This is a genomic window from Nocardia sp. NPDC003999, from assembly GCF_053604885.1.
In genome coordinates this window covers 1-55944 of record NZ_JBSGIB010000023.1, presented here as the reverse complement: position 1 = coordinate 55944, position 55944 = coordinate 1, and the positions used below count along the sequence as shown (strand labels likewise).

At 68.6% G+C, this 55944-nt stretch carries 54 protein-coding genes and 2 pseudogenes (1 of these 56 only partly in view); 24 read left to right on the top strand and 32 right to left on the bottom strand.

Annotated features, from left to right (window positions below; translation table 11 throughout):
* Both accA and ACWESM_RS30990 read left to right on the top strand, forming a co-directional pair.
* A protein-coding gene (accA, locus tag ACWESM_RS30995; protein ID WP_364431779.1) for an acetyl-CoA carboxylase carboxyl transferase subunit alpha crosses the window boundary here: on the top strand, positions 1-246 show its final stretch. The gene continues 1443 nt to the left of window position 1, outside the view; the window shows 246 of its 1689 coding nt (coding positions 1444-1689); its start codon lies beyond the left edge, outside the window; it ends in the stop codon at positions 244-246.
* A 10-nt stretch (positions 247-256) separates the two neighbouring features.
* On the top strand, positions 257-1606 hold the full coding sequence (locus ACWESM_RS30990) for an acetyl/propionyl/methylcrotonyl-CoA carboxylase subunit alpha (protein ID WP_397276801.1): 1350 nt from the start codon (positions 257-259) through the stop codon (positions 1604-1606).
* A 50-nt stretch (positions 1607-1656) separates the two neighbouring features.
* Here ACWESM_RS30990 and ACWESM_RS30985 read toward each other — a convergent pair whose 3' ends face one another.
* The 3 genes from ACWESM_RS30985 to ACWESM_RS30975 form a co-directional block, all read right to left on the bottom strand.
* Positions 1657-2499, bottom strand: coding sequence for an AfsR/SARP family transcriptional regulator (locus tag ACWESM_RS30985; RefSeq protein WP_452494831.1), 843 nt, complete (start codon positions 2497-2499; stop codon positions 1657-1659).
* A gap of 223 nt (positions 2500-2722) precedes the next feature.
* Positions 2723-3382 carry a class I SAM-dependent methyltransferase gene (locus ACWESM_RS30980; protein WP_364431477.1) on the bottom strand — a complete coding sequence of 220 codons (660 nt, stop codon included), beginning with the start codon at positions 3380-3382 and terminating at the stop codon, positions 2723-2725.
* A gap of 102 nt (positions 3383-3484) precedes the next feature.
* Positions 3485-3688, bottom strand: coding sequence for a hypothetical protein (locus ACWESM_RS30975; protein WP_355077905.1), 204 nt, complete (start codon positions 3686-3688; stop codon positions 3485-3487).
* 459 nt (positions 3689-4147) lie between these two features.
* On the opposite strand from ACWESM_RS30975, the gene ACWESM_RS30970 reads away from it, so the two are divergent.
* Complete coding sequence (locus tag ACWESM_RS30970; RefSeq protein ID WP_355077904.1) at positions 4148-4978, top strand: mycofactocin-coupled SDR family oxidoreductase; 831 nt, start codon at positions 4148-4150, stop codon at positions 4976-4978.
* 261 nt (positions 4979-5239) lie between these two features.
* Here the strand turns inward: ACWESM_RS30970 and ACWESM_RS30965 are convergent, their stop codons facing one another.
* Entirely contained in the window at positions 5240-6271 is a 1032-nt protein-coding gene (locus ACWESM_RS30965) for a DoxX family membrane protein (protein ID WP_452494794.1), read from the bottom strand.
* Positions 6272-6464: 193 nt separating this feature from the next.
* Between ACWESM_RS30965 and ACWESM_RS30960 the strand changes: the two genes are divergently transcribed.
* On the top strand, positions 6465-6749 hold the full coding sequence (locus ACWESM_RS30960) for a hypothetical protein (protein WP_355077902.1): 285 nt from the start codon (positions 6465-6467) through the stop codon (positions 6747-6749).
* 7 nt (positions 6750-6756) lie between these two features.
* Here ACWESM_RS30960 and ACWESM_RS30955 read toward each other — a convergent pair whose 3' ends face one another.
* From ACWESM_RS30955 to ACWESM_RS30930, 6 genes are all read right to left on the bottom strand, one after another.
* On the bottom strand, positions 6757-7611 hold the full coding sequence (locus ACWESM_RS30955) for an alpha/beta fold hydrolase (protein WP_452494792.1): 855 nt from the start codon (positions 7609-7611) through the stop codon (positions 6757-6759).
* A gap of 85 nt (positions 7612-7696) precedes the next feature.
* Positions 7697-9448 carry an N-acyl-D-amino-acid deacylase family protein gene (locus ACWESM_RS30950; RefSeq protein ID WP_452494790.1) on the bottom strand — a complete coding sequence of 584 codons (1752 nt, stop codon included), beginning with the start codon at positions 9446-9448 and terminating at the stop codon, positions 7697-7699.
* Positions 9449-9452: 4 nt separating this feature from the next.
* Entirely contained in the window at positions 9453-11102 is a 1650-nt protein-coding gene (locus ACWESM_RS30945) for a class I adenylate-forming enzyme family protein (protein WP_397276809.1), read from the bottom strand.
* Between the two features lie 38 nt (positions 11103-11140).
* Positions 11141-12187, bottom strand: a complete 1047-nt coding sequence (locus ACWESM_RS30940) for an NAD(P)-dependent alcohol dehydrogenase (protein WP_364431782.1) — start codon at positions 12185-12187, stop codon at positions 11141-11143.
* On the bottom strand, positions 12187-13344 hold the full coding sequence (locus ACWESM_RS30935) for a serine hydrolase domain-containing protein (RefSeq protein ID WP_397276811.1): 1158 nt from the start codon (positions 13342-13344) through the stop codon (positions 12187-12189). The genes ACWESM_RS30940 and ACWESM_RS30935 overlap by 1 nt, the downstream gene beginning before the upstream one ends.
* Positions 13345-13351: 7 nt before the next feature.
* Complete coding sequence (locus tag ACWESM_RS30930; RefSeq protein ID WP_364431499.1) at positions 13352-14719, bottom strand: flavin-containing monooxygenase; 1368 nt, start codon at positions 14717-14719, stop codon at positions 13352-13354.
* A gap of 212 nt (positions 14720-14931) precedes the next feature.
* Between ACWESM_RS30930 and ACWESM_RS30925 the strand changes: the two genes are divergently transcribed.
* Entirely contained in the window at positions 14932-15552 is a 621-nt protein-coding gene (locus tag ACWESM_RS30925) for a TetR/AcrR family transcriptional regulator (RefSeq protein WP_355077896.1), read from the top strand.
* Between the two features lie 284 nt (positions 15553-15836).
* Complete coding sequence (locus ACWESM_RS30920) at positions 15837-16586, top strand: DUF6319 family protein (RefSeq protein WP_355077895.1); 750 nt, start codon at positions 15837-15839, stop codon at positions 16584-16586.
* 1 nt (position 16587) lies between these two features.
* Here the strand turns inward: ACWESM_RS30920 and ACWESM_RS30915 are convergent, their stop codons facing one another.
* The 3 genes from ACWESM_RS30915 to ACWESM_RS30905 are packed head-to-tail and all read right to left on the bottom strand — an operon-like array spanning position 16588 to position 19324.
* Positions 16588-18120, bottom strand: a complete 1533-nt coding sequence (locus tag ACWESM_RS30915) for a diguanylate cyclase domain-containing protein (RefSeq protein WP_452494787.1) — start codon at positions 18118-18120, stop codon at positions 16588-16590.
* Positions 18120-18686: a hypothetical protein gene (locus ACWESM_RS30910; RefSeq protein ID WP_355077893.1), complete on the bottom strand. Its 567-nt coding sequence runs from the start codon at positions 18684-18686 to the stop codon at positions 18120-18122. The genes ACWESM_RS30915 and ACWESM_RS30910 overlap by 1 nt, the downstream gene beginning before the upstream one ends.
* On the bottom strand, positions 18683-19324 hold the full coding sequence (locus ACWESM_RS30905; protein WP_452494785.1) for a pyruvoyl-dependent arginine decarboxylase: 642 nt from the start codon (positions 19322-19324) through the stop codon (positions 18683-18685). Before ACWESM_RS30905 ends, ACWESM_RS30910 begins: the two co-directional genes overlap by 4 nt.
* A gap of 91 nt (positions 19325-19415) precedes the next feature.
* On the opposite strand from ACWESM_RS30905, the gene galK reads away from it, so the two are divergent.
* From galK to ACWESM_RS30890, 3 genes are all read left to right on the top strand, one after another.
* Positions 19416-20537 carry a galactokinase gene (gene galK / locus ACWESM_RS30900; protein WP_452494784.1) on the top strand — a complete coding sequence of 374 codons (1122 nt, stop codon included), beginning with the start codon at positions 19416-19418 and terminating at the stop codon, positions 20535-20537.
* Between the two features lie 228 nt (positions 20538-20765).
* Positions 20766-22484: a sodium:solute symporter family protein gene (locus ACWESM_RS30895; protein WP_452494829.1), complete on the top strand. Its 1719-nt coding sequence runs from the start codon at positions 20766-20768 to the stop codon at positions 22482-22484.
* Between the two features lie 12 nt (positions 22485-22496).
* Positions 22497-22748 carry a hypothetical protein gene (locus tag ACWESM_RS30890; protein ID WP_364431513.1) on the top strand — a complete coding sequence of 84 codons (252 nt, stop codon included), beginning with the start codon at positions 22497-22499 and terminating at the stop codon, positions 22746-22748.
* A 226-nt stretch (positions 22749-22974) separates the two neighbouring features.
* Here the strand turns inward: ACWESM_RS30890 and ACWESM_RS30885 are convergent.
* Positions 22975-23430: pseudogene (locus ACWESM_RS30885) on the bottom strand (SRPBCC family protein); the annotation flags it as partial.
* A gap of 882 nt (positions 23431-24312) precedes the next feature.
* On the opposite strand from ACWESM_RS30885, the gene ACWESM_RS30880 reads away from it, so the two are divergent.
* A complete protein-coding gene (locus ACWESM_RS30880; RefSeq protein WP_364431519.1) occupies positions 24313-24987 on the top strand; it encodes a hypothetical protein in 675 nt (224 codons plus the stop codon).
* An 85-nt stretch (positions 24988-25072) separates the two neighbouring features.
* Here the strand turns inward: ACWESM_RS30880 and ACWESM_RS30875 are convergent, their stop codons facing one another.
* Positions 25073-25432: an Rv2640c family ArsR-like transcriptional regulator gene (locus ACWESM_RS30875; RefSeq protein ID WP_452494781.1), complete on the bottom strand. Its 360-nt coding sequence runs from the start codon at positions 25430-25432 to the stop codon at positions 25073-25075.
* A 98-nt stretch (positions 25433-25530) separates the two neighbouring features.
* Here ACWESM_RS30875 and ACWESM_RS30870 point away from each other — a divergent pair, with 98 nt between their 5' ends.
* The 4 genes and pseudogenes from ACWESM_RS30870 (at position 25531) to ACWESM_RS30855 (ending at position 27665) form a co-directional block, all read left to right on the top strand.
* Positions 25531-26061 (top strand): ArsI/CadI family heavy metal resistance metalloenzyme, encoded by a 531-nt coding sequence (locus ACWESM_RS30870; RefSeq protein WP_452494779.1) that lies wholly within the window; start codon positions 25531-25533, stop codon positions 26059-26061.
* A gap of 123 nt (positions 26062-26184) precedes the next feature.
* Positions 26185-26499, top strand: coding sequence for an ArsR/SmtB family transcription factor (locus tag ACWESM_RS30865; RefSeq protein WP_355077925.1), 315 nt, complete (start codon positions 26185-26187; stop codon positions 26497-26499).
* Positions 26496-27221: pseudogene (locus ACWESM_RS30860) on the top strand (aquaporin). Before ACWESM_RS30865 ends, ACWESM_RS30860 begins: the two are co-directional and overlap by 4 nt.
* Positions 27222-27230: 9 nt before the next feature.
* Positions 27231-27665, top strand: coding sequence for an arsenate reductase ArsC (locus ACWESM_RS30855; protein ID WP_452494777.1), 435 nt, complete (start codon positions 27231-27233; stop codon positions 27663-27665).
* A 25-nt stretch (positions 27666-27690) separates the two neighbouring features.
* On the opposite strand, the gene ACWESM_RS30850 is transcribed toward ACWESM_RS30855, so the two are convergent.
* The 5 genes from ACWESM_RS30850 to ACWESM_RS30830 all read right to left on the bottom strand — a co-directional run bounded on the left by ACWESM_RS30850 (position 27691) and on the right by ACWESM_RS30830 (position 34451).
* Complete coding sequence (locus tag ACWESM_RS30850; RefSeq protein WP_355077883.1) at positions 27691-28440, bottom strand: hypothetical protein; 750 nt, start codon at positions 28438-28440, stop codon at positions 27691-27693.
* 99 nt (positions 28441-28539) lie between these two features.
* Complete coding sequence (locus tag ACWESM_RS30845) at positions 28540-30009, bottom strand: PepSY-associated TM helix domain-containing protein (protein WP_452494775.1); 1470 nt, start codon at positions 30007-30009, stop codon at positions 28540-28542.
* A gap of 299 nt (positions 30010-30308) precedes the next feature.
* Positions 30309-30872 (bottom strand): hypothetical protein, encoded by a 564-nt coding sequence (locus ACWESM_RS30840; protein WP_452494773.1) that lies wholly within the window; start codon positions 30870-30872, stop codon positions 30309-30311.
* A gap of 118 nt (positions 30873-30990) precedes the next feature.
* Positions 30991-32649 (bottom strand): acyl-CoA synthetase, encoded by a 1659-nt coding sequence (locus tag ACWESM_RS30835; protein ID WP_355077880.1) that lies wholly within the window; start codon positions 32647-32649, stop codon positions 30991-30993.
* A 176-nt stretch (positions 32650-32825) separates the two neighbouring features.
* Positions 32826-34451 (bottom strand): acyl-CoA synthetase, encoded by a 1626-nt coding sequence (locus ACWESM_RS30830; protein ID WP_355077879.1) that lies wholly within the window; start codon positions 34449-34451, stop codon positions 32826-32828.
* A gap of 250 nt (positions 34452-34701) precedes the next feature.
* On the opposite strand from ACWESM_RS30830, the gene ACWESM_RS30825 reads away from it, so the two are divergent.
* Positions 34702-35304, top strand: a complete 603-nt coding sequence (locus ACWESM_RS30825) for a carboxymuconolactone decarboxylase family protein (RefSeq protein WP_355077878.1) — start codon at positions 34702-34704, stop codon at positions 35302-35304.
* Here the strand turns inward: ACWESM_RS30825 and ACWESM_RS30820 are convergent.
* Positions 35272-35772, bottom strand: coding sequence for an ArsR/SmtB family transcription factor (locus ACWESM_RS30820; RefSeq protein WP_355077877.1), 501 nt, complete (start codon positions 35770-35772; stop codon positions 35272-35274). The genes ACWESM_RS30825 and ACWESM_RS30820 overlap by 33 nt on opposite strands.
* 85 nt (positions 35773-35857) lie before the next feature.
* Positions 35858-36490, bottom strand: coding sequence for a hypothetical protein (locus ACWESM_RS30815; protein ID WP_355077876.1), 633 nt, complete (start codon positions 36488-36490; stop codon positions 35858-35860).
* Between the two features lie 595 nt (positions 36491-37085).
* Here ACWESM_RS30815 and ACWESM_RS30810 point away from each other — a divergent pair.
* Positions 37086-37988, top strand: a complete 903-nt coding sequence (locus ACWESM_RS30810) for a phosphatidylinositol mannoside acyltransferase (protein ID WP_355077875.1) — start codon at positions 37086-37088, stop codon at positions 37986-37988.
* Between the two features lie 297 nt (positions 37989-38285).
* Here the strand turns inward: ACWESM_RS30810 and ACWESM_RS30805 are convergent, their stop codons facing one another.
* Positions 38286-39515: an acyl-CoA dehydrogenase family protein gene (locus ACWESM_RS30805; protein WP_355077874.1), complete on the bottom strand. Its 1230-nt coding sequence runs from the start codon at positions 39513-39515 to the stop codon at positions 38286-38288.
* Positions 39516-39549: 34 nt separating this feature from the next.
* Complete coding sequence (locus ACWESM_RS30800) at positions 39550-40944, bottom strand: acyl-CoA dehydrogenase family protein (RefSeq protein ID WP_379253215.1); 1395 nt, start codon at positions 40942-40944, stop codon at positions 39550-39552.
* 292 nt (positions 40945-41236) lie between these two features.
* Here ACWESM_RS30800 and ACWESM_RS30795 point away from each other — a divergent pair, with 292 nt between their 5' ends.
* Positions 41237-42025: a Uma2 family endonuclease gene (locus tag ACWESM_RS30795; RefSeq protein ID WP_452494769.1), complete on the top strand. Its 789-nt coding sequence runs from the start codon at positions 41237-41239 to the stop codon at positions 42023-42025.
* A 68-nt stretch (positions 42026-42093) separates the two neighbouring features.
* Here the strand turns inward: ACWESM_RS30795 and ftsX are convergent, their stop codons facing one another.
* From ftsX to ACWESM_RS30765, 6 genes are all read right to left on the bottom strand, one after another.
* Complete coding sequence (gene ftsX / locus ACWESM_RS30790; protein WP_355077872.1) at positions 42094-42999, bottom strand: permease-like cell division protein FtsX; 906 nt, start codon at positions 42997-42999, stop codon at positions 42094-42096.
* The gene (gene ftsE / locus ACWESM_RS30785; protein WP_039800068.1) at positions 42999-43688 is read right to left on the bottom strand and encodes a cell division ATP-binding protein FtsE; all 690 of its coding nucleotides are present in this window, start codon (positions 43686-43688) and stop codon (positions 42999-43001) included. Before ftsE ends, ftsX begins: the two co-directional genes overlap by 1 nt.
* Before the next feature lie 84 nt (positions 43689-43772).
* On the bottom strand, positions 43773-43898 hold the full coding sequence (locus ACWESM_RS30780) for a hypothetical protein (RefSeq protein WP_355077871.1): 126 nt from the start codon (positions 43896-43898) through the stop codon (positions 43773-43775).
* A 16-nt stretch (positions 43899-43914) separates the two neighbouring features.
* Positions 43915-44775 (bottom strand): mechanosensitive ion channel family protein, encoded by an 861-nt coding sequence (locus ACWESM_RS30775; RefSeq protein ID WP_355077870.1) that lies wholly within the window; start codon positions 44773-44775, stop codon positions 43915-43917.
* Positions 44776-45891 (bottom strand): peptide chain release factor 2, encoded by a 1116-nt coding sequence (prfB, locus tag ACWESM_RS30770; RefSeq protein ID WP_355077869.1) that lies wholly within the window; start codon positions 45889-45891, stop codon positions 44776-44778.
* A gap of 793 nt (positions 45892-46684) precedes the next feature.
* Entirely contained in the window at positions 46685-47545 is an 861-nt protein-coding gene (locus ACWESM_RS30765; RefSeq protein ID WP_355077868.1) for a helix-turn-helix transcriptional regulator, read from the bottom strand.
* A gap of 142 nt (positions 47546-47687) precedes the next feature.
* Here ACWESM_RS30765 and ACWESM_RS30760 point away from each other — a divergent pair, with 142 nt between their 5' ends.
* Together ACWESM_RS30760 and hisN are read left to right on the top strand one after the other, a co-directional pair.
* Positions 47688-48284: an NADPH-dependent FMN reductase gene (locus ACWESM_RS30760; protein ID WP_355077867.1), complete on the top strand. Its 597-nt coding sequence runs from the start codon at positions 47688-47690 to the stop codon at positions 48282-48284.
* A gap of 25 nt (positions 48285-48309) precedes the next feature.
* On the top strand, positions 48310-49095 hold the full coding sequence (gene hisN, locus ACWESM_RS30755) for a histidinol-phosphatase (protein ID WP_355077866.1): 786 nt from the start codon (positions 48310-48312) through the stop codon (positions 49093-49095).
* Between the two features lie 21 nt (positions 49096-49116).
* Here the strand turns inward: hisN and ACWESM_RS30750 are convergent, their stop codons facing one another.
* Positions 49117-50088 (bottom strand): SMP-30/gluconolactonase/LRE family protein, encoded by a 972-nt coding sequence (locus ACWESM_RS30750; protein ID WP_452494766.1) that lies wholly within the window; start codon positions 50086-50088, stop codon positions 49117-49119.
* A gap of 196 nt (positions 50089-50284) precedes the next feature.
* Between ACWESM_RS30750 and recQ the strand changes: the two genes are divergently transcribed.
* The 5 genes from recQ (at position 50285) to ACWESM_RS30725 (ending at position 55015) form a co-directional block, all read left to right on the top strand.
* Positions 50285-52159, top strand: a complete 1875-nt coding sequence (gene recQ, locus ACWESM_RS30745) for a DNA helicase RecQ (RefSeq protein WP_452494764.1) — start codon at positions 50285-50287, stop codon at positions 52157-52159.
* Positions 52160-52235: 76 nt separating this feature from the next.
* Positions 52236-53315 (top strand): metallophosphoesterase, encoded by a 1080-nt coding sequence (locus ACWESM_RS30740; protein WP_355077863.1) that lies wholly within the window; start codon positions 52236-52238, stop codon positions 53313-53315.
* 67 nt (positions 53316-53382) lie between these two features.
* Positions 53383-53625, top strand: a complete 243-nt coding sequence (locus tag ACWESM_RS30735; protein ID WP_356960909.1) for a hypothetical protein — start codon at positions 53383-53385, stop codon at positions 53623-53625.
* 56 nt (positions 53626-53681) lie between these two features.
* Positions 53682-54155, top strand: a complete 474-nt coding sequence (smpB, locus tag ACWESM_RS30730) for an SsrA-binding protein SmpB (protein ID WP_174186417.1) — start codon at positions 53682-53684, stop codon at positions 54153-54155.
* On the top strand, positions 54152-55015 hold the full coding sequence (locus tag ACWESM_RS30725) for a DMT family transporter (RefSeq protein ID WP_356960911.1): 864 nt from the start codon (positions 54152-54154) through the stop codon (positions 55013-55015). The genes smpB and ACWESM_RS30725 overlap by 4 nt, the downstream gene beginning before the upstream one ends.
* A gap of 133 nt (positions 55016-55148) precedes the next feature.
* Here the strand turns inward: ACWESM_RS30725 and ACWESM_RS30720 are convergent.
* On the bottom strand, positions 55149-55944 hold a 796-nt coding region (locus ACWESM_RS30720; protein WP_452494762.1), incomplete at its 5' end, for an ABC transporter substrate-binding protein.

Here is a 55944-nt window from a genome sequence, read left to right as displayed (position 1 = left end):
GCGGCCGCGCTGTCGCTGACCGCGCGAGACCTGCTGCGTCTCGGTGTCGTCGACGCGGTGCTGCCCGAGCCGGGCGACGACGTGGGCGCGGCCCCCGTGGCCGCTGCCGAACAGCTGCACCGGGCCCTGACCGCGACCCTCGGCGAACTGTCCGGTCGCAGCGGTGCGGAGCTGGCCGACGAGCGCCGCGCCCGGTTCCGGCGCTTCGGCGCGCGGCGGCAGGTCCTGGTCCGGTCGGTCGCGTAGGAGTGGCGCCATGTTCGAGAAGATCCTGATCGCCAACCGTGGTGAGATCGCGCTGCGCGTCGCGCGCACCTGCCGCGAACTCGGCGTGCGCACCGTCGCGGTGCACTCGGTCGCCGACGCCGAGTCGGCGGTGGTGCGTTTCGCCGACGAGGCGGTGCAGATCGGCCCGTCCGCGGCCAAGCGCAGTTATCTGAACGCCGCGGCGATCCTGGCCGCCGCCGAGCTCACCGGCGCGGACGCGATCCATCCCGGATACGGATTCCTCTCCGAGTCACCGGATTTCGCCGACGCGTGCCGGGCGGCGGGCGTCACGTTGATCGGGCCGCCCGCCGACGTGATGGCCCAGCTCGGCGACAAGCAGTCGGCGCGCACGCTGATGGCGAAGGCGGGACTGCCGCTGCTGCCGGGCAGCCTCGATCCGCTCGAACTCGACGAGGCGCACGCGCTCGCGGATTCGATCGGCTACCCGGTGATCGTCAAGGCGGCCGCGGGCGGCGGCGGGCGCGGCATGCAGGTGGTGCACGAGAGTGCGGCGTTCCCGCGCGCCTATCAGGAGACCAGGGCGACGGCGCGGATGCTGTTCGGCGACAGCCGGGTGTACCTGGAGAAGTACCTCGCCGCCGCCAGACACGTCGAGATCCAGGTGCTGTGCGATGCCTACGGCAATGGCGTGCACCTGGGTGAACGCGACTGTTCGGTGCAGCGCAGGCACCAGAAATTGATCGAGGAATCGCCTGCCCCGCTGCTGCCGGACGGTCTGGCCGAGCGAATGGGCGCATCCGCCGTGCACGGTGTGCTCGAGGCAGGGTATACCGGCGCGGGAACCGTGGAATTCCTGGTCGATCGGGACGGCAATTACTATTTCATGGAAGTGAACTGCCGAATTCAGGTCGAACATCCGGTCACCGAAATGGTGACAGGTATAGATCTCATCGCCGAGCAGATTCGAGTCGCGGCGGGGCAACCGCTCGGCATCGATCAGGAAGATATCGTCCTGCGCGGCGCGGCGATCGAATGCCGGATCAATGCCGAAGACCCTGCCGCGGAATTCGCGCCCGCTCCGGGAATCCTGGCGGAATTCACCCCGCCCGGCGGCCCCTTCGTCCGTGTCGACACCCATGCGCACGCCGGTTATTCGATACCTCCGCACTATGATTCGCTGCTGGCCAAACTGGTGGTGTGGGCGCCGGACCGGGACCGGGCGCTGGCCCGGATGCGGCGGGCGCTGGCGGAATTCCGGATTTCCGGCGCCCGCGTCGCGACCACCCGGGATTTCCTGTACGAGGTGCTCGACCATCCAGCCATGCGCGCCGCCACGCACACCACCGGGCTGGTGGACGAGCTCCTCGGGCGGGGATGAGCGCGCCGGAGGTTCGCCCGGCCGGCGGCGATCGCGGCCGGGCGTCGGCGTCAGGCGGTCTCGGCGGCGGCGCGGCGCTCGGGGGAGTACCACCCGATCAGGTAACCGGCGTGGCGGCTGTTGAGCATCGCGCTCACCGAGTCGTCGGAGGCGGTCAGGATGTCCCGGTGCAACTTCTGCAGCTTCTGGCAGGGGTCGAGCCCCAGTTCGTCCTGCATGGACCGGCTGAACCGCTGGTAGGAGGCCAGGGCGCGAGCGCGCTGGCCCGACCGGCACAGGGCGAACATGTAGTACGCCTGGAGCCGCTCGTGCAGCGGATGCTGCATGGTCAGCCGCGCCAGGTCGGGACAGACCTCACGATGCCTGCCCAGTCGCAATTCCGCCTCCACGCGCAACTCGATGTTGGTCAGCCGCAGGTGATCCAGATGCGAGATCTCGGCGGCGAGCGGGATGCCACCCTCCACGTCCACCAGCGCGGGACCGCTCCACAGCGCTTCCGCGGCGCTGAACAGGTCCACCGCGCGCTCGTCGTCGCCGGTCTTGGCGGCGCATCGGGCGGCGTCGGACATGGACTGGTAGTCACGCAGGTCGAACACACAGTCCCGCACGTCGAAGGAATAGCCTTTGCTGCGCGTGCGCAAATAGCGTTCGGCCACCTCCGCCTGTCCGACTCCGAGTTGCTCCGCCATCTTCTTGCGAATGCCGAGCACGTATGTTTGCACGACCGTCACCGCGCTGCGCGGCGGATCGTCGTTCCACAGTTCTTCGATCAGGGCCGTCACCGGGACAACGGTGTCGTGCCGAACCAAAAGTAATGCCAGCAACTGTCGCTGCTTCTGCGCGGTCGGCGTCGCATTGTGATTGTTCAGGGCAAGCGTCAACGGACCTAGCACGCGTGCGCATACGGGATACTTCACTGGGAACTCTCCTACGGGCGAATTTCCCCCCGACCGACGTGAGATTCTCGATTCCCACCGCACTGTAGGCTTCGTCCACAGTAGCGAGAAATCCGTCTCGGCACCATGAATCCTGAGTAATATCCGAGTTAATTCCGTGCGCGGGCTCCGCGAATTCTCCTCGGCTGCAAGGAGATTGGCCCGTTATTTGCTCTCGCCGTCAGTTGCGGCGAATTCGTAGGATGTTGTCTTTTCGCGTGCCCGGCCTGCCCTCGGGGCTCGCGTGTTCGCGCTCGACCTCCTCGTCCACTTCCACGTGCCATTCGGCCGGATCCAGCGCGAGACCGGCCCGTACTTCGGCAGTGGTCGGGAAATGCACGTCGGCGGGTGGTTCCAGTACCCAGGAGGGCCATTGCGCGTGACCGACGATCAGCAACAGCCCGCCGGGAGCCACCGCATCGGCCGCCCGGCTCAGGATGCGCGTCCGTTCGCCGTCCTTCGCCGCCGGTGAGTGCAGATACTGCGCCGTGACGAGGTCGAAACTTCCCGCGGGGAAGGTGTGGTCCAGATCGTGCCGCTGCCAATCTATTTCGCCGTCGATTCCCTGGCGGGCCGCGTTCGTCCTGGCGCGGGCCAGCGCGGTCTCCGACACGTCGACCGCCGTGACCCGCCAGCCGCGCTCGGCCAGCCAGATCGCGTCGGCGCCCTCGGCGCAACCCAGGTCCAGTGCGGTGCCAGGGGGGACGGCTTCGAGCTCACGCACCAGCAAGAAGTTCGGCCGTCCGGACCAGATCTGGTCGCGCTCCTGGTAGAAGGCCTCCCAGTACTCGACAGTGGTCGGCGTCGTCCGGTCGGCGTGGTGATGGGGTGTCGCACTCATGCGTCCCACCATCCATCGGGCCGACTGGAACGGCAAATATCGTTGCCGGTTCGGCAACCCGCCCCGCCGGCTGTCCGCCCGGAGTCCCCGGCCGCCCGTGGGTCAGTAGTCCTCGAGCGGGTCGCGCAGGATCATGCCCTCGGCCGCGCGCAGGCGCGTGGTCATGGTCGTCAGCAGGTCGACGGAGTCCTCGGACAGGCCGATGGCCGTGTGCAGCAGCCTGCGCAGCCGCGGGCTGGCGAGCCGGTCGGCGAGGGTGTTGTCGTGCTCGGTCGGTTCGGCGTCGAGCTGTCGGTCGAGATTCACGGGAAGGTACTCACAATCGGTCATCGGGCCCCCAGGAAACCATGTCAATGCGACGCTCGTGCCTGGAACGACGCGGTGGGCACGGGCGAGATCGTTCCGGGGCGCAGCGTACATCGCGGACGGTCGGTCGCTGGACCGGGTCGAAATGGGTGCATGTGGCCTCCGTGCCGCAGTCGGGTCGGCGCGTCCGTGCCATGGCCGTGCCCGCTCCGGCGCCGAGATCGTGCCCATTGTTCCACTCTCCCTGGACAATTCGGCGCAGCGACCCCGTCTACGCAGGTTGCGGACGTGCTGCGGCACGCAGAAGCGCACGTCGTGCCAGGCAGCGGGTGCGGCCCGTTCCCAACTCTGGGAAATATCGCTCGGCGACGCGGCCCCCGGAAAACCGGGAGATCAGCTCGTTCGCCCATGACACGATGGGGGCGGCCGAAGCAGGTACCGACCGACGAAGGGCCAGCCATGGGCAACCTCGACGACCGGGTGGCGGTGATCACCGGCGGCGCCCGCGGGCAGGGGCGCGCGCACGCCTTGGCGCTGGCGAACGCGGGCGCGGACATCGTGGTGTGCGATATCGCCGCACCGGTGCCCGGCCTGCCCTACGAGCTGAGCACCCCCGGCGACCTGGCCGAGACCGCCGCGCTGGTCGAGCGGACCGGCCGCCGCTGTGTCGCCGTCCGAGCCGACGTGCGCAGCCTGGAACAGATGCGGACGGTCGCCGAGCGCGCGCTCGAGGAGTTCGATCGCATCGACATCCTCGTCGCCAATGCGGGCATCGCGTCCAACTCGCCCGTCGCCGAGATGGACGAGCGGTTGTGGCGGGACATGATCGACACCAACCTGACGGGCGTGTTCCACAGCTTCCGCGCGGTCGTCCCGCACATGATCGAGCGCCGCTGGGGTCGCGTGGTGGCCACCTCCTCCATCGTGGCGAAGATGGGCGTGCGCAACGCGGCGCACTACGCCGCGAGCAAATGGGGCGTGCTCGGCTTGGTGAAGTCACTGTCGTTGGAAGTGGCGGAGTACGGCATCACGGTGAACGCGCTGCTGCCCTCCGGCGTGGACACCGACATGATCCAGAATCCGGCGACCTGGCGGCTCATGATGCCGGACAAGGAGAATCCCACCAGGGAGGACTGGATGGCGATCATCGAATCCGGGCCGCCCAACGGTGATCTGATCCAGCCTGCCGAGGTGGCCGAGGCGATGCTGCTGCTGGTCTCCGAGCACGGCCGCCACTTCAACGGCGAAGCCGTCACCATCTCCTGCGGCGGGAGCGCGAGCACCTCATAGCGCATGTCCCGTCACAACGGGCGCGTAACGGCGAGTCGCTCGAAGGCGTGCGCGGCGAAACGGATGCCCACCCGCGAAAGTAGCGGGTGTCGCGCGACACCCGCTACCGAACGCTCATGAGGCCGAGCAGGGCCCAGCCGACCAGCTTGTGCGCGACGTGTCCGTGCCGGCATGACCGGCGGCCATGGACTCGGGTGCCGCACCTCGTGCGGCTCGCCGGACACGTCTTTCCTTTCCGGGCCGAGAGCCCGTGGCGACGCGTCAGTGGCGACGTGACTCGATCGCGTCGCGGGCCGCGTGCGCGGTCTGGGCTCCACGCTCGCGCGCCAGGTGTGCCGCGTGCACACCGCGTTCCTTGGCGGCGTCGGCGAGCTCAGGCCCGCGCTCTTTCGCGATCTCCGCCCATTCGGCGCCGCGCTGTTTCGCCAGATCCGCGAGGTGAACGCTCTGCTCCTTGGCGACCTCCGCCCATTCGGCGCCGCGCTCCTTGGCGGTCTCGGCCCATTCCGCGCCGCGCTCTTTCGCGATTTCCGCCCAGTCCGCGCCGCGTTCTTTGGCGATCTCCGCCCAGTCGGCACCGTGTTCTTTGGCGATCTCGGCCCACTCCTGCCCGTGCGTCTTGGCGGTCTCGGCCCAGTCGCTGCTGTGCTCTTTGGCCGACTCCGCCCAACCGGGCCGGTGCCGCTGGGCCGATTCGGCGAGTTCCGCCCCCTTGCTCGCGGCCACCGCGCCCACTGCCCGCGCCTTGTCCGCGGCCTCGTGCGCGTGCTTGCGCAGTGCCGCGCCGGTGGCGGTGTCCGAGGCCGCGCCGAACGGCAACGCCGCGGTCACCGCGGCGGCGGCATCGCGCGCGGCCCTGCGTCCGCGCCAGCCCAGCGAAGGCTTGCCCTCGGTGTCGGCGGCGGTGATCATCAGTCCGCCGAGCAGCCCGAGATCCTTCAGGAACGCGGTGCGCTTCGCCGACTTGCGGGCGGGATCCTGTTCGTTCCAGAAGTCCTGCTCGGTGACGGCCGCGGGCACGACGGTCGCGGCGAGCACCAAAGCGGCCAGTCGCGGCGCCTTGCCGAGGGCCAGCAGGACGCCGCCGCCCACCTGGGCGAAGGCGTTGACCTGCACGACGGTCGACGGATTCGATGGCAATTTCGCGGCGACCTCTGCGGGCAGCTGCCGTTGCCCCCGTTCCAGCAGTGCGTTCGCGGACTTCACCCGCTCGTCCGGGTGCCGCAGCGTATCGACCCCGTCGACCACGAACACGGTGGCCAGTAGCGGCCGGGCGAGTCGGCGCAACAACATGACAGAACCCCTTCCCTTAGATGGCGTCACAATTCGGATTCCCGCGCGATTCGTGACCAAACAAGCGGGTCCGCCGCCGTGTGAAAGCGGACTCATCCGGGTAACAGCTAATCGAGAGAGATCGATCCAGGGGGTAGAAGGCGCCGCCGCACCGCTCGTTCTCCCGCCCCTGCTCCGCCGGAAGGTATCCGCTGTGAACACCCATACGGCCACAACGGCTTTCGATGCCGTCGTCGCCGAGTTGCCCGCCGCGCCGAAGTGCACGTTCCGCTTCGATTCCGTGCCCTGCCGTCATCGCGCGGAATGGTTCATCCGTAAACGGTCCTGCTGCCATCCGGCGGGTGTGGATTTCCTCTGCGAGACCTGCCATACCCGCATCCACTGGATGCTGGACATGGGCATGGTGTTCGAATGCGCCGGATGCGGAGTGCACTCGGCCAGTTTCGCCGAACTGTGCCCGACCGTTGCTCCGCTCTGAGTGCGGCTCAGCGGCCGCCGGACTGCTCGCGCGCCGGGACGTCGGTCGCGGCCAGGAAGCCGGTGATGATCGAAGCGACCCGCTGCGGAGCCTCCACCATCGGAAGATGACCGCAGTCCGGTAGTTCCACCGCCGTGTGCGGGCGCAGCTTGCCGTTCAGCCGTCCGCCCGCCTTCGCCGACAGGATGCGGTTACGTCGCCCCCAGATCGTGCAGATCGGCGGGAAACCGGCGGGCGGCTCGAAGGTGTCCAACGCGCGGTAGGACGGAAAATCCTGCACCAAGCCGTGCAGAGCTCGCAGCCTGCCCCGATCGGTCCAGTACGCCCGCACGCGCGGCTCGTGCTGAGTGCGCGAGCGCCGACCGCGGGGGCCGAGCTGATTGCCGACGATCAGCGAGACCACCGGGTTCGGCAGGCTGATCCGGCGGGCCAGCGGCGCCAGCGGCAGCCGCGCGTCCAGCCAGGCCAGGCCCGCCGACTGTCCCGAACTCACGGTGTCCAAGGTGAGCGGATTGATCAGGACGAGCGCGCGCACCCGGTCGGGATGACCCATGGCGTAGCGCAGCGAGGTGGCGCTGCCGAGACAGTTGCCGATCAGCACCACGTCGGTGACGCGTTGGGCGTCGAGGAACGCCGTGAGCATGTCGACGTAATCGGTGAGGCGGTAGCCGGTCGCGGGCTGGTCGGACTGCCCGTAGCCGGGCAGGTCGAGCGCGAAGACCTCATGCGAGTCCCGCAGTGCCGCGACTTGGTCGTCCCAGATGCGGCGTTGCGTGCCCGCGTTGTGCAGGAACACGACCGGAGACCCGCTGCCCGTGCGGTCGAAGACCACGGACCTGCCCCGATGTTCGAATACGTCCACGCTGACTCCCTACGAACCACCGGCGAGCGAACCGCCGGGTAGCAGCGATTTTACGTGGACGAACCGGACCGAGCGGGCGGTTGGACTATCCGGTGGCGGTCGCCGCGCGCAGGAAACGGCCGGTCCGCCGGGCGCCGAGCTCCGCGGCGGGCGCGCCGCCGCCGAACACCGGCACGCCGCCGACCAAGACCGCGGTGACCGCCTCGTCGTTGCGGTTCACCATGCGCGACAGGTTGTCGAAGGGGGCGATGGGGGATTCGTGGTAGGCGTCCAGCGAATCGTCCAGGCGAGCCGGATCGAGCACGACGACGTCCGCTCGGTCGCCCACCCGCAGATGTCCGGCGTCCAGGCCGTACCAGTCCGCGAGTTCGCCGGTGAGCCGGTGCACCGCCTGTTCCATCGACAGGAACGGACGGCCCGCGTTCGCGGCGTCGCGCACCCGGCGCAGGAAGCGGAGCCCGAAGTTGTAGAACGCCATGTTGCGCAGATGCGCTCCCGCGTCGGAGAAGCCCAATTGCACGCCGGGGTCGGCGGCGAGCCGATCGAGCACTTCCGGTCGGTGGTTGGAGATCGTCGTACGCCAGCGGACCTTCCCGCCGTGTTCCACCACGAGGTCGAGGAACGCGTCCACCGGGTGCGTGCCGCCGCGCTCCGCGCCCACCTCGCCGAAGGTCTTGCCGATCACGCTCGCGTCCGGGCATTCCACGATCCGCGCATCGAAGAAATCACGGTGCCACACCCGTGGGCCGAATTTCTTGTCGTAGTCCTTGCGGAAGCGGCGCCGGTACTGCTGGTCGCGCAACAGTTCCCGGCGCTTGTCCACTTGGTCGGCGAGGTGCAGCGCTTCGGCGCCGGAACCGAACTCCTCGAACACCACCAGGTCGATGCCGTCGGCGTAGACCTCGAACGGCACCGGAAGGTGTTGCCAGCGGAAATCGCCGCCCAGCGCGTTGAGCACTCGCGCGATCAGCGGGAAAAGGTACGCGATGCCGGGAATGGCCTTGAGGTCGGCGGCAGAGAGCAGGCTGACCTTCAGCGGCTTGCGGAACAGGCCGAGGCTACCGGCCGCCATCGTCACCAGGCTCTGCGGGCGGGACACGTCGGGTCCGCCCTGTAGTGCCCGCCCGCGCCGGCGCAAGATGGCGTTGAGCCTGCGCCGTTCCCGGGTGGTCGCGTAGGTGGACGGCAGGGTGCGCGATCGGCACACCGCACCGTCGAGTTTGTCGAACAGCAGCTGCTGGGAGGACATGCCGACGAACCCGGCGTCCAGCGCCTCGGTCAGCTTCGCCGCCATCCCCGCCAGTTCGGCGGCATCGGGCCGGACGTCCTTGCGGGTCGCGCGCTCCAGACCCATTTCCGCGGCGCGGATGTCCGAATGCCCGATGAACGCGGCGACATTCGGGCCCAGCGGCAGTTGTTCCAGGGCGGCCGCGTATTCGTGCGCCGAGCGCCAGGTCTTGTGCTCGCCGACCGCGGCGAGGACGTGCTTGCGCGGAATCGCCTCGACCCGTGCGAACAGGTCGCCCGCGTCGGAGGCGTCGACGTGGACGGTCGACAGCGAGCACGAGCCCAGCAGGACCGTGGTGATGCCGTGGCGCAGCGATTCGGTCAGCGCGGGATGCTGGAGCACCTCCACGTCGTAGTGGGTGTGGATGTCGAGCATGCCCGGGATCACCCATTTCCCGGTGGCGTCCACGATGTTCGGACAGTCGGGGTCCTCGATCGGGTCGGCCGAGACGGTCGTGACGCGCCCGTCGCGGATGCCGAGGTGCCGGATCGCCGAGGGCGCGCCGGTGCCGTCGAACCACTGGCCGTTCGCGATGATGGTGTCGTACATGGCTTCACACCTCGAGATCGGCGCGTATGACCTTGCCGGTCGCGTTGCGCGGTAGTGCGGTGGTGGTGAGCCGCCAGCGGGCGGGCACCTTGTAGTAGGCGAGCCGCTCGGCGGCGAACGCGCGCAGCTCCTCTTCGCTGGTCGCCGTGACGCTTTCGACCACGACCACGGCGGCGACCTGCTGTCCGAGGTCGGCGTCGGGTACCCCGAGCACCGCGCACTCGCGCACCGCGGGATGCTCCTCGAGGCACTGCTCGATCTCCGTGGGATAGACGTTCTCCCCGCCGCGCAGGATGAGATCCGAACGACGCCCGGACAAGCGCAGCCTGCCGTCCTCCAGCACCCCGATATCGCCCGTGCGCAACCAGCGGTCGGCGGTGATCGCCGCGGCGGTCGCTGCCTCGTTCTGCCAGTAGCCCAGCATCACGTAAGGGCTGCGCACGCAGATCTCGCCTTCGGTGCCGTCGGGGACCACGTTGCCCGCGCTGTCGCGGATCTCCAGCGCGACCCCGACGACCGGACGACCGACGGTGTCCGGGAACGCCGCCAGTTCGGCCGGGCTCGCCAGCGTCGCGGCGGTGCTGCATTCGGTGAGCCCGTAGCTGGTCACCAGCGCGTTGCGGGCGACGGGCAGCTGATCGCGCAGCTTCTCCTGCAACGCGGCCGAGGACGGCGCGGAGTTCAGCGAGAAGGAAGCGAGCGAGGACAGGTCGTAGTCGGACAGGTCGAGTTCGAGCATCCTGGTCGCCATGGTCGGCATGGCGCCCCAGTTGGTGACCCGCTGCGCCTCGATCAGCCGCAGCACCCGGTCGGCGTCGAACGAGCCCTGGTGGATCACCGCCGCGTCACCGGTGACCAGCCGGGGAACCACCAGGTTGTGCAGGCTGGCGATGTGGAACAGCGGCGAGGTGAGCAGGAAGCGCCGCCCGCTCGGCAGTTCGTCCGCCCCGGTGAGCGCGGCGGCCAGCGCGTCGTTGAAGAGGTGGTAGTCGGTGACCGCCACCAGGTTTCGGTGCGAGTGCACCGCCCCTTTGGGTCGGCCGCTGGTGCCGCTGGTGTACAGGATCACCGCGGGATCGTCTTCGTCGATCTCGGTGTCGGGCAGGTCGTCGGTGCGGTATTCGGCCAGCAGCGAGGGTATGTCGTGTTCCATGGTGAGCACCGGGACCGGGATATCCAGTTCCGCCACCAGCGCCGCGCGCTTCGCGTCGACCACGAGCACGGAGGGGCTGGTGTGCTCGACGCCGTAGGCGATCTCGCGCGGCGCCCACCACGCGTTGTAACCCACCGCGATCGCGCCGAGCGCTTGGGCCGCCCAGAAGGTGAGCACCCACTCGGGCGTGTTCGCGGCGAGAATGCCCACGCGGTCGCCCTTGCCGACGCCGAAGCGGTCGCGCAGGGCCGTGGCCAGTGCCGCGACCGCGGCGGCGTGCTCGGTGAACGACATCCTGCGGTCCGCGGTGACCAGATAGTCCCGGTCGCCGTGCGCGGCCCCGGCGACGAGCACTTCCCGCAGCGAGGACTTGCGATGGCGCACCACCGGCAGCGGCGCGCCGAGCACGTCCTCGACCACCATCTCGAATCGGCCGCCGGGTCCGGTGAGCCTGCTCGCGGCCTGTGCCACGAACGTCTGCGGGTCGATGGCTTTTGTCATATCGGATACTTCCTCGTCACTGCGCAAGGGTTGATTCGTCACGGCTCTGGGATCAGCACGGCGCGGCCGGTGATCAGCCCGCGCTCCAGCCGGTCGAGGGCGGCGCGGCCGTCGGCCAGCGGATAGCGCTCCACTTCGGCGCGCAGCTTGCCCGCCGCGGCCAACGCCACGGAGTCGATCAAGTCGGATCTGGTGCCGCCGTAGGATTTCCGGACCGTGGCGCCCCACGGCCAGCCCGTGCCGGTGGCGGGCGCCGCCGTGATCTCCGGCGCGCCACCGCCGAGGCCGACCATGCGGTAGGCCCCGTCGGGCGCCACCGATTCCACCGCGAGCCGCGCGGTGGCGTCGACGCCGACGAAGTCGAACACCGCGTCCGCGCCGCGACCTGCGGTCCGGTCGAGGATCTCCTTCGCCGTGTCGTCGCCCGCGAGAAGTCCTTCGGCCGCACCGCACCGCGCGGCGAGTTCGAGCTTGTCGGCGCTCACGTCCACGGCCAGCACCTTGGCCGCCGTGGTCGCGGCGAGGATCTGCACCGCGAGGTGGCCGAGCCCGCCGATCCCGACAACCACCGCCACCGACCCCGGCCCCAGCCGATCACGAGCGCCGCGGATGGCGTGGTAGCTCGACAGCGCGGCGTCGGCCAGCGGCGCGGCCTCGGCGAAGTCGAGGTCGCCGATCGGCACGAACGAACTCGCGGGCACCCGGATGTAGTCGGCCATCCCGCCGTCCGGCCCGAGTCCGGGGCACGGCGGCATGGCGGTGCGACCCGCGGCGAGGCAGACGTTCTCGTTGCCGCCGACGCACTCCCGGCAGACCCCGCACGACCAGCACAGATACACGATGCCGCGCTCGCCCGCCCGGCGGCCGCCGACCCCGGCGCCGACGGCTTCGATGGTGCCCGCGATCTCGTGGCCGAGGGTCAACGGTTCCTCGCGCATCCGGAAGGGGATGTGCAGCACGTGCAGATCCGAATGGCAGATGCCCGCCGCGCCCACCCGCAGCAGCAGATCGGTGGGACCGATCTCCGGAATCGGTACCTCGCGCAGTTCCAGCACACCGGGCTCGGTGAGCTGCAGTGCCCGCATCATCCGCGCACCGCCGCGAACGTCGCGCGCAGATAGGCATCGCCGCGGTCGGAGCCGATCAGCCCCGGCGCCATCCGGTTCATGGCGTAGGCGAAGGTGGTGCGGTGCTCGAGGTCGTTGACCACCATCGCGCCTCCGTACCCGGCCCACCAGCACACCCGGCCGTCGGGAACCTCCGGGGCGGTCTGCCGCTGCGGCAGACCGTAGCCGATGCCGAATCGCAGCGGCACCGCAAGCGCGAGATCCACGCCGTCGGACTGCTGCTGGAAGATCAGCTCGATCGTCCGCTCCGACAGCAGCCGCCGTCCGGCCAGTTCGCCGCCGCAGGACACCAGCGATTGCACCCGCGCCACCGAACGGGCGTTGCCGTGGCCGTTCACCGCGCCGATCTCGGCTTGCCGCCACCCGGCGCTCGCCGTCTCGGCGATGTCGAGCAGCGGGCTGGTGAGCGTCTTGACCAGCACGCTTTCCTGGTCGAGCGCGGCCATGTCGAATTCCGGCATGGCGGGCGGGATCAAGGTCGCGATCCGCCCGTGGTGCTCGGGCGCGGTGCCGATGTGGAAGTCCGCGCCCAGCGGCCCGGCGAGCTCATCGGCGAAGAACTCGCCCAGCGAGCGACCGGTGACGCGGCGGATCACCGCGCCGATCAGGTGGCCGTAGGCCAGCGCGTGGTAGCCGGAGGCGGTGCCGGGCTCCCACCACGGCGGCTGGCTCGCGAGCCGGGCGGCGGAGGCTTCCGCGTCGTAGATATCGGCGAGCTCGATCGGCGGCTGCCACCCGGAGACGCCGGAGGTGTGCGCGAGCAGATGACGAATCTCGATGTCGCCCTTGCCGTTCGCCGCGAATTCCGGCCAGTACCTGGCCACCTTCGCGTGCACGTCCAGTTCGCCGCGCTCGACCAGCAGCAGGGCGCACAGGGCGGTCATGGTCTTGGTGATGGAGAAGACGTTGACCAAGGTGTCCTCGGTCCACGGCCGCGTGCGTTCCCGGTCGCGGTAGCCGCCCCAGAGGTCGACGACCGTTTCGCCGTCGACGGTGACGCAGATCGATGCGCCCAGCTCGTCGCCGGAGGCGAGCCGGGTCTCCAGTTCCGTGCGGACCCGTGCGAATCGTTCGGCGCAGAATCCCGAGGTGGCGGTGCCCGTGGTAGTGGTCATCGCCGCCTCACACGTGTTCGGGCGTGCGGCCGGGAACCGGCAGCGCGTTACCCGCGGCGGTGGCGCGTTTCGCGCCGCGCGCCAGCTCCCGCCGCATGTCCCGTACGTACGGTTCGAATTCGATCTGGATGGTGTGCCGGGGCGAGTCGTAGTAGCGCCCCGACCTGGCCGACTCCGCGGACCGCATGGCCGCCCGCATCTCCTCCGCGGGCGGCAGGTGGTAGCGGCCGGTCAGATAGGCGGCGACCAGCTTGCTCTGCTGCTCGGCGAAGTTCACCAGCGTGGGCAGCGGCTGGGCCAGCCCGAGGAAGAACAGGTTGTCGATGCCGGGCTTCACCATCTGCTTGAACAGCGGGAAGCGATTGTCGCTGTCGGGCAGCAGTTCCGGATCGGAGAAGAACGGGAAGGAGATGCGGTAACCGGTGGCGCAGACGATCACGTCCACCTCCTCGGCGCTGCCGTCGGCGAAGCGCACCCGCGAACCTTCCAGCGCGGTGATCGCGGGCTTGAACGTGACGTCGCCGCAGCCCGCGCGGTGCAGGAACTCCTCGCTCGCCGATGGATGCGCCTCGAAGGGCAGGTGGTCGGGCTTGGGCAGGCCGTAGTCCTCCATGTTGCCGCGGAATTTGCGGACGAAACGCTGCTTGAGTTTCAGGCCCAGCTTCGGCGGCATCCACCGTGGCATCGAGCGCTTGTCGCCGACCTTGCCGTTGACGTACTTCGGCAGTACCCAGACTCCGCGCCGGGCGGAGACGTAGAGCTTCGTCGCGATGAACCGCTGCGACAGCTCGGAGGCGATGTCCAGGCCCGAGTTGCCCATGCCGACCACCACGACGCGCTTGCCGCGCATGTCGACCGGGTCGAACGGGTCGTTGTAGGCGTGGCTGTGCAGCAGCGTGCCGTCGAATTCGCCCGGGTAGTCCGGAAGGCGGGGATCCCAGTGGTGCCCGTTGCAGACGATGAGCGCGTCGTAGTCCTTGGTGCTCCCGTCGCTCGTGCTGATCAGCCAGCGGCCGTCCGTCCCGCGCTCGGCCGCGGTCACCCTGGTGTCGAACACGATCCGGTCGCGGATGCCGAAATGGTCGACGTAGTCGCGGAAGTACTGGAACAGCTGCGAATGGTGGGGAAAGTCCGGCCACTCGTCGGGCGCCGGATAGTCCTCGAAGGCCAGGCGGAACTTGGACGTGTCGATGTGCAGGCTCTGGTAGCACGCCGACATGCCGTTGGGGTTCTTGAAGTACCAGTTGCCCCCGACTTCGTCGGACGCTTCGTAGCAGTCGAACGGTATGCCGTAATCGTTCAGGCGTTTGGCGGCGGTGATCCCGGAGGGACCCGCCCCGATCACGCAGACGCGGGGGAGTGCGGTTGACGTCATTCACTGTCCTCGTGCTGGAGGCCGTCGTCGGTGACGGCCGAACCGTCCGGTGCGGCTCACGCGCCGGAGTGACGTAGGCAACAAATTAGCACTCGGTAGACATGGTGTCTAGTGAGTGACGCGCTGTCCATCACTCCCTTTGCCGCGTAGACTCGGGCGGCGTCAACCGCACGTCAGTCCCTCTTTTCACGGATACGAGGTACCTGTTCACCATGCGTACGAACGCGAGCGCGAACCTGCGGGACGAGCAGAAGCAGCAGACCAGGGTCCGGCTGATGGAGGGCGCCAAGGAGCTGTTCGCCACCCGCGGCTACGCGGCGGTGCGGGTGGACGACATCGTCGCCGCCGTCGGTTGCAGCCGCGCCACGTTCTACCTGCACTTCGCGGGGAAACAAGAGATCCTGCGCGCGATCGCCCAGCAGGGCACCCTGTCTACCGTGCTGCACTCCTATCAGGACCTCGACCGGGTGCTGGAGACCGGTTCGCGCGCCGAGTTCGCCCGTTGGATGACCCGCGCCATCGAGTGGTTCCACCAATACAAAGACCTGCTGCCCGCCTGGGACGAGGCGACCGCGCTGGAACCGGAGTTTCGCGAGATCGCCCGCGACGGCATCCTCGCATTGCCCAACGCGATGACCGCCTACCTGGCGGCGTGGCCCGCCGACCGGCGCGACGAGGCGCGGTTGCGCGTGGAATTGCTCGTCGCGCAACTGGAGCGGTTCTTCACCCGATGGGCGATGCAGGGCACCATCGACGTCTCGGTGGAGCAAGCCGTCGAAGTGCTCACCGACATCTGGTTTCCGGCGCTGCGCGCGCCGACGGACGCGAGTTGAGCGGGCTTGTTCGGCACAGTCGACCTTCCTGGGCGGGCCAGTCGGTGACGTCGGGTCGGCTGAGGTGCGAGAAGGCCTCCAGCACTGGTTTTCTCGCATAGGACGCCGAAGCGTTGTGGTCTGTGGGGGCTGTCCGCAGAGTGACGGCATGTGTTGCCCACTGTTCGCTGGATGCGTGAACGGTGTCGTCCGCCGCCCCTATTCGACGGTGGCCCGCGAATCTGTCGGCGTCGTGCGGCATCATCTGTGCACGCAGCCAACCACGAAATCGCTCGGAGTTACCCATGTCGTCCCCACGAACCAAGCCGCAGCCCTTGTCGGACAGCGAGATTCAACAGATCGCCGCGGACATAGCCGGTGGCAGCCCGCCCATGGTGTGGTTCACCTCCGCCGCGGTCGGCGTGCCGGAGGGGCGCTCGGGCAAGGTGATCGCGCTCGGCGACCCTGCCGACGGTGACTTCCTCCAGGTCCGGCCGACCGGATCGAAGGATGTACTGTCCTTCTCTCCCACCGAGGTGACCTTGACCAAGCCGCCGCGAGGGGCGGCGGGCGCCACCGCCCAGCAGAAGTCGACAACACGGAAGGAATCCCCTGTGACGCAGTCGTCGACCACGACGAGCACCACGACCGAGCCCGCGCGGCCGAGCGCACCCGCGCCCGCGGCCACCCCGAAGCCCGCGGCGGCCGCGGAAGCGAGTCGAGCCGACAGCGCGGCCAAGCAGGCCGCGGCGCCCAAACCGGCCAAAGCGGCCGCCGCCCGCAAGGCCAAGGCGCCCGAGGTCACCGTGACGCTCACCGGCACCGCCGACGGCGAGTGGTCCATCGACGTGGTCAGCGGGAAGAAGCGCACCCTGCGCGGTCTTCCGGTGGCCGGTTCCACGGTGGCGCAGGCGGCGAAGATCCTGCATCCGGAGGTCGCCGAGGTGGTCGCGGGCGTCCTGGACGCGTTGCGCGGGGTGCAGGAGGCCAAGGTGCAGCAGTTACAGGCCGAGCTCGAGGAGGCCAAGCGCCTGCTGAACGAGCTGAGCGACTGAGTCAGACCGCGGGGCTGGCGGATCGGGCAGCCGTGCGCCAGATCCGTCGCTCAGTGCTGGGAGGCGTGTGCCGCACGTCGTCGTGGAACGCGTAACCGAGCGAGTACTGCTTCGCGTGGTACATGGCCGCGTCCGCGTCCCGGAGCAGGCCGTGCACGTCGGTGTCCGAGCTGCGTGGACCGACGCACGCCACGCCGACGCTCGCGGTGATCGGTATCTCCCCGGCGCTCAGCCCGAACGGCCGGACGAACGCGCCGAGCAGCCGTTCGGCCAGCACGGCGGCCTCCGGCCGGGCGAGCCGGGCGAGCACGACGAATTCGTCGCCGCCGTAGCGGGTCACCACGTCCTCGTGGCGCGCGACTCGCCGGATCCGGCCGGCCGCCGTCGAGATGAGTTCGTCGCCGACGGCGTGCCCGTAGCTGTCGTTGACCCGCTTGAAGCCGTCGAGGTCGATGAACAGCAGCGAGATCGGTTGCTCGGCCCACTGTTCGCCGCGCTGCCGCAGCGCGCGCAGCAGTGCGGCTCGATTCAGCAATCCGGTGAGTATGTCGTGGTCGGCCTGGTACTGCGCGCGCCGCTCGCTGCGGGCGCTGCGCACGATGGCGCGCTCGCTGCGCACCAGCATGCCGATCAGCAGTAACCCGAACAGCGACGACACCACCACGCGATCGAGCGGGCGCAGGCTCGACCCGACCACCGGCACCAGTGAGGCCACGATCAGCGCGATCGCGATGAGGCTGGCGCGCTGCCTGGAGTGGTGTGGGTGGATGCGCCGTGGCGTGCCGAGCGCGGTCATGGTCGGGTGCAGCGCCGCGGCGCCCACGGTGGCGTAGGCGGCGAGCAGGGGAGCCAGCAGCACTTCACGCCCGAACACGGTCGCGCCCGCGGTCTCCAGGCTGTAGCCCAAGTCGCCGAGCAGCACCGCGACGAGTCCGGCGTGCAGCAACCACAGCGAGGTCTCCGCGCGCGTGGAGGTCGCCATGGAGTGCGCCACCAAGGTCAGCAGCAGCGCGTCGAGTACCGGGTAGGTCGCCGCCAACAGCGCGTCCAGCCCGGTCGCGGTGGATTGCAGGATCGGGGAGATGAGGAAGGTCCAGGAGGCGAGCAGCGCGCCGAGCCCGATCAGGGCCGAGTCCAGGAGCAGGTCGTAGTCGCCGTGCACTTGGCGCGGCCACAACCAGATCAGCGCCGCGAGCCCGACGCCGAGATAACCCAGCAGAGTGAACGCGTCGTCGAGCGGATGGACCGCGTGGTCGCCGATGTCGCGCAGCGTGGTGCCGGTGGCGAACAGCACCGCCGAGCCGGACAGCAGATACCACGGCAACGGGTGCGCGGGCCGGTGCGTGCGCACGCCGACCGCGATCATGGCGAGGGTCGCGCCGACGATGATCGTCATCGTCACGAACGCCGCCACGTGCGAGTCCAGCGCCAGATGGACCGCGATCGCGGCCGCGCTTCCCCCCAGAAGTACCGGGTACCAGCCCGATCCGATGCCGCGCGGACGGCTGGTCTGTGGCTGTTCACTTGGTGTCATCAGCCCCCCTTGGTCGCTCCATCCCCGGTGAACCGGGCCGCGTAATAGATCTGTGAATCCTCCACCGCGACTTCGACGTTCGCCTGTTCGTCGAGCACCGCCCTGATGCTGTCGGCGAACGAGAACCGAGTGTTGTTGTACGAGCAGATGTCCCAACCGACCGCAGCGCGCTCGGCAACCAATATCTGGACAACTGATTTGATCATGGCATGGAACGCCGCCCCTTGGCGGGCACTTGGCGCAACAAGGGTGAAACCCGCGTAGTAGATCGCGTCGCGCGCCGCGTGTTCGGGATAGCGGGCCGCGAAATAGTCCGGGCTGATCCACGGCACGGTCTCCAGATGCCTGGTCAGCGTGGTGACGCCGATCGGCTCGCCGTCGGCGTGCGCCACGTACTTCTGCACGCGGGGATCCACCATCTCCTCCCGGAACTCCTCCGGGTGCAGCACCTGCCGTGCGATGGCCTTCGCGCGCAACGGGCCGAACGCCTCCTCGTACAGGCGATGGAACATCGCGATCCGTTCCTCCGGAATCGCCGCCTCGACGGTGACGGTGATCTCGCTCATCGCGGGTCCCACGGAATGGTGTGATACGCGGCGAGGACCAGCGCGCACGCCGGGTCACCGTCGGAGGTGGCGTCCACGGTGCACAACTGGACGGGGCCGAAGCCGTCGCCGCGGTGGCGGGTCATGTCCGCCAGGCTGGCGCGGATCAGGGCGTCGACTTCGTCGCTGGTGTCGGCCTCGTGCTCGACGAACAATCCCGCGCCGGAGCCGTCGTCGCGCAGCGCCCAGCCGATGCCCGCCGCGGCGGTCGCGCCGCGTTCGCAGGCGTGCCGCACCGCGTAGACGCAGTACAGCCGGTCACCCCACGGTATCGGCTTGCGTACCCGGCCGATCCGTTCGACGGTGGCGCGCGGCGGGATGACCGACGACAACCGGATCAGGTTCGCCTCACCCACGCCGAGATCGCGCAGCGCCGCGTCGAACGCCGACATGGCGGTCGGTCCCGCGCCGGTCGCCGCGCCGATCTCGATCGTCAGCGGCGCCGGGAACGTCCGCTCCAGCGGCGGCCGCAGCCGATCCGGGCGAGGCCGCGCGCGTAGGTCGCCGCGTGAGGCGTCGTGAATCATGGTGCCCTCCCGATCCGCCGCGGCCACCAGATTTCGCAGGCCGGACTTGCGTCGAATTCGACTCTGCGGCACGAACGCCGATCCCGCAGCCGACCGGGCCGAAAACGATGTCCGGGCGGCGTGTCTCGTACCCTGGCACCGACCGGGACAGCGAGGAGCGAGTGTGCGGACATGGGTGGCGCCGGGGCGGGTCAACATCATCGGTGAGCACACCGACTACAACGACGGCTACGTCCTGCCGATCGCGTTGCCGCTGGTGGCGCGGTGTACGGCGGCGCCGCACACGGACGGGCTGGTGCGGGTCGGCTCGCGGCAGCGGCCCGGCGAGCCGGTGCTCGTCGCGGTGTCCGACATCGAAGGCGCGCGGGCGCGGGTGCCTGGTTGGTCGCGTTATCCGCTCGGCGTGGTCGCCGAGTTCACCCGGCGCGGACACCGGATCCCCGGCGTGGATCTCGATCTCGACGGCGCGGTGCCGATCGGCGCGGGCCTGTCGTCCTCGGCGGCGCTGTCCTGCGCGGTGGCCATCGCGCTGCGTGATCTGTTCGCGCCGGGCCTGACCGATCGCACGCTGATCGACATGGCCCGCGCCGCCGAGAACGACTACGTCGGCGCGCCGACCGGCTTGCTCGACCAATCGGCCGCGATGTTGTGCACCGCCGGGCACGCGCTGCTGCTGGACGTGCGGGCATTCGCCGCCGACACCGCCGCGCCGCGCGGCGTCGAGCAGATCCCTTTCGATCTCGGCGCTTTCGGGCTGGAACTCCTTGTCGTCGACACCGGCCAGCCGCACGAACTGGCCGACGGCCGCTACGCCGAGCGCCGCGCGGAATGCGCTGCGGCGGCCGAGGCACTCGGCGTCGAGACCTTGCGCGACGTGGCGTCGGCGACGGACACCACCCGGATCGCCGACGACGTGCTGCGTCGGCGCGCCCGGCATGTGGTGACGGAGAACGCCAGAGTGGTCGCAGTTGCCGAAAAATTGCGGGAAGGGCTCGACCCGCGTGGAATCGGCCCGGTGCTCACCGCCGGACACGTCTCGCTGCGGGACGACTTCGAGGTGTCCACTCCGGCCCTCGACGCGGCGGTCGACGCCGCGCTGGCGGCCGGGTCGCACGGCGCGCGGATGGTCGGCGGCGGATTCGGCGGCAGCGTCATCGCGCTCGTCGACCGGGACCGCACCGCGGCGGTGGCGGATTCGGTGCGGCAGCGTTTCGCCGACGCGGATCTCCCCGATCCGCGCACTTTCGTGGTGGTCCCCGCCCCTGGAGCCCACCGGGTCGACTGAGCGACCGACCGGATTTGTGCGCGAATGTGCCACGCCGTTGGGCATGATCGCGCACAGTGGTGTCTGCCGACACCATTCGGCGGGCGACGAGGAGGTCGCGCGCGCCGGGCAGGACCAGCACGACGCGGCTCTCGCACGACGAACGACCTCGCTCGCCGCCCCGGTTTCACCGCCAGGAGGAACGCTGTGCCGCTCGTCGATTCGTCCGTTCTCGCCGCCGTGCCCGGCCTGCACTCGGCCGCTTCGCCACCGCACCTCGAAGCCGCCGAGACCCTCCGCCTGGACGCGCAGCCCGTCGACTACGCGCTGGTCGCCCTGTATTTCGTGTTCGTGCTCGGCATCGGCCTTCTGGCCAGGCAACGGGTGTCATCCAGCATCGACTTCTTCTTGTCCGGGCGCTCGCTACCGGCTTGGGTGACCGGCCTTGCGTTCATCTCCGCCAACCTCGGCGCGGTGGAGATCATGGGCATGTCCGCCAACGGCGCGGAGTACGGCTTCCCGACCTTCCACTACTTCTGGATCGGGGCGGTGCCCGCCATGCTGTTCCTCGGCGTGGTGATGATGCCGTTCTACTACGGCTCCAAGGTCCGCAGCGTGCCGGAATTCATGCGCCGCCGCTTCGGCACCGGAGCCCATCTGGTGAACGCGCTGAGTTTCGCCGTCGCGCAGATCCTCATCGCCGGGGTCAACCTGTACCTGCTCGGCTCGATCGTGAACGTGCTGCTGGGCTGGCCGCTGTGGGTCTCGGTGATCGTGGCCGCGGTGATCGTGCTGTCCTACATCACCCTCGGCGGTCTGTCCGCGGCGATCTACAACGAAGTGCTCCAGTTCTTCGTCATCGTCGCCGCGTTGCTGCCACTCACCCTGGTCGGGTTGCACCGGGTCGGGGGATGGGACGGGCTGCGCGACAAAGTGACCGCCTCGCCGGGCGGCGCGGCGCAGCTGGAATCGTGGCCCGGTAACGCGCTCAGCGGATTCTCCAACGATTTCCTGTCGATCCTCGGCATCGTGTTCGGCCTCGGATTCGTGCTGTCGTTCGGGTACTGGACCACGAACTTCGTCGAGGTACAGCGCGCTATGGCGACGCACTCCATCTCCGCGGCGCGGCGCACGCCGATCATCGGCGCGTATCCGAAGATGTTCATCCCGCTGATCGTGGTGATCCCCGGCATGATCAGCGCGGTGCTGGTGCCGCAGATGGCGGAGTACAAGGCGGCGGTGACGGCGAATCCGGACTTCGAGAGCGGCACCACCTACAACCAGGCGCTGCTTTACCTGATGAAGGACGTGCTGCCCAACGGCCTGCTGGGTGTGGGGCTGGCAGGCCTGCTCGCGGCGTTCATGGCGGGCATGGCGGCCAACGTCTCCGCGTTCAACACGGTGTTCAGCTACGACCTGTGGCAGCAGTACGTGCGGCGCGACCGCGCGGACGGCTACTACCTCGGCGTGGGCAGGCTGGCCACGATCGGCGCGACCGTGGCCGCGATCTTCACCGCGTTCATCGCCTCCGGGTTCAGCAACATGATGGACTACCTGCAGACCTTGTTCAGCTTCTTCAACGCGCCGCTGTTCGCCACGTTCATCCTCGGCATGTTCTGGAAACGGATGACGCCGACCGCGGGCTGGACCGGTCTGGTCTGCGGAACAGCCACCGCCATAGTCGTTTTCATCCTGCACGAGACGAAGGTCTTCGAGCTGTCCGGCCAAGGGGCGAGTTTCGTCGCCGCCGGTGTCGCGTTCGTGGTCGACATCCTCGTCAGTGTCCTGGTCACCCAGGTGACCCAGCCGAAACCGGCGGCGGAACTGATCGGGCTGGTTTACTCGGAGACGCCGAAGGAAGTGCGCACCGACCCGGAGGCCGACACGCTGCCCTGGTACCAGCGCCCGGTCCTGCTGGCAGGCATCGCGCTCGTGCTCGTGATCGCGCTCAACATCTTCGTCGGATAAGGAATCGCCGCAATGTTTTTCGATATCCGTACCATCGTCGGCGGGTTGCTCGGCTGCTACGCGATCGTTCTCGTGGTCACCGGACTGGTGCACGACACCGCCGCCGAGCAGGCCAAGACCGGCGGGGTGAACGTGAACCTGTGGGCCGGGCTCGGCATGGGCGTGGTGGCGGTGGCCTTCGTGGCCTGGGCGCTGCTGCGCCCGGTCCAGGTGCCACCGGAAGCGCATCCGGCGGACACCGATGAGGAGCGCGACTCCGCCTGACGCGAACGACGCCCCCTGGGAGACCCAGGGGGCGTCGTCATCGCACTGGTCAGACGCCCGGGCTACCGGTTCCGCCGGGCCACGTGCCGGGTGTGCCGGTCCCACCGACACCCGGGCTGCCGGTTCCGCCCGTTCCCGGGGTCCCGGTTCCGCCTGCGCCCGGCATGCCGGTTCCGCCGACGCCGGGCCGGGGAGCCGTGCCGCGTTCGGTCGCGGTGCCGCCGGCGTCCGGACGCGGGATGTCGCCGCGCCACGCACCGGTCTCGCTGCCCTGATGCTCGATGAAGTGCTTGAAGCGCTCCAGGTCACCGTTCACCCGGTGCTTCAGCACACCGAGCTTGTCGGCGACGTTCTCCACGAACCCTTCCGGGTCGACGTCCATCTGCGTGGTCACCCTGGTGTGGGTGTCGTCGAGCCGATGGAACGTGACGACGCCCGCGTGCTTGGGTCCGCTGTCGGACTTCCAGGCGATGCGTTCGTCGGGATGCTGCTCGGTGATGGTCGCGTCGAACTCCCGCGTCGACGGGCCGACATGGACACGCCAGTGCATATGCCGGTCATCGATCTGCTGTACCGCTTCGACACCCTCCATGAACTGCGGAAACGACTCGAACTGCGTCCACTGGTTGTAGGCGGTGCGAACCGGAACCTCGACGTCCACCGTGGCGGCCATTGTGCTCACTTGCTACCCCTTTCCTCGCCCATCCGCGTCTTTCGCGGGTCGGCGTCTCTCGGTTGACAAGCGCTCCCTTGTGGGGCGACTCGGGACATTGGTCGCTTACCCGGGTCGTTGGGGGGCAAACAGAGCGGAATCCTCGTCACACGTGCCGCCCAGCGCCGTCGGACCAGGTCCCAGGCCCGATCAGGCCTTGTTTTCTCCCCGAATCAATTCAGACGACGACGTCGGCGGCCAACGCGCCCAGCGCGCGTACCGCTGTCGGCTCCAACGAGCCTTCCCGGTGGTCGCGTCCAGCACGGCGAACGCGCCTTCGTCCAGCCGCTCGCCGCGCCAGACCGCGACGGCCTTCGAGTGGGGCAAGATGGCCGGTTCCTCGCGTACTTCTATCCGCCAGCCCGGGCACTGCCAGCTTTGTGTCGGAGGTTCCTGGGTTGCTCTGATCCTCGTTACCGCAGGCAGCCAGCACGCACAGGACGACTGTTCCAGCGAGTACGGACTTCGACTTCATCGAGATGCCCCCTGGTTCACGAAGAGCGGTTCGCGGCCAACGTAACATCTGTCCAGAACAGCCGACAAGCGTTCTGGCACAACACAATCGAGGGCTTGCGCGATCGTTCCTGCGGTATTGCCGCCTGGCGTCGGGAAGCGTGGCGGTCGCTGCGACCGCGGTCTTCACCTCCGGCATTTGGTCCTCGACCGCCGGCGAGTCGGCATGCTCCGCCGTTCCGCCACCGACTCGGCCCGCCCGCCCCGGGCGTCTCCGGAACCGACGTGCCGCACGTCCCGAGCGTGAGAACCACCCGGAATGTGCGAGGACGGCAGGCCCGCGTGTGGTCAGGGTTGAGGACGAACAGATGCCGGACGATCGAGTGAAGGAGGGTTCGAATGAAGAAGGTCGAGATCTTCGACATGCCCACCCGCAGCGAGAGGCGCGATCCCGAGGCACTGAAGAATCGCATTCAGGGCTCCAACGGCGGCCGGGACGATGCCTACGGCGCGTACCAGCTCGCCTGCCTGATGGCTGCCACCGAGGCGGAAGAGGACGGCAGCGACGACGAGGCGTGTCTCAGCCAATTCGAAGACGCGCTCCCCGGCTGGCTGAGCCGCCTCGGCTTGAAACTGGACGTCCATGCGTACGGCGTGTGCCACATGTCGGACAACGCGGGCGTCGATCGTGGCGACGCGTCGTCGATCTATTGGACGTTGTCGGGGTTCCGCGACCGCTCCCGAATCTACGAGGCCATCGCCTTCCCGTCCGGCACACCCGCGCCCTCCGGTTCGCTGATGGAGCAATACGACGACTGGTCGCAGAACGCCGCCGCGGTAGCGGAAGAGGAATCCAGCGACTCCGCGCGCTTCTCCGCCTTCGTCGACTCGATGACGGAATACCTGAATTCCTCCGGCAAGAAGTTCCCCGGAACGTCCTTCGGCTACTTCAACAGCGCGGGCAGCGAAATCTACACCCCCAGCATGGAAGAAACCGGAATGCTCTGGAGCGTGGCCCCGCTCGGCTCTTTCGACGGCCACATGTACGAATGCGTCACCGCGCTTCCCAAGTAAGTTCAAGATCAACGGCACATGACTGCGGCATTTCGCGAGCAAGCCGCTCCACCATGTCCCGTTGATCTTGTTGTTCGGAACAGGTTCAGCGGCAGCAGTTGGGGTCGAGGACGAAGCACAGTGCCGATAGGGCGTCGCGGCGGGCGCGGTGGAAGGTGTTCATGCCGCGACGTTCCGATTCCACCAGCCCGGCTTTACGCAGCTGGCCGAGGTGATGGCTGACCGTCGACTCCGACAATCCGACCGCCGCGGCGAGATCGCCGCCGTTCTCCTCGTCGGAAGTGCTGGTCAACAGCAGTGACAGCAGCTTCACCCGCGCCGGGTCGGCGATCGCTTTGAGCCGCAACGCCACCTCCAGCGCAGCGGCGTCGTCGACCGGCCCGGCCGCGACCGGCGCGCAGCAGACCGGGGCGGACATGTCGATCACGGGCAGCGTCTTGGGCATGCGGTCGACTCTACCCACTTCATTGACATATGTCGAAAAGGTGGCAGACTCGGCACCGAACCGGTTCTTCGATATATGTCACACAAGTGGAGGTAGTCATGTCCCGCATCCAACTCGCCCTCAACGTCGACGACATCGACCGGGCCGTGCGGTTCTACTCGACCCTGTTCGGCACCGAGCCCGCCAAGCGCAAGCCCGGCTACGCCAACTTCGCCGTCACCGAACCACCGCTGAAACTCGTGCTGATCGAGAACCCCGGCCACGGCGGCAGCGTCAACCACCTCGGCGTCGAGGTCGAGACCTCCGACCAGGTGCACGCCGAGATCGCCCGCCTGTCGGAAGCCGGGTTGTTCACCGAAGAGCAGATCTCCACCACCTGTTGCTTCGCCACGCAGGACAAAGTCTGGGTGACAGCGCCGGACGCCGAACGCTGGGAGGTCTACACCGTGCTGGCCGACAGTGAAACCTTCGGTACGGCACCCGAACTCACCGGTGCGGCCACGCCTTCCGACGCCGAGGCGGTTAAGGCCTGCTGTGGCACGGTCGAGGAAGCCGCCGCCGAAGGTGCGTGCTGCGGCTCGGTCGCCAAGAAGGAGGCAATCGACTCGGGTGCCACCTGCTGCCACTGACCCCGGGCGACGTTAACCCGGTGTTCGCTTGCCTGTGGATTCGATGTACATCAATATCGATCCGTGTCGAAACAGGAGTTACCGCTCGTCGGCGTGACCGCACCATCGTGTGAGGTCACGCCGATGATCCGCCAACCGCTGACCGCCGACGCCGCCATCGAGCTGGCCTGCGTCTTCAAAGCGCTGTCGGACCCGGTCCGTTTGCGGCTGCTGTCGGTGGTCGCCGGCCATGCCGGGCGGGAGGCGTGCGTCTGCGACCTGTCGGAAGGCTTCGACGTCAGCCAGCCGACCATTTCCCATCACTTGAAAGTGTTGCGCGAAGCCGGACTGCTCAGCAGCGAGCGGCGCGGGTCGTGGGTGTACTACCGCATCGAACCCGCCGCGCTGCGGCAGTTGTCCCGCCTGCTCGACATCACCGTCTCGGAAGCGGCGCGATGACCGACCTGGCCCGGCGGCTACTGGCCGAATTCCTCGGCACCGCCCTGCTCGTCGCCGTCGTCGTCGGCTCCGGCATCGCTGCCCGGCAACTGTCGCCCGATGACATCGGCGTGCAGCTACTGGAGAACTCCACCGCAACCGTTCTCGGACTCGCGGTGCTGATCCTGGTCTTCGGGCCGGTGTCGGGCGCGCACTTCAATCCCGTTGTCTCCGTGGTGGACTGGCTACTCGGGCGACGCTGAGGCACCGGCCTTTCCGGCCGAGACCTCCCTGGCTACATCGCCGCCCAAACGACCGGAGCCGTCTTCGGAGCGATCCTCGCCAACATCATGTTCGATCGATCCGCGCTGCAGATCTCCACCCACCATCGCGTTACCACCGGCCATGTGATCGCGGAAGTCGTCGCCACGGCCGGACTGATCGCCGTCGTCTTCGGCCTGGCCCGCAGCGGGCGAGCGGCCCTGTCGGCGGCAGCGGTCGGCGCATACATCGGAGCGGCGTACTGGTTCACCAGTTCCACCTCGTTCGCCAACCCCGCCGTCACCATCGGCCGCGTCTTCTCCGACACCTTCGCCGGAATCGCCCCCGCCTCAGCGCCCGGCTACCTCGCCGCCCAACTCCTCGGCGCACTCATCGGCATGGCCCTCGTCGCCATCCTCTACCCGGCCACCGCCGCCGCCGACAAGGCCGTCATCCCCCGCGACACCATCGACACTCACTGAAAGGCCGCGATGCCAGCCATACCGAGCGTGCTGTTCGTCTGCGTCCACAACGCCGGACGCTCCCAAATGGCCGCCGCCCTGCTCGCCCACCTCGCTCAGGGCGAAGTCGAGGTCCGCTCCGCGGGCTCGGCCCCCGCCGACGAGATCAACCCTGTCGTCGCCGAAGTCATGAACGAGATCGGCATAGACCTCACCGACCGGAAGCCGAAGATCCTGACGCCCGAAGCTGTCGAAGCCTCCGACGTCGTCATCACCATGGGCTGCGGCGACGCATGCCCCTACTACCCCGGAACACGCTATCTCGATTGGAAGCTCGACGATCCCGCCGGACAAGACCGCGCCACCGTCCGCGCGATCCGCACCGAGATAGAACGACACATCCGCGGCCTGCTCGCCGAAATCGGTCTTCGGATAACGGATGAAGCGGGGCCCGGCATCGAGTGACACGCCCTCGATGCCGGGCCGGAGATCACTTCAGCGGAGCCGGCATGGGTGCGTTGATCGTGGAGAAGTACATGATCGCCGCGCCGATGGCGACGGGGGCCGTCACCAGGATCTGGCCCGCGACCGTGCCGAGGGCGCCGACGGCGACGATGCCGCCGAGGCAGCCGACGGCGGCGGCCGGTATGAACGGGCCGAACATGCCGACGATGGTGGCGGCGGCGACGGTCGCTCCGGCGATGCCGCCGAGCACGCAGCCCACCGCCGCGCCGCCGATGCCGCCGACCAGGGTGCCGATGGTGGCGCCCATGGAGATGGTGCTGGTCATCCGGGACCAGGCCGCCTGCTCACGGTCGTACTCCGTCTTCCACGGCGCCTTGTCCTCGAACGGCAGGGCGACCGGCTTGTAGACCGCGTGTGCCAGGTCGAACTGGGGGGTCAGCGTCGCGGTGCGGTCGGAAATCTCCGCGGCGATGGGGAATTCGAACTCGTCGACCAGGAAGGTCAACGGCGTGCCCGCGACGACGGTGCCGTCGGCGGCCTTCACCTTCAGCACCTGGTCCTCGACCACAAGCGAGCCGGAATCGATGCTGATGATGCTGGCGGTCTCGGTGGCGTGGGCGGTGAAACCGACGGCCTCGGCGGCCTCCGTGGATGTGGCCTCGACGGACGCGCTGTCCACCGCAGCGACCTCGGGGGCGGCGGAACTCGTGCCCGCGGCGATGCTCACGGCAGCGGTGGTGAACGCGGCGGCCAGGGCTAGTTTCGTGATCTGCATGGGAAATCCTCGGTTTCGAAGGCATGGCGAAGCGACGGCCATACCCGTGACGTTTCGGTAGGTCGTTGGGGTGACGGGCCTTCGCCCGCGAATGTGTGGTTAAGCGGCGGCGCGCATCCGTCCGGCGAGGCCGAGCAGCACGTCGATCGCGAGGAAGGCGAGCAGGCTCAACCCGACCAGCGGGACGAACCAGCCGACCACCAGCACGGCGGTCACCAGCGGCACGACCAGCCAGAGCGAGGTCTTGCGCAACGCGCCGCGTCGCGGGGCGCGGCCCAGCACGAACCGCCCCGTATCGCGGGTCGGCCGCCTGCGCCACCACATCAGGTAGCCGCGCACGATCACGGTGATCAGGCCGATCATCGCCGCGAGCAGCAACAACTGATTGAGCAACCCGAACATCAGCCCCATGTGGAACTGGATGCCCCAGTTGGTGAGCTTGGCCATCAGCGGCCAGTCGGCGTACGGCAGACGGTCGGTGACCGCGCCGGTCGCGCCGTCGACGGCCACGGAGTCGACGGTGTAGGTGCCGGGCATCCGGCGTTCCTTCACCGCGAACGCCTTGCCCGGCGCGGCCGGTACGGCGATCTCGGCCGGCTGCGTGATGCCTTCGGCGCGGGCGGTCGCGTAGACCCGATCCAGCTGGGCGATCCGCTCGGCCGGAGCGGCGGGCGCGTGGTCGGCGTGCCCGCCGCCGTGGTGATCGGAACCCGAATCATGGCTCGAGGCAGCGGTTCCGGGCAGCGCGGTGCTGACCGCGGGTGTGGTCCAGCTGAGCTGCTCACGCAGTTCGGTGACGTTCGCACCCGCGTAGGTCGACCAGGTCATGCCGGTCGCCGACAGCAGCAGCGCCAGGGGAAGCACCCACATTCCGACCGCCCCGTGCCAGTTCAGGGTGCGGCCTCGCGCGCGCTGCGACCGATCGGCCGCGAACAGCCAGCCCCAGCCGTTGCGGGCCCGTCGGCTGCGCACCCGGCGCACCCAGATGACCAGCCCGGCCAGCGCGACGATCCACAGCCAGGACGCGGCGAGCTCGCTGTAGAGCCGGCCGGGTTCGCCGAGGTGCAGGTCCCGGTGCAACCGATCGATCCAGGTGCGCATCGGCAGCGCACCCGAGCTGCCGTATACGACGGAATCGCCCACCGGCTGCGCGGTGTACGGGTTCACGAACACCGCCCGCCGCTCGGATTCCCCCAGCGACGGGTCGCTGAACAGCACCCGGGTGGTGTCTTCGGCGCCCCCCGCCGGGGCGACGGCGACGAGCTGGAGATCCGGCCGCGTGGCGACGGCCGCGCCGACCTGCTCCGACAGCGGCTTCGGCGTTCCGGTCGCGGTGACCGTCAGCAGGTCGCGCGACCCGATCGACTCGAGCGTCGGGGATATCGCGTAGAGCGCGCCGGTGACGGCGGCGATGAGGATGAACGGCCCGACGAACACTCCCGCGTAGAAGTGCAGCCGCATGGCCAGCGCGTACAAACTGTTACGCGCGGTGGCCCGGCGTGGGCCGGAGGAATCCGACGGCTCCGATAAGTCGGCGTCGGAAATAGTTTCTGTTGTACTCACGATCATTTCGTTTCTGACGGCGGAACCCGGGTGGGACGCAACCTTTTCTGACGGTCGTGGGCACGCGACCGCCGCGGCGACCGTCCTGCGCGGACAGCCGTCGCGGAATCACCTGCGGACGCGTCCATTCGACGGAAGCGTGATCTCGGAACCGCACGGAAGGAAGGTGTGCGATTCGGTGAACGGCGTCGCGTCGGCACGCTCAGGAGTGGGCACGAGAGTGCGCGGCGACGCTGCGCTGCACGAGGAAAGACCGTGACGATGAGCGATACTCACGCCACGCGTGCACAGGGTGTGGAAAGAATTCAGAGAACGACCGCGAGCGGCGGAGCGCGTGTGCGCAGCGCCTCGGTGGCGAAAACACGCAGGACGACCCGGTCACGATGGGCCGTCCGCAAAGGAGCGCGGTCCGCGACGACGGGCGGGGTGTGCCGCACCGGCAGCACCCGGCGCAGCACCGCGGTGCCGATCCGGTAGGCGGCCTCCGCCCCCCGGATCACGATGGCCGCCGCGAATGCCGCGCACACGTGCGCGGCCAGCATGGCCGGGGTCAGCTGGGCATCACCGTGATGCAGGTGTCCCGAGCTGATCCCCATGGTGAAGTGCCCGAGCAACTGCCCGGCGACCAGCGCCGCGACCAGCCCGGACGACGTCTCGCGCAGCGGGGCCAGGCCCGCGACCAGCGCGCCGATCACGGCGGACGCGGCGGCGAGCAGGGCCAGCGCGGTGGTGTCCGGCAGCATGCCGCCGGAAGCCCAGCCGTGCGCCGCGACGGAAATGGCCCCCGAGATCGCACCGGCCGAGCCACCGCGCACCCGCGCGACGGCGCCGCGACGTCCCGCGGCAGACCGGTCGAACTCGTAACTCACCCGCTGATGATAGCGGACCGGTTGCACGCGTCCGACCGCATCAGCAGGCCCCGAAAATACTCAGGCCTCCATGGCGGGCGGCAGGCGCACCGCCAGGAAGACCGTGGACGCGCTCCGCTCAGCCCGCGTCGACCTCCATCTCGATGAGCGGCTTGCGCAGCAGCTTGCCGGTCGCGTTGCGGGGCAACTCGTCGAGGAAGACCACCTCGCGCGGCACCTTGTAGCGGGCGAGATTCGCCTTGACGTAGTCCTTGATCTCCTGCGGATCGCGCTTGCAATCGGGACCGGGAACGACGAACGCGCGCAGCCGCTTGCCGAACTCGCGGTCCTCGACGCCGACGACCGCGGCTTCGAAGATGTCGTCGCGACCGGCGATGAGGTTCTCCACCTCGAGCGGGAAGACGTTCTCGCCGCCGGAGACGATCATGTCGTCGTCGCGGCCGTCGATGTAGAGCAGGCCGTCGGCGTCGAAGTGCCCGACATCGCCGCTGGACATCATGCCGTCGACCATCTCCTTGCCGCGACCGTCGGTGTAGCCGGTGAAGGCGAAGCCGTTGTCCACGAAGATGGTTCCGGTCACGTTCGGCTCGGTGATCGGCTTGCGCTTCTCGTCGAGCAGCACGATCCGGATGCCGACCGGAGCCTTGCCTGCGGTGGTCGGCGCCTTGCGCAGGTCCTCGGGCGTCGCGACGGTCATGACGGCGCACTCGGTGGAGCCGTAGAGGTTGTAGAGGCTGTCGCCGAAGTGGTCCAGCGTGCGGGTCACCACGTCCGGCGCGATGGCCGAGCCCGCCGCGAAGATCACCTTGATGCTGCTGACGTCGTACTTCGCCAGCACGTCCGCATCCAGGTCCAGGATGCGTTGCAGCATGGTGGGCACCACGACCAGCGAATCCGCCCGGTACTTCTCGATGTTCGCCAAGGTCTGCTCGGGATTGAAGCGGCGCTGCTGGAAGACCACCCGGTTGCCCAGCGCGAGACCGAGGGTGAACTGGGACAAGCCGGTGCCGTGGAAGATCGGCGCCGCCATGATCATGGTGCCGTTGGCGGGCAGCGGCACCCGGTCGACGAACTGAGCCGAGGCGAACGGGCTGACCCGGTCGCGCGGGGCCCCTTTCGGGGTGCCGGTGGTGCCGCTGGTCAGGATGACGATGCCGCCGGGCTTGGCCGGGGCGGGCAGCGATGCGCCGGACTGCCCGCTGATCAGCGAATCGACGGTCGGGATCGCCGGATCGGCGTTGTCCTTCTCGTCCACCCAGGTGAGGATGCGCGGGATCGCGGCGGGGATGGCGCTCATCAGGTCGATGAACTCGCTGTCGTGCAGCACCGCCTTGACGTTCTCGCGCTCGGCGACGTCGGCGAACTGCGGCTTGGCGAACCCGGTGTTCATCAGCACGCCGCGCACGCCGAGCTTGCCGGTGGCCAGCAGGCTCAGCACCATGCCGCGGTGGTCGCGCGCCAGGATCGCCACCACGTCACCGGGATTGATGCCTTTGCTCTGCAAGCCGCGGGCCAAGGCGTTGGACTGTTCGTTGAGACCGCCGAAAGTCAGCTCCCCGCGCTCATCGACGATCGCGACGGCGTGCGGCCTCGTCTGCGCGGCATGCATGACGACACCCGCGAACGGGCCGAACTTCAAGATATTGAACGCCGACCGAGCGGCATGGTCGGGGCGCAGCGGATTGAACAGCCGCCGCTTGACCATCACGTTCACGCCAAGGGCAAGATCGCCCGCCTTGCGGGCGGCGCCGCCCAACGCGGGGAGGGAAAGAGACATCGACGACAACCTTCCGGCGGTATCACCCGGTGATCCTTCGGGTGGTGCGGACCGCAATTTCGATACCCAGTGCTGGTGCTAACACTAGCAAGCTTGTGTAACCGGTTGTGTCATGTATCTCAGCGGACGCTACCCGCTGGTAACGGGCCGGGCGCGGTGGCCCGGCCCGCTGTTCATCAGGCCTTGACCTCGTACTCGACCAGCACGCGGCGCAGCAGTTTGCCGGTGGCGTTCCGCGGCAGGTCATCGAGGAAGACCACCTCGCGCGGCACCTTGTAGCGCGCCAGGTTGTTCTTCACGTACGCCTTGATCTCCTCGCCGTCGGGCGAGGAGCCCGGCTCGGGAACTACGAAGGCGCGCAGGCGCTTGCCGAACTCCACGTCGTCCACGCCGACCACGGCCACGTCGAAGATGTCGGGCCGTTCCAGCAGCAGGTTCTCCACCTCCTGCGGGAAGACGTTCTCGCCGCCGGACACGATCATGTCGTCGTCGCGGCCGTCCACCATGAGCAGGCCGTTCTCGTCGAAGTGGCCGACGTCGCCGCTGGACATGTAGCCGTCGATGATCTGCTTGTGCCTGCCGTCGGTGTAGCCCTCGAACGGAGCGCCGCTGCGGATGAAGATGCGGCCGGTGGTGTTGGTGGCGGTGACGCGCTGGTCGTTGTCGTCGTAGAGCCGAACCTCGCAGGTGATCGGCGCGCGACCGACGGTGCCGGGCGCGAGGGCGAGATCCTCCGGGTTGGCCACCGTCGCCACGGCGCACTCGGTGGAGCCGTAGAGGTTGTAGAGCACCGGACCGAACGCCTCGGTGGCCTTGATCGTCAGTTCCGGCGACAGCGCCGAACCGGCCAGCACGATCGACTTCAGCGAGGACGTGTCGTATTTCGCCCGGATCGCCGGATCGAGTTCGACCATCCGGTGCAGCATCGTCGGCACCGCCACCAGCATGTCGGCCTTGTGCTCGGCGACCAGGGCGAGCGTGGCCTCGGCGTCGAACCGGCGGCGCACCACGACCTTGTTGGCCAGCGCCGCGCCGACCAGCCAGGTGGCCAGTCCGGTGCTGTGGAAGATCGGCGAGACGATCACCTGAGTGCCGCGCTGCGGGAACGGGATGCGGTCGACCATCTGCGCCGTCGACAGCGGAGTGACCTTGGTGCGCGGAGCGCCCTTCGGCAGGCCGGTGGTGCCGCTGGTCAGGATGATGAAGCCACCGGGCTTGCTCGGCGCGGGCAGCGGCTCGGCGGAGTTGGCGGCCACCAGGTCGTCGAGCGTCTGCGCACCCTCGGGGAGTGTGGCGCCCTCGTCGACCCAGGTGATGTAGCGCGGCAAGTCGGCGGGCAACGCGTCGAGCAGGCCGAGGAACTCGCTGTCGTGCAGCACCGCCTTGACCTTCTCGCGGGCGCACACCTCGGCGAACTGCGGCTTCGCGAATCCGGTGTTCATCAACGCGACTCGCACGCCGAGCTTGCCCGCGGCGGCCATGGCGATGATGAGCCCGCGGTGGTCGCGCGCGAGCACGCCGATCACCTGGCCTTCGGAGATGCCCGCCGCTTGCAGGCCGCGCGCGACGGCCGTCGACCGGTCGTCCAGTTCGCGGTAGGTCAGGGCGCCCGCCTCGTCCACGATGCCCGGAGCGTCCGGCGCCACGCGCGCGGAGTGCCGGATCAGCGTGGCCTGCGGGCCGAGGATGCGCGACTCCTTCATCGTCCGCAGTGTCTCCAGCGGCTTCCGGGGATCGGTGACACCCCGGCTGCGCAGCACACCCAGCGCCTTCACGGCCTCCAGCGTGTGGGCCAAATTCATGTCGAACAACCTCCACAAAACCCTCGCGTCGGTCCTCGACCTAGCGAACCGGTACGGCGTGTGACTTGACACCGTAGCAGTGCGGAGTGTGACAGGTCACAACAGAAACGGACAAACCCGTCTCGGTTCGGTCGCGGCCACCGCAGGTGAGAGCGGTCGCCGGTCCGATTTCGGTCTTTTCGCCCGCCGTTACCGGCCGGTAGCGCTACCCTCGCAACGTCTCGAGACCGCTCGAAGGGAGACGCGGCCAATGTCCGATCCGAAGGACCGTGCACCGTTCATCGACATTCCCGGCGATCTGCCCGGCATCCGCGGCCTGTTCGCTTTCAAGCCCGAAACCGGGACGGCGCTCAGCGAATTCGCGCAGACCCTGTTGCGTGGGTCGTCCCCGCTGACGCCGGGGGAGCGCGAAACCATCGCCGCGTACGTGTCGTCGCGCAACCAGACCTACTTCTGCACCCAGTCGCACGCGGCGACCGCGGCAGCGCTGGTCGACGGCGGTCGCGAGCTGATCGACGCCGTCATCGAAGACGCGGACTCCGCCGCGATCGATCCGAAACTGCGTGCGCTGCTGCGCATCGCGGACAAGGTGCGCCGGTCGGGACTCGAGGTGACCGCGGAGGACGTCGAGAACGCGCGCGCCGCGGGCGCCAAGGACGAGGACATCCACGACGCGGTCCTCATCGCTTCGGCGTTCTGCATGTTCAACCGCTATGTGGACGGCCTGGCGACGGTCGCGCCCAAGGAGCGGGCGACCTACGAGCAGATCGGTGGGATGCTCGCCACCGCCGGATACGTGGCCGCCGGAGTGCCGCCGGAATCAGCGGCGAGCGCTGGCCAGGGCGACGAGTAAGGGCACCACCCGGGCGGTGGGCACCTCGAATCGCCCGCGCCCCGCGGTGTGCAGCCAGCCGACGGCGGCCAGTTGCCGCAAGTGCTGATAGATCTGGCCGGAGTCGCCGACACCGTCCACTCCGGCCAGTTCGGCCGCGGTTCGCCGCCCGCCCATGATCTCGCGCAACAGCCGCAGCCGCACCGGGCTGCCCAGCGCCGCAAGGCATTCCGCCGTCTCGGCCCAGTCGTCCTCGATGAGGTCGCCGGTGGTGAACCGGGCCTGCCACTCGCGCTGCTGGTCGTTGGGCAAACGGACCGACCCGGCGAAGACCACGCCGCCGTCGGGCTCGTCGGCCGCGGCGAACTCGTCCCGCAGACGAGCCACCGCCCACTGCTCGGCGCCCGGCGGGAGATCTTCGGGGCGAATTCTTTCTTCCAGCGCGCTGAGCCGCCGTTCCAACTCGGCGACTCGGTCTTCCAGGCTCACGAACCCAAAAGCTACGGAATTCCATAACTTCCGACAAACCGATGGCCCCGGCTCCCGTGGCGGCGGGAGCCGGGGCCTTTCGTACTCAGTTGTAGACGGCGCCGAACGACGGAACCGAGATGGTGCCCAACCGGTAGGCGTACCCATCCGGGTTCATGTCGCTGACGGGCACCGACCAACGATGCCACAGCGATCCGTACACCGCGGCGACCACCGGGCCCGCGCCGGTGTCCAGGGCGCGGCTGCGAATGGTGGTGTCCACCGGAACGTCGTTGTGCTCGTAGAGCAGTTCGGTGCCGCTGCGCCCGTTGGCCAGGTTGATCCACAGCGCCTCGAGCTTCGCGCCGCCCTGGTTCGGCGAGATGGTGCCGGGGCCGCCGAAGAACCCGATGCGGAATCCGTCCATCCCGAGGGCGATTCCCGATCCGTACACGCCCGGCCCCTCACCGCGTCCGATATCCGACTGCGCCGGAACCTGGAACGGCTGGGCGGGCAAGGCGACCTGACCTGCCTTCGCGAGCTGTCCGGAGGCGATCAGCCGATCCACCGCCTGCTCCGCCGCCGGATTACCGGCCGCGGCGGTCCGCAGTTGCTGCGCGGCGGCGGACCAATCGACCGCGGCGGGTTGGGCGGCGGCGTGTCCGGCGAAGGGCGCTGTCAACACTGCCGAGGCGGCCAAAGCGGTGGCGAGGCGACGCGTGAAACTCAGTCGTTGCATAACCAGTTCTCCTTGAAGTTTGCTGGTACTGCTCGAGTGAAGATACGTCCGCTGATTCGTCGATCCAGCGACTCAGGGCGATAGGCTGCCTCGGCCGGGGCGCGTCTGTCCAGGGATGAACGCGGATTGGCGTGATCGTGTCATTGACACATCGATGCAGCGGCCTGCCCGTCGACAGCAGCCGCGGTGGTTGTCCTCGTCGTCGGACATCGCGAAGGGAACCGGCCGCGGTCGTCGCCATCATCGCGGGTCTCTTCCAAGGAGCGGTTCGGCGCACTTCCGATAAAACCATTCCGTTTGATCTGCGCAGGCGTAGTGTGGAGTTCTCGAGGTGACCGCCGAATTCGCGGCGGCGGCGATCGTGTCTTCGCGGTACGCCACCCAGTCGGGTGCCATCGATCGCGAGTGAGCGGAGAACCCCGGAATGTATCGAAGTAACCGACCCTCATCTGACCTGTTCAGCCATCGGAGCGAGCCGGTCGATACCAGCGCGCCGATGCCGGGCGCGGTCGATCTGCCCGTATTCAGCGACGCTGTCGCCGCAACTCCTGCCATGGCGACCGACGAAACGACGCAGGCCGCAGGCGGGTGACCGATGGATCCGGCGGCCAGGGCATGGGATCTCGGTTACGCCGCGGGTTGGCGGCTGGTGCGCGCCCTGCCGGAACCACTGGCCGTCCGCCTCTTCGATGTGGGAGCCGAACGCGCGGCTCAGAACGGCGGACCGAACCAATTGCGCCGGAACCTTTCTCGGGTCCTGGGCACCGCGCCGGAGGAGGTGCCGCAGCCGCTGGTCCTGGCGAGCCTGCGCTCCTATGCCCGGTACTGGCGCGAAGCCTTCCGGCTGCCGTCGATGGACCCGCTGAGCCTGGCCGACGCCATCGAATCCTCGGCGACCGGACTCGAACACATCCACCGGGCGGTCGAACGCGGCACCGGAGCCGTGCTCGCCCTGCCGCACAGCGGTAATTGGGACCTGGCGGGGGTCTGGCTGGTGCAGCGCGTCGGCTCGCCGACCGTGGTCGCGGAGCGGCTCGCGCCGGAATCGTTGTTCCGGCGCTTCGTTCGTTTCCGTGAACGCTTGGGCTTCGAGATCATCCCCCTCACCGGCACCGCGACGCCGCCGTTCCCGCAGTTGCTCGCCCGGATCCGGCAGGGGCGGATAGTCGGGTTACTCGGGGAACGCGACTTGTCCGGTACGGGCGTACCGGTCACTTTCTTCGGTGAGCAGGCTCGGCTGCCGGCCGGTCCGGCTCGGCTGGCCATCGACACCGGCGCGCCACTTCTCCCCGTGCACTGCTGGTACACCCCCGACGGCTGGGGATTCCGCGTGGATCCACCTATCGACACCAGCCGTGGAGTGCGTGAGACCACCCAGGCGCTGGCCGATCGATTCGCGGCGGGAATCACCGCCCACCCCGCCGACTGGCACATGCTCCAGCCCCTCTGGACAGCCGACGTCACCGCCGCCCGGCTCGCTCGCCGAAACCCGGACTGAAACGCTCGGCGGTGCCCAAGTCGGCGAGCGAACGCGCTGATACGAGGGGGCGTCTCAGTCGCCGGGCAGCCCCCACGCGAATCCAGCGGCTATCACGAAACAACTGACGATCGAAATGAGAACGATGCTCCACATGGGGGCGAAGAGTACGGAACCCGCGGGGCGAAATCCATAGCTACGCATCACTGAAAGTGTTCGGGGACACGTCATTCGCCTACTGGCGGCGGAGAGAACGAAAATCCGGTGCGAGTCCGAGAAGCTCGCACCGGATTCCGTTGTCGACCGTCTAGCGCGGCGTCACTTCAGCTCGGCGCTGGTCTTGCCCAGCACCCGGCGCGCCACGATGAGCTGCTGGATCTGCTGGGTGCCTTCGAAGATGTCCAGGATCTTCGAGTCGCGGCCCCACTTCTCCAACAGCGTTCGCTGCGAGTAGCCGATGGCGCCGGCCAGTTCGACGGCTTTGAGGGTGACGTCGGTGCCGGTGCGGCCCGCCTTCGCCTTGGACATGGACGCCTCGAGCGAGTTGGGCTTCTTGTTGTCGGCCATCCATGCGGCGCGCAGGGCGAGCAGGTAGGCGGACTCGTAATCGGCTTCCATCCGCAGGAACTCGGCCGCTGCGGCGTGCTGGTTGTTCGCGGGGGTGTCGTAGGAGATCTCCACACCCGCCGCGGTCAGGATCGAGCGCAGTTCTTCCAGCGCGGCGCGGGCCACGCCGATCGCCATCGCGGCGACGAGCGGGCGGGTGTTGTCGAAGGTCTGCATGACCCCGGCGAAACCCTTCTCCACGTTGACTTCCGGGCTGCCGAGGATGTTGTCCTTCGGGATCCGGCAGTCCTGCAACAGCAGCACGGCGGTGTCGGAGGCCTTGATGCCGAGCTTGTGCTCGAGCCGCGCCACCGACAGGCCGGGAGCGTCACGCGGCACGACGAACGACTTGATCGCCGCGCGGCCGAGGCTTTTGTCCACCGTCGCCCACACCACGATATGGGTCGAGCGCTGACCCGCGGTGACGAAGATCTTCTCGCCGTTGAGCACCCACTCGTCGCCGTCGAGCACGGCGGTGGTGGACACGGCGGCGGAATCGGAGCCGAAGGACGGCTCGGTGATCGCCATCGAGGCCCACACCTTGCCGAAGCGCTTCAGCTGCTCGTCGGTGGCGACAGCGGCGATGGCCGCGTTGCCCAGGCCCTGGTAAGGGATCGACAGCATGAGGCCGACGTCACCCCACGAGGTCTCCAGCGCGTTCAACAGCGCGGACATGTTGCCGCCGTTGGTGTTACCGAGCAGCTCGGTGGCGTGGCGGTCGCCCTCGCTGTCATCCGAGCGGCCACCGGCGGCGCCGCCGATCTTCTGGGTGCCGGAGTCGGCCAAGCCCTCGACCATGGCGGCCATGGTGTCCAGCTCGACCGGGTAGTCGTGCTCGGCGAGGTCGTACTTGCGCGAGATCGGGCGGAAGATCTCCTGCGCGACCTGGTGCGCCTGGTTCGCGCTGGCCCGCAGCTTCTTGGGGAGTTCGAGGTTGATCATGTTGTGAGGTCTCCTGGAAAACGGAACGGGCCGGTCAGATGAGCACGACACCTTCGGCGACGCCGATGGCCCGCAGATCGCGGTACCAGCGCTCGACCGGGTGTTCCTTGGTGAAGCCGTGGCCGCCGAGCAGCTGCACGCCGTCGAGGCCGATCTGCATGCCCTTGTCGGTGGCGAGCTTGCGGGCCAGCGCCGCCTCGCGGCCGAAGGACAGGCCCTGCTCCGCGCGGGACGCGCCGCGCAGGGTGACCAGCCGCAGGCCGTCGAGTTCGATCGCGATGTTGGCGACCATGAAGGCCACCGCCTGCCGGTGCGAGATCGGCTCGCCGAACGCCTCGCGCTCGTTGACGTACGGGATCACGTAGTCCAGCACGGCCCGGCCGGTGCCCGCGGCGAGCGAAGCCCAGCCGAGGCGGGCCAGGCGCACGGCGTCGGCGTACTCCTCGGCGCGGGTCGCGGCGTCACCGTCACCCAGGATGGCGTCGGCGCCGACCGCGACGTTGTCCAGGATCAGCCGGCCCAGGCCCGCGGCGCGCAGACCCATGCTCGGATCGGCCTCGACCACCAGACCGGGCGCGTCCGATTCGACGATGAACAGCGCGGGACGGCCGTCGAGCTCGGCGGCGATCAGGAACAGTTCGGCGTCGGCCGCGGCGGGCACCAGGCTCTTCACGCCCGAGATGCGGTAGCCGCTCGGCGAGCGCACGGCCTTGGTGTCCAGGGCGAACGGGTCGAACAGGGCGCGGGGCTCGCTGATCACCACCGAAGCCTGCGGCACGTTCTCGCCGGTGAAGGAGGGCAGGTAGGTCTTCTGCTGCGCGTCGCTGCCCCACTGCGCGAGCGCGACCGCGACGCCGCTGGGAGCGAGGATCGGCAGGGCCAAGCCCATGTCGCCGTGCGCCAGCGCCTCGGCGACCAGCGAGTTGGTCACCGCGCCGCGCTCGGAGGCCGCACCCTCGAGTTCCTCGGGGACGTTGATCAGGGTGATGCCGAGCTCGGCGGCGCGCTCGAGCAGGTCGCGCGGCGCCTTGGCGGCGTTGTCGGCCTCGTAGGCGGCCGGGCGCAGGATCTCGGCGGCGAACTCCTGCACCGTCTCGACGATCATCTGCTGCTCGTCGCTGGGCGTCAGGTCGAAGAAGTCCTTGTTCTTCGCCTCGTTGGTGGCCAGGCGCTTCGGCGCACCGCCGCCCGCGACCTTGGCGAAGGCGCGGGTCGCCGCGCCGAGCGTGCGGAAGCCGGTCTTGGTGCCCTCGTAGGTGACGCGCTCGATCGGCTTGCGCAGGTTGTATTTCTCGGCCAGTTCCGACCCGGTAATGCTCGTCATGACCCGCATCGCCGCGCCCATCCAATCCCGCTTGGGATGGTTCAGGCCGACCGCGGACGTGTCTGGACGTCGCTTCGTTGCGCTGTCTCGAGTGCTCATCATCACCTGTTTTCTCGGATGGGTTGGTGCGGTCTTTCCCAGCTATCTTACTCCAGAGTAAGGCTATCTTACTGCTGAGTAAGAAGTGCGTCGAGGTGCAGCATACGCGGTGAATCCGCGCCTTGCTGGACAAGTGCCCGAAGTTGCGTCCCGGGGTCGGCCGTCGCCTCCTGCGCGCGTCGTGCTAGGCCACGCAGCGCGATGAGCTGCGGCTTCGGAACACACGCGAACACTCCGAGCCGGATAGCCGGATCGACCGCCGCCGGTTCGCCGCGATCCAAGGCCATAGCGGCGATCGATGCTGATTCGTTATTTCGTCGACAGGGGACATGCGTGCTGTGTGGAGCGATCGGCAGAGCTGTCTCGAACCTGGCGGCGGCGCGGTCGGCAGGGGAGACGAATCCAACGGCAGGTGATGTCGACGGAGGCGGTCGACCGTGGTGCCGTGATTACAATCCGACGCATGTCAGCGATCTTCGACTGGGCCCGGCCGGACAATGTGCAGCCGGAGCCGATCACGGTCGACATCTGGCGCGAGCTTCCGGAAGAGTTCTGCCGCTTGGTCGAAGTGGTGAACGGGGACGCGGTCCGTTGCGAATCACCGAGTAGGGCACATCAGAAAGCCGTCCACCGGCTCTTGGCGATGCTGGAATCGGCGGCTCGTGAATACATGGCCGAAGATCCGTCGGCATGTCTGGACGCCAACCACGACTTCGACGTGGTCCTTTGGGAAGTGCCCCGAGCGACGATTCGGCGTCCCGACATCGCACTGTTCGAGTGCGTGCCAGCGGATGTGCGACCGATGCCGGCGCGCCATCTGAAGATCGCCGTCGAGATCATTTCGCCCAGCCATGTCAAAACGGACCGACTCGAGAAAATGGGCGAATACGCCGCTGCCGGAATTCCGTGGTACTGGCTGGTCAGCGTGTCGGACACCGAGGTGACCGCGATCGAGACCTACGGCCTGGACCACAGCGTCGGTCACTACCGGCTCGCCCGCGTGTTGAAGCCGCAGACCGCGTTCGCCGTCGATCTGCCGATCCGCATCCAGCTCGACTGGGACCAGCTCACCGATCTCGTGCTGTAAGAGGGGGCGGAGCCGACTCGTACGCGGTCCGAGCGGGCCGGTGGCGCTGCGGCCACCGGCCCGAAGGATCACTCGCGCACGTAGTACCGCAGCGTCGCGTAGGCCGTGATCCCCGCGAAGACGATGCCGACCGGGGCGATGACGAGCGCGGTCATCGCGATGTCGTCGCCGGTGATGCGGGGGAAGACCTTGCTGGCGAACAGGTCGCCGAGGGCGCGGTCGATCACCAGCGGGCGGGCGATGAGCAGGCCGAACATGGCGAGCAGGGAGCCGGCCAGCGCGGCGACCACGGCCTCGAGCAGGAAGGGCAGCTGGGTGTACCAGCGGGTCGCGCCGACCAATCGCATGATGCCGACCTCGGTGCGCCGGGTGAACGCGGCGATCTGCACCATGTTCGCGATCAGCATCACCGCGGCCAGCGCTTGCAGCACGGCCAGGCCGAACGCCGCGTTGCGCAACCCGTCGAACAGGCTGACCAGCCGGTCCACGATGTCCTTGTCGTTGCGCACCATGCCGACGCCGGGGCGGTCGTAGAACTTCTCGTAGATCGTCGGATAGAGCTCCGCGTTGTCCATCTTGACTCGCAGCGACGCGGGCAACGGCGTCTCGCTGACGTACTTGGCCAGCTCGGGCTGGTCCTTGAACGTCTTCTCCTTGGCCTCGCGGACCGCCTCTTCCCGGTTGAGGAACTGGACCGACTCCACGCCGCTGGTCGCCTTCAGATCCGCCATGAGCGAGCGGCACGGGTCCAGCGAGCAGTCCGGGTCGTTGGCCGACACGTCTTCGGTCAGGTACAGCCGCACCTCGAGCCGGTCCAGGAAGTACTGCTCGGTCTTGTCCGCGATGCGCACCGCCAGCAGACCGCCACCGAGCATGGTGAGCGAGACCGCGGTGGTCAGGATCATCGCGATGGTCATCGTGACATTGCGGCGCAGGCCCGCGAAGACCTCGCCGAACAGGAAGCTCGCGCGCATTACCGGCCCACCCCGTACACGCCCGTCGCCTCGTCCCGCACCAGGCGTCCGTGGTCGAGTTCGACCACCCGCCTGCGCATCGCGTCGACGATGTGGTTGTCATGGGTGGCCATCACCACCGTGGTGCCGATGCGGTTGATCCGCTCCAGCAGCATCATGATGTCGGCGCTGGTGTCGGGATCGAGGTTGCCGGTCGGTTCGTCGGCCAGCAGCACCAGCGGCCGGTTCACGAAGGCGCGCGCGATCGCGACGCGCTGCTGTTCACCGCCGGACAGCTCGGTCGGCAGCCGGTCGGCCTTGCCGCCGAGGCCGACCATGTCGAGCACCTCGGGGACCGTGCGGTCGATGACCTGGCGTCGCTTGCCGATGACCTCCAGCGCGAAGGCGACGTTCTGGTACACGGTCTTCTGCTGCAGCAGCCGGAAATCCTGGAAGACGCACCCGATCCGCTGGCGCAACTTGGGCACCTTGCGGCCGGGTAAGCGGTCGACCCGGAAATCGGCCACTCTGATCTCGCCCGCCGTCGGAGTCTCCTCCTTCAACAGCAAGCGCATGAAGGTCGACTTTCCCGAGCCGGACGGTCCGATGATGAAGACGAACTCGCCCTTGCCCACATCGACGGTGATGTTGTCCAGCGCGGGTCGCGTCGAGGTCTTGTACGACTTGGTCACGTTCCGCATGGTGATCACGGGGAGCCAGTGTAACCAGCAACCGTTCGCGGCCTGCGTTGTCAACCGTGGGAGACAGTGCGGCGGCGGTCGGTCCCACTCGGCTCAGTGGCCCGGCTGTTCGTTGAACACCGCTGCCGGAACAGCGTTGACCAGGGTGGCCGGAGCGGTGGTGGTCTCCTCGGGTTTGACGAATACGTACAGCACGAACGTGGCGACCCAAGTTGCCATCAGGATCGCCGTGGATCTACGTGGTCTCACTGATTCCCTCCCGGCGCAGCGCCGCGGCGACTCGTACCCGCAGCTCGCGTCCGACGTCGAACTGTTTACCCGGCAACGTCCGGGCAACCATTCGGATGTTCATCTGGTCGACGGTCAGGTCTTCCACACCCATGACGGTGGGCTCGTCCAGCAGCAACGGCTTCAGGCGAGCGTCCTCGTACGCCTTCGCGCCCACCTCGTGCAGGATCTCGTTGACCCTGGTGATGTCGGCGCTGGCGGACACCGGAACGTCGATCGCGGCGCGCGCCCAATCCTTCGACAGGTTCGTGACCTTCACGATCTGGCCGTTGGGCACGGTGATCACTTCACCGTCGGCGTTGCGCAATGTGGTGATCCGCAGCGTGACGTCCTCGACCGTACCTTCGGCCTGCTCCGCGGCTCCGGTCACGGCGATGCGGACCACATCGCCGAACCCGTACTGCCGCTCCGTGATCAGGAAGAATCCGGCGAGGATGTCCTGCACGATGCGCTGCGCGCCGAAACCCAGCGCGGCGCCGAGCACCGCGGCGGGCGCGACCAACCCGGTGACGGCGAAGCCGAGCCGCCGCAGCACCTCCATGGTGATCAGCACGTAGACGATGGTCAGCACCACCCAGGTGATCACCTGGGCGAGCGCGTGCCGATGCTTGGCCGCCTCGGTGCGCACCAGCGCGTCGCTGCTGCGGAATCCCGCGTCGATCCTGCGGGTGACCCGGTCCCGCAGGTAGGTGGCGAGCCGGCTGAACAGGATGGCGCCGAGGATGAGCAGCACGATCTCCAGGCCCGAACCGCGTAGCCACGTGGTGAAACCGGTGGAAGCGATAGCCTGGATGCCCGCGACATTCATCTAGCTCGCCTGCTCTCGCATTCGCCAGCGGATCCCCGACTCGATGAACCCGTCGATGTCGCCGTCGAGCACCGCCGACGGGTTGTTCACCTCGTAGTTCGTCCGCAGGTCCTTGACCATCTGGTACGGGTGCAGCACGTAGGAGCGCATCTGATTGCCCCAGGACGCGCCCTCGTTGGTCTTCAGCGCGTCCATCTCGGCGCGCTCTTCCTGCCGCTTGCGTTCCAGCAGCTTGGCCTGCAGCACCCGCATGGCCGAGATCTTGTTCTGCAGCTGCGATTTCTCGTTCTGACAGGTGACCACGATGCCGGTGGGCAAGTGGGTGATCCGGACCGCGGAGTCGGTGGTGTTGACGCTCTGGCCGCCGGGGCCCGACGAGCGGTACACGTCGACGCGGATCTCCGTCTCCGGCACCTCGATGTGGTCGGTGGTCTCCACCACGGGAAGCACCTCGACCTCGGCGAAGGAGGTCTGGCGGCGGCCCTGGTTGTCGAACGGGCTGATCCGCACCAGCCGGTGCGTGCCCATCTCGACCGAGAGCGTGCCGTAGGCGTAGGGCGTCTTCACCGCGAAGGTGGCGCTCTTGATGCCCGCTTCTTCGGCATACGAGGTGTCGTAGACCTCGACCCCGTACTTGTGCCGGTCGGCCCAGCGGATGTACATGCGCATGAGCATCTCGGCCCAGTCGGCGGCGTCCACGCCACCGGCGCCGGAGCGGATGTTCACCAGCGCGTCGCGCTTGTCGTACTCGCCGGACAGCAGCGTGCGGACCTCCATGGCCTCCACGTCGCTGTGCAGCGCGGCGCGCTCGGCGTCGGCCTCGGCGAGCGCGTTGGTCTTGGCCTCGCCCTCTTCCTCTTCGGCCAGTTCGTAGAGCACCGGCAGATCGTCGAGCCGCTGACGCAGCTCCTCCACCCGGCGCAACTCGCCTTGGGCGTGCGACAGCTCACTGGTGACCCGCTGGGCGTGGTCCTGGTCGTTCCACAGCTCGGGGTCGGCGGCCTGATGCTCGAGCTCGTCGATACGACGACGCAGCTCGTCGATGTCGAGGACCGATTCGACCGTCTTGAGAGTGGCGTCGAGTTCGGCGAGATCAGCGGAAACGTCAGGATGCACGATCGTCAAGCCTAGCTGCCCCTCTTCGGCCGCAGCACACGAGTGCGCGCGGTGTGACCGGGGACGGCGCCTGCGCGGGTTGCTCGCGCCCGGCGCGGGCCGAGCGGGCGGATCGCCGGGACGTCGCGCGCTCGCTCGACAGCCCGCGCCGGGCGGGTGAGCTGTGACGGACGCCTCATGGGTTTCTACCCTAAACGGCGACCGCGCTTGGCGCAGTTGGTGTTTGGAATTCGCGGCGGAGATGCTGCTCCGGCCACGCGACGGGATGCCGGTCGTGCCTGATCAGTCGTCCTGCCGGGCGGACGGTTTGTGCGCGAGGGGAGCGGTGTGGCGAACTCCACTCGTGCGGCCGCGGATCGCCGCCGCTCGGAGCTCACGCAACTGCTCGACGACTCTCGGCCAAGCCGATTCCGCCGTGCCGATTCCGCCGTGCCGATTCCGCCGTGCCGATTCCGGCCGTGCCGATTCCGGCCGTGCCGATTCCGGCCGAGGTGATTCCGGGCGAAGCGGCGATCGGCGTGCTCGGCAGCCGAAACCCCGTGGCCGAGGAGGGTTCGCCCGGGGGACTTGCGCCCACGGCAGAGCGTTTCGCCGTTCCGGCTGGTCACAGCCGATATCGGGGGTGCGGTCACCGGGACCCCGACGGCGAGCGCAGGGTTGTGGAAGCACCGCGCCGCTTCCGGCTTCCTCACCCCACGGGGTCAGCGATCGACATGCCTGGTCGACTCCGGCTGTGCCGCGCGGGCGTACTCGATTTACCGCGATCGATCCGGCTGTGCCATGAGTGGCCCGCTCAGCCCGAGACGGCCCGCAGTCCACCCGGGCGGCGTCCGGCGAGTGCGTCGAGGGCCGCGGCGGTGGCGTCGTCGGCCGGTAGATAGACGATCACCCGCTGGTCGTCGTCGGCGGAGAGCTCCAGGAACTCGTAGGCCAGGCGCAGCGATCCGGCTTCGGGATGGGCGAGGCGGGTGATGCCGGTGGCGGCGGCCAAGCTCGGCACGGTGTCGACCCGGTCGGCGAACGCCGGGCCCACGGTGACGGTGAGCTCGTCGGCGAGCGCGGCGATATGCGAGTCGGCGCGGAACGGGCCCTGCTTCAACGTCGCGACCGTCTCGTCGGCGACGTGCTCCCAGTCCGCGTATACGTCCCTGGATCCAGGGACGCAGAAGACGAAACGTGCCAGGTTGGGCGGGGTATGCGGCCCGTCGAAGAGTCCGGTCGGCGCCATCAGCCGGTGGTAGGCGCCGGTGTAGGCGAGAACCTCGGTGAGGCGATTGACCACGACGGCGGGCGTCGGCTCGAGCCGGTCCAGGATCGCGCGCACCGTCGGCCGCACCTCGCGCAGCGGCTGCGCGTCCCCCATGCAGGTGAAGCCGCTGTCCACCGACTTGGTCAACCGGTGCAGGTGCACGCGTTCGGCGGGGCTCAAACGCAACGCGTCCGCCAGCGCGGAAAGCACCGGAGGGGAGGGACGCCGGTCGCGCCCCTGCTCCAGGCGCGTGACGTACTCCACGCTCACACCGGCCAGGGTGGCCAGCTCGGCGCGGCGCAATCCGGGGGTGCGCCGCCGCGCGCCGGTGGGCAGGCCGACTTGGGCGGGCGTCACCGCCTCGCGGCGGGTGCGCAGGAACAGCCCCAGCTCGTTGTCGCTCACCTGTCGAACCTAACAAGGCGAAACGCTCGGAGGGTGTCCCTGCCACTACCACTCTTACGGCGGTCTCCCTGTTCCACGTGCCCGGCAGCAGATTGAGTGGGCGGCCCGGCCGGGCCGTTCTGTGATCCGAGGAGGAAACAGCATGTCCAACGCCCCACTGAAGCTCGCGGTGATCATCGGCAGCGTCCGCGAGGGACGTTTCGGGCCGGTCGTGGCCACATGGTTCACCGAGCAGGCGCGGCGGCACGGTTCGTTCGAGGTGGACGTCATCGACTTGGCCGAGGCGGACATCCCCTGGGAACTGCCCGCGGTGCCGCCCGCGATGGATCCGGACCCGCAGCGACCCGAAGGGATGACCGACCTCACGCGCAGGCTCACGGCGGCCGACGCCTTCGTCATCGTCACGCCCGACTACAACCGCAGCATCCCCGCGTCCCTGAAGGCCGTCATCGACTGGCACTTCACCCAGTGGAACGCGAAAGCGATCGGTTTCGTCGGCTACAGCGGAGCGTCCGGCGGCCTGCTCGCCATCGAGCACCTGCGGCAGATCTTCAACGAGCTCAACGCGCACACCGTGCGCAACTACGTGTCGTTCCCGCGCTACTACCTGCTCTTCGACGACGAGGGCAAGCCGAGGGAGCCGCAGGAGCCCGCGGCCGCCGCGACGGCGATGCTGGATCAGTTGCACTGGTGGGCGAGCGCGTTGACGGCGGCGCGATCCCTGGAACCCGTGGGGTGAGCGCCGGGCCGATAGGGTGCGGGGCGTGGCTGTGTACTCCTCCGACCTCGAACTCGCCCTGCGGCTGGCCGATACCGCCGACGAGATCACGCGGGCTCGCTTCGGTGCGCTCGATTTGAAGGTCGACGCGAAGCCGGACCTGACGCCGGTGTCGGATGCCGATCTGGCCGTCGAGCAGGCGATCCGGCAGGTGTTGTCCGAGGCGCGGCCGGACGACGCGGTGCTCGGTGAGGAATTCGGTGGCGCCGCCGAATTCAGCGGGAGGCAATGGGTGGTCGACCCGATCGACGGCACGAAGAACTTCGTGCGCGGAGTGCCCATCTGGGCGACGCTGATCGCCCTGCTGGAAGACGGTGAACCGGTCGTGGGCGTGGTGAGCGCGCCCGCTCTGGCACGGCGCTGGTGGGCAGCGGCGGGATCGGGGGCATGGTCTAGTTTCGAAGGGCGTGCCGCGCGAGCGATCTCGGTCTCCGCCGTGGGTGAGCTGGGTTCGGCCAGCCTGGCATTGTCCAGTCTTTCCGGCTGGCGCGACCGCGGCCTGCGCGAGCAGTTCATCACTCTGACCGACGATGTGTGGCGTGTGCGCGGCTACGGCGATTTCTTCAATTACTGCCTGCTCGCCGAGGGCGCCGTCGACATCGCCACCGAACCGGAGGTCTCCCTGTGGGACCTGGCCGCTCTGGACATCCTCGTCCGCGAAGCGGGCGGGCGTTTCTCCTCGCTGAACGGTGCACCCGGCCCGCACGGTGGCGACGCCATCGCCACCAACGGCCTGCTGCACGATGAGGTCCTCGACCGCCTGCGCGGCTGACCGCACTCGCGATGTTCGGAGCTAACCGGCCCGCCACGGGGTCGCCGGCGTGAGGTCGATCCCCGCCGGAGGACGCAGGCGGCGCAGCGTGCCGTCCATGCTGGTGACGAACAGCGCACAGGAGTCCCCGTCACGGTCGATGCGCACCGACGTGGCGCCGTCCGGTGGGTTGCGCACCGGAGCGGGTTTGATCAGGCCCGTGATGATCGCGCACGTTGCGCCGGTCGCCGTATCCACCCGATAGACGGCGCCGAGTATGTGATCGGCCACGAACAGCGCCCCCGCCTTGGTGGCTTCCATATCGTCGGGCAGAGCTACCAGGTCCGGGATACCGGAGACGGTGGTGGGATGAGCCGGATCGTCCAGCCGGACGCGGAGGATCTGCAACGTCATGGTGTCGACGTAGACCGATTCGCCGTCCGCGGCCAGCGCGAGGCCGTTGGCGGGCGGCAGCACCGACCAATCCCGTTCGTACTCGCTGGTCGCCGGCCAGTAGCGGGAGATTCCGTTCGACCCGCCGAGGCCGATCGTGGTGAACAGCAGGCTGCCATCGGGAAGCAACAGCAGGCCGTTGGGCCCGTTCAGCCCGGTGAGCAGAACCTGCACGGCGCCGGTCTCGGTGTCGTAGCGCTGGAGTGTGCCCGGCGGTTCGCTGAGCCCGTCTCCGGTGAGGAAGTAGACGTAGCGTCCGGCGACGCGCACGCCCGCCGGGCGGTACAGGTTCGTGACCAGCTTCTCCAATCGTCCGGCCCGATCGACGTGCGCCAAGTAGCCGTCCATCAGACCGGTGACGTAGAAGCCGCCCCGCCCGTCGGAATCGAGATTCTCCAGATTGCCGACCCCTTCGACCACCGTCGTGGTCTCCCAGCCGTCCGAGCACCTGGAGGGGAATGTCTCCGCCCGCGCCGTCGGTATCGCCGCGGTGACTCCGGCAGTCACCGCGACGGCGCTCAGCACCGCGGCGCACGCCCGAATCCCTATCCGTTTTGCCATGAGCGACAACATAACAGCGCCGGATCCCGCGAGCAGGCCGGCGAACTTCGCGCGAGTGGATAAAACGCGAGGTCGGCGCGCTGTGACGGAAAGCGAGGGTCTCGGTTGTCCACATGTGGACAACTCGGCGGCCCAACAGGGCGAACGCCGAACGGTGCGGGTACCGCCCCGCCCGTGCGCTCGTAGGATGGGCCGGGTGACTCCCCCCGATGATTTCGCTGCGGTAGCGACCGAAGCCGTGTCCGAATCGGACGCTGGATCCGTTGCGGCGCAAGAGGTTCTACGCCGAGTCTTCGGTTACGACAGCTTCCGCGGTGAGCAGCAGACGATCGTGCAGCGCGTGATCGATGGCGGCGACGCGCTCGTGCTCATGCCGACCGGCGGCGGCAAGTCGCTCTGCTATCAGATCCCCGCGCTGGTGCGTCCCGGCGTCGGTGTGGTGATCTCCCCGCTGATCGCCCTCATGCAGGACCAGGTGGACGCGCTCAGTGCGCTCGGCGTGCGCGCGGGCTTCCTCAACTCCACCCAGTACCCCGACGAGCGCCGGGTCGTCGAAGCGCAATTCGTCGCCGGCGAACTCGATCTGCTGTACCTGGCCCCGGAACGGTTGCGCCTCGACTCCACCGCGCAGCTGCTCGATCGCGGCAAGGTCGCGCTGTTCGCCATCGACGAGGCGCACTGCGTCTCCCAGTGGGGTCACGACTTCCGGCCCGACTACCTGGGCCTTTCGCTGCTGCACGAGCGCTGGCCGGACGTACCGCGGATCGCGCTGACCGCGACCGCCACCGAGAAGACCCGTGACGAGATCATCCAGCGCCTCGACCTCGGCGCCGCCCGCAGGTTCGTGTCCAGCTTCGACCGCCCCAATATCCAGTACCGGATCGAGCCGAAGAATCGTCCCGAGCGTCAGCTGCTGGAATTCATCCGCACCGAGCATGCCGGGGACGCGGGGATCGTCTACTGCCTGTCGCGCAACTCGGTGGAGAAGACCGCGGCGTTCCTCACCGAGAACGGCGTCACCGCCGTGCCCTACCACGCGGGCTTGGACAACCGCACCCGCGCGGAGAACCAGGCGCGTTTCCTTCGCGAAGACGGGTTGGTCGTCGTGGCGACCATCGCCTTCGGTATGGGCATCGACAAGCCCGACGTGCGCTTCGTCGCCCATCTCGACCTGCCGAAGTCGGTCGAGGGCTACTACCAGGAGACCGGGCGCGCGGGCCGCGACGGGCTGCCTTCTACCGCGTGGATGGTCTACGGCCTCAGCGACGTGGTGCAGCAGCGCAAATTGATCGACTCCTCCGAGGGCGACGCCGCCCACCGGCGCCAGCTCCAATTGCACCTGGACGCGATGCTCGCGCTGTGCGAGACGGTCGCCTGCCGGCGCACGCAGTTGCTCGCCTACTTCGGCGAGCCCGGTCTGCCTTGCGGCAACTGCGACACCTGCCTGTCGCCACCACAATCCTGGGACGGCACCGTGGCCGCGCAGAAGTTGCTGTCCACCGTGCTGCGGCTGAAGCGGGAACGCGGCCAGAGCTTCGGCGCGGGGCACATCGTGGACATCCTGCTCGGTAAGAAGAGTCCCAAAGTCCTGCAATACGACCACCACGAGTTGAAGGTCTTCGGGGTCGGCACCGACCTGCGTGACGTGGAGTGGCGTGGCGTGGTGCGGCAACTGCTCGCGCACGGGCTGCTGGCCGTTCACGGCGACTACGGCGTGCTGACGCTCACCGAGGCCAGCAGTGAGGTGCTGTTCGACGGACGACAGGTAGCGCTGCGCCGCGAGCCCGAACGCCAGGCCAAGCCCGCCCGGACCGCGAAGGCCGCCAAGGCGGCCTCCGTCGACCTGACGTCCACCGACCTGCCGCTGTTCGAGAAGTTGCGCGAATGGCGCGCGGCCACCGCGAAGGAACAGGGTGTTCCCGCCTACGTCGTCTTCCACGACGCCACGCTGCGCGAGATCGCGGCGCGCAAGCCCGCGAGCCTCGCCCAGCTCGGCGGCGTCAGCGGTGTCGGCGAGAACAAACTGGCGAAATACGGCGAACAGGTGCTCGAGGTGCTAGCCACCGGATGAACCGCTACCGTCACGCGGGTCACCGATGAGCGGGGACGGTTGCCGGGCAAGGCCGCCGAAAACTATGGAGGACAGCGTGAGCCGGAGCGACACGATCGGGCGCAGGGCGTTTCTGGCCGGTGCGGCCACCCTCGCGGCCGGGACCACGTTGGTCGGGCGCACGCCGGCTCATGCGGTACCTGTCGCCGAGGGTGTCACCAAGTTCCCCTTCCCGGACGAGCGCCGGGTGCGGGTGCTGGTGACCGGCGACGCGGGCACCGGCACCCGCGCTCAGTGGGCGGTCGCCGACGCCATGCGCGCGCTGCACGGCCGCGAACCGGTCTCGCTGGCATTGGGTCTCGGCGACAACATCTACGAGCACGGGCCCGACGGCGCGGCCGACGTCCAGTTCGCCGACAAGTTCGAAAATCCCAATGCCGGACTGGATTTCCCCTGGTTGATGGTGCTGGGCAACCACGACAACAGCTCGGTTCTCGGCGGTGACGGCGGCTGGCTGCTGCGCGGCAACGCCGAGGTGGAGTACCACGCGAACTCCCGGCGCTGGTGGATGCCGAGCCGCTACTACTCGGTGCGGATTCCGGAGCGCAACCCCGTCGTCGAGTTCTTCGTCCTCGACGTCAACCCGCTGGCGGCCTACGTGCCGCCGGTCTTCTCGCCGTACTGGGCGGTCGACGGCCAGTTCATGAACGAGCAGCGCGACTGGCTCGATCGCGCCCTGGCCGACTCGCCCGCCACGTGGAAGATCGCCTGCACCCACCACCCGTATCTGAACAACGGCCCGCACGGGGACGCGGGCCGCTACGAGGGTCTGTCGCTGGAGCCGATCAACGGCGTGCACGTGAAACGCTTCTTCGAAGACCACGTGATCGGACGGTGCCAGTTCATCCTGTCCGGGCACGACCACTCGCTGCAGGTGCTCGAACCCACGGCGGCGTCGAAGGGAACCAGGCAGGTCGTTTCCGGCGCGGCCGCGAAGACGGTCGGCGCGGAGCCGCGGCTCGCCGCGAGCGCGGGCCACGGTGCGCTGTACGAGAACTACCAGGAGCTGGGCTTCATGGTTCTCGAGCTCACCGAGGGCGGAGTCGACCTGGGCGTGCACACGGCCGACCTGGCGACCGGCGCGTCCGTCGAGGTGTTCCGGCGGCGTCTGGCCTGAGTTCCAACTATGTTGCGGCGTGCGAGAATTGCGGCGCGCCGCTCTCTCGGCGGCTACGGTTCTGGCTATGGCACCGGGTGATGGTTCCAGTGACGCGGGCGATGACATCTCCATCAGCTCGGTGGGGGGTGAGACGCCGGACACGCCGCCGTATGTGCGCGGCCGGACCGATCCGGCGGTCGAGAACGTATGGTTGCGCCGCAGTCCGCCGCCGCCGCGCCCTGGCGTACCGCGGATGTCGACGGTGGCGCTGCTCGTCGCGTTCCTCGCCGTGCTCACGCTCTACGTGGTGCTGCATCAGGGCGGTTAGCGCGTCCGCGACCTGCGGGAATAATCCGGTTGCCGGGTCACTTAAAGTGGACCGTTATGAAGGAGAAGGGGCGCAAGGTCATCGCGACCAACCGCCGGGCGCGGCACAACTACACGATCCTGGACGTCTACGAGGCCGGGATCGCGCTGGTCGGCACCGAGGTGAAGAGCCTGCGCGAGGGCAAGGCTTCACTGGTGGACGCCTTCGCGACGGTGGACAACGGCGAGGTGTGGCTGCGTGGGCTGCACATCCCCGAGTTCAGCCACGGCACCTGGACGAACCACGCGCCGCGCCGGGTGCGCAAGCTGCTGCTGCACAAGCGGGAGATCGAGCGGCTGGTCGGTAAGTCGCGGGAGGGCAACCAGACGCTGGTGCCGCTGTCGATGTATTTCTCCGACGGCAAGGTGAAGGTCGAGCTGGCGCTGGCCAAGGGCAAGCAGGACTACGACAAGCGGCAGGACCTGGCCCGGCGCACCGCCGAGCGAGAGGTCACCCGTGAACTCGGACGGCGGGTCAAAGGCATGAGGTGACCGCCGTCCTGCTCGCGCTGGCGGCCGCGGTGGGCTACGGCGTGAGCGATTTCTACGGCGGTGTGGCGTCGCGGCGGGTGACCGCGCTGCGTGTGGTCATCTATTCCTATCCGTTCTCGGTGCTGCTGGTCCTCGTGGCGCTCCCGCTCGTGCCCGGGAGCCCGGACGCGGCGTCGTTGTGGTGGGGCGCGGCGGCGGGCCTGGCGAGCGGCGTCGCGGTGTGGTGGTTCTATGCCGCGCTGGCCAGCGGTCCGATGGCGGTCGTGTCACCGCTGACGGCGGTGCTGGTCGCGGGCATTCCGGTACTCGCCGGTCTGGCGACCGGTGAGCGTCCCGGCCCGCTCGCCTTCGCCGGCATCGTATTCGCCCTGGTCGCCGTGCTCTTGGTGAGCCGGGAGTCGCCGGACGACGTGACGGAGGAGATCACCGGCGGCCGCGAACTACGGTTCACCCGCAAGGTCGCCGCGCTGACCATCGGGTCCGGCGCCGCGTACGGTCTTGCCTTCGTGTTCTTCCACGAGACCTCCGCGGACTCCGGACTGTGGCCCCTGCTCATGCAGCGGATCGCCGCCACCGCGGTGGTCTGGCTGACCGCGCTTGCCGCCAGGGACTTCGGGCGGTTGCGCGGCGAACCGCTGCGGCTGGCCTGCTATATCAGCGCGCTGGACGTGATCAGCAACGCGGCGCTGCTGTACGCCTTCCACGGATCGCTGTTGTCGCTGGTGAGCGTGATCGGCTCGCTGTATCCGGCGGTGACCGTGCTGCTGGCGATGGTTCTGCTCGGCGAGCGGGTGCACCGGCAGCAGCTGATCGGTTTGATCCTCGCGCTGGCCGCGGTCGCGCTCATCGCCGCGGCCTGAAGGTCACGCGCCCGCTCGGACGCGGTGCGGGCCGGGCACTCGGTGACGGGTCCGCCGCCCGAGTGCCGAAAACGCGGTCCGGGTCCGCGCGTACCCGGACCGACGCGTCATCGACGCACGCCGATCGCGCGGATCACCGCGTGCACGGTTCGTGCATCGAGATCCGCTTCAGCGTGGGACTGCGATAGTCGGCCACCACGGTGCGCGACCCCAGCGCAGTGGACGGGTCGGGCACGTTGACCACCGCGCGCTGCGCCGCGACATCGGGTTCGTCACGCCCGTAGATCTGCGGCGCCGCCATTCCCTCGGAGTCGACCGTGAGCCCGGCAAGGGCCTTGCGCAGTGTCGGCCGGTCCATGCCGCCGGTCTCGGCTGCCTTGGTGAGCAGCGCCTTCAGCGGATACGAGATCGCCCAGCCCAGGTTGTAGCCGAAGTTCGTCGGTTCGCTCGGCGCGGCGTTCCTGGCGCGCTGGGCTCCGGTGCTCGCGCCGTCCCAGCCGTCGAACGGAGAGGTGTAGTTGTACAGCGCCGTGAGCGCGGGTGCGGCCGGTGTCTTGAGCAGCGCGCTGTTCCAGGTCGGGGTGGACCCGAGGAATCGGCCCGTGTAACCGGATTTCGCCAGCTTGCCGACGATTTCGGCGGTTTCGGCCGGGCCGGTGGCCAAGAGGACCACATCCGGCGGGTCGGCCAACAGCTCGGCGACCGGGTAGTCCTGTGTGCCGACTTCGGTGTTGGGTCCGGTGTCGATCCGCTCGGTGATCGTCGCGCCGTTGTCCAATGCCCACTTCAGCGCCCCGCTGGCGTAGTCGCCGCCGTAGTTGCCGCGGTAGGCGACCACGCCGAGCGTGCGTGGCTGATAGAAGTTCTGCGCGAACCAATCCAGGCCGAGCACGGCTTCCGTGCAGTACGAGAAACCGTCGTCGAGCACC

Excerpts from the sequence above, each read along its gene's own strand:
- ACWESM_RS30870 (WP_452494779.1), top strand. The coding sequence starts at position 25,531 with ATGTCCCGCATCCAACTCGCCCTCAACGTCGACGACATCGACCGGGCC.
- ACWESM_RS30970 (WP_355077904.1), top strand. The coding sequence starts at position 4,148 with ATGGGCAACCTCGACGACCGGGTGGCGGTGATCACCGGCGGCGCCCGC.
- ACWESM_RS30875 (WP_452494781.1), bottom strand. The coding sequence starts at position 25,432 with ATGCCCAAGACGCTGCCCGTGATCGACATGTCCGCCCCGGTCTGCTGC.
- ACWESM_RS30865 (WP_355077925.1), top strand. The coding sequence starts at position 26,185 with ATGATCCGCCAACCGCTGACCGCCGACGCCGCCATCGAGCTGGCCTGC.
- ACWESM_RS30930 (WP_364431499.1), bottom strand. The coding sequence starts at position 14,719 with ATGACGTCAACCGCACTCCCCCGCGTCTGCGTGATCGGGGCGGGTCCC.
- ACWESM_RS30935 (WP_397276811.1), bottom strand. The coding sequence starts at position 13,344 with ATGACCACTACCACGGGCACCGCCACCTCGGGATTCTGCGCCGAACGA.
- ACWESM_RS30965 (WP_452494794.1), bottom strand. The coding sequence starts at position 6,271 with ATGTTGTTGCGCCGACTCGCCCGGCCGCTACTGGCCACCGTGTTCGTG.
- ACWESM_RS30780 (WP_355077871.1), bottom strand. The coding sequence starts at position 43,898 with ATGGCAACTTGGGTCGCCACGTTCGTGCTGTACGTATTCGTCAAACCC.
- ACWESM_RS30945 (WP_397276809.1), bottom strand. The coding sequence starts at position 11,102 with ATGACAAAAGCCATCGACCCGCAGACGTTCGTGGCACAGGCCGCGAGC.
- ACWESM_RS30845 (WP_452494775.1), bottom strand. The coding sequence starts at position 30,009 with ATGATCGTGAGTACAACAGAAACTATTTCCGACGCCGACTTATCGGAG.
- ACWESM_RS30795 (WP_452494769.1), top strand. The coding sequence starts at position 41,237 with ATGCTGATTCGTTATTTCGTCGACAGGGGACATGCGTGCTGTGTGGAG.
- ACWESM_RS30940 (WP_364431782.1), bottom strand. The coding sequence starts at position 12,187 with ATGCGGGCACTGCAGCTCACCGAGCCCGGTGTGCTGGAACTGCGCGAG.
- ACWESM_RS30830 (WP_355077879.1), bottom strand. The coding sequence starts at position 34,451 with ATGAATTTGGCCCACACGCTGGAGGCCGTGAAGGCGCTGGGTGTGCTG.
- ACWESM_RS30805 (WP_355077874.1), bottom strand. The coding sequence starts at position 39,515 with ATGATCAACCTCGAACTCCCCAAGAAGCTGCGGGCCAGCGCGAACCAG.
- ACWESM_RS30925 (WP_355077896.1), top strand. The coding sequence starts at position 14,932 with ATGCGTACGAACGCGAGCGCGAACCTGCGGGACGAGCAGAAGCAGCAG.
- ACWESM_RS30835 (WP_355077880.1), bottom strand. The coding sequence starts at position 32,649 with ATGTCTCTTTCCCTCCCCGCGTTGGGCGGCGCCGCCCGCAAGGCGGGC.
- ACWESM_RS30815 (WP_355077876.1), bottom strand. The coding sequence starts at position 36,490 with ATGCAACGACTGAGTTTCACGCGTCGCCTCGCCACCGCTTTGGCCGCC.
- ACWESM_RS30850 (WP_355077883.1), bottom strand. The coding sequence starts at position 28,440 with ATGCAGATCACGAAACTAGCCCTGGCCGCCGCGTTCACCACCGCTGCC.
- ACWESM_RS30810 (WP_355077875.1), top strand. The coding sequence starts at position 37,086 with ATGGATCCGGCGGCCAGGGCATGGGATCTCGGTTACGCCGCGGGTTGG.
- ACWESM_RS30855 (WP_452494777.1), top strand. The coding sequence starts at position 27,231 with ATGCCAGCCATACCGAGCGTGCTGTTCGTCTGCGTCCACAACGCCGGA.
- ACWESM_RS30910 (WP_355077893.1), bottom strand. The coding sequence starts at position 18,686 with ATGAGCGAGATCACCGTCACCGTCGAGGCGGCGATTCCGGAGGAACGG.
- ACWESM_RS30950 (WP_452494790.1), bottom strand. The coding sequence starts at position 9,448 with ATGTACGACACCATCATCGCGAACGGCCAGTGGTTCGACGGCACCGGC.
- ACWESM_RS30890 (WP_364431513.1), top strand. The coding sequence starts at position 22,497 with ATGTTTTTCGATATCCGTACCATCGTCGGCGGGTTGCTCGGCTGCTAC.
- ACWESM_RS30990 (WP_397276801.1), top strand. The coding sequence starts at position 257 with ATGTTCGAGAAGATCCTGATCGCCAACCGTGGTGAGATCGCGCTGCGC.
- ACWESM_RS30980 (WP_364431477.1), bottom strand. The coding sequence starts at position 3,382 with ATGAGTGCGACACCCCATCACCACGCCGACCGGACGACGCCGACCACT.
- ACWESM_RS30825 (WP_355077878.1), top strand. The coding sequence starts at position 34,702 with ATGTCCGATCCGAAGGACCGTGCACCGTTCATCGACATTCCCGGCGAT.
- ACWESM_RS30880 (WP_364431519.1), top strand. The coding sequence starts at position 24,313 with ATGAAGAAGGTCGAGATCTTCGACATGCCCACCCGCAGCGAGAGGCGC.
- ftsX (WP_355077872.1), bottom strand. The coding sequence starts at position 42,999 with ATGCGCGCGAGCTTCCTGTTCGGCGAGGTCTTCGCGGGCCTGCGCCGC.
- smpB (WP_174186417.1), top strand. The coding sequence starts at position 53,682 with ATGAAGGAGAAGGGGCGCAAGGTCATCGCGACCAACCGCCGGGCGCGG.
- ACWESM_RS30920 (WP_355077895.1), top strand. The coding sequence starts at position 15,837 with ATGTCGTCCCCACGAACCAAGCCGCAGCCCTTGTCGGACAGCGAGATT.
- ACWESM_RS30775 (WP_355077870.1), bottom strand. The coding sequence starts at position 44,775 with ATGAATGTCGCGGGCATCCAGGCTATCGCTTCCACCGGTTTCACCACG.
- ACWESM_RS30760 (WP_355077867.1), top strand. The coding sequence starts at position 47,688 with ATGTCCAACGCCCCACTGAAGCTCGCGGTGATCATCGGCAGCGTCCGC.
- ACWESM_RS30735 (WP_356960909.1), top strand. The coding sequence starts at position 53,383 with ATGGCACCGGGTGATGGTTCCAGTGACGCGGGCGATGACATCTCCATC.
- ACWESM_RS30915 (WP_452494787.1), bottom strand. The coding sequence starts at position 18,120 with ATGACACCAAGTGAACAGCCACAGACCAGCCGTCCGCGCGGCATCGGA.
- ACWESM_RS30750 (WP_452494766.1), bottom strand. The coding sequence starts at position 50,088 with ATGGCAAAACGGATAGGGATTCGGGCGTGCGCCGCGGTGCTGAGCGCC.